Source organism: Candidatus Thiodiazotropha sp. AKAK3 (genome assembly GCF_058244645.1).
In genome coordinates this window covers 1-57,671 of the sequence record NZ_JBSYOQ010000034.1, presented here as the reverse complement: position 1 = coordinate 57,671, position 57,671 = coordinate 1, and the positions used below count along the sequence as shown (strand labels likewise).

Sequence of the window (57,671 nt, the reverse complement as noted above, 5' to 3'; positions counted from 1 at the left end):
AAACTCTCGAATACTATAATCGACCGGCCATATTGGAACTGCTGATGCAGGGTGGGCAACGCTACCATGTTGTGGTGACCGGTTTGAGTGGTCAGTCGGTAATGGTTGATTTAAGTGGCAGGCGCTTCTCTTTCACATACCAGGAGATCGAACGGTTATGGACAGGAGGTTATATTATTCTGTGGCGTCCGCCAGAGTTGGCAACTGAGCGATTACAGATGGGCGATACCGGCAGCGATGTAGGCTGGTTGATATCCATGCTGGATCGGGTTGAGGGTGTTAGCAGCGACTATGATCCGACCAGAGCAGTTTTTGATCAGCCCTTACATCAACGGGTGGTGCGTTTTCAGCGTGATCACGAATTGTTGGCTGATGGTATTGTTGGCAAGCAGACCTTAATACAGCTCAACAGTGCGGTCGCTGATCTTACAATGCCAAAATTACTTAAGGCTGGCGGTTAAGATGTCCTCAATTCTTGATGCTTTGGAAAGAGCTTCTCAGGATAGATCCTCTTCTGATCTGGAGTTGATGCCTAAAAGGGAGTATGCAGATTCGCCACGGGATGGAAGAGTGTGGCAGTGGCTCTTGTTTGGTTTAGCAATAGTTTGTCTTTGTCTGATTGGTGTTTGGTTATATTCAACACAGATATCCACCAACAAAGGCGATGCTCAGAGTGTCAATGAGTCAGTGCAGCAGCCTGAGGTTGAGCGGACAAGTGGGGCTGAGTCTGTCGTCGAAGCGTCTGTTGTTCCTGTTAAGCCTGACAAGCCTGATCTTGAATCTCAGTTGATTGGCACCACTCTCCCCAGTCAGCGATCCCTCCTGGACGAAGCGATATTGAGCCAGCCAAAACAGCAAAAGCAAAAGGTGAAAACAGCGCCGGCTGGTGTTGTGGCTCAGAATATCCCGGTAACTCCAGCGGCTCCTCCCGTTGTGAGGGCAGTTCCACTAGACAAGCCTAAGCCGCAGCCGAAGGTGGTCTCAAGGGTTGCGAAAAATAGTACACCGGATCCTGTGGTATCAGCCAACAGGATGGTTACGCCAATGAAGAGAGAGAGCTATAGTTCCACACCTTCCACACCTTCCACACCACCTGAACCCGAGGTAAAGGTGGTAGAAAATATACCTCTGATCTGGGAGATGCCCCAGTCGTTACGTCAGAAGTTGGAACAGCTGAAAATCAGCATCCATGTCTACCATAAAGAGCCTAAGCGCCGTTTTGTTCTCATCAATATGCGTCGATATGCCGAAGGGGATAGTCTGAAAATGGATGGTTTTCGCCTCCAGCGGATCGATCGTGAAGGTATCGTGGTCGATTATGGTGAGGGCCTGGTTCGCTTGTTGAGGGAGAGATATTAATAATCGGGAAAATTATTGATTCTCGGACTTCCATATCATTGTGCCCTTAATTTACAGATGCAATAACCTACTTATCCGTCGTGCTCGACCGATCCCCATTGTGTGGGTTCGATATTATCCTGACTCAATATTGTCATGAGTTCGTCACAGTAATCCGTTTCAATCAGTGCCTGGATTCCTTTGCTCGTTGAGTGCTGGTTTTTCCATTCGAAGATTTTCTGAACCACAGGTTGTCACTATGTATTGTAATGAACGACTCATCATAATGGATGCTGATGGCACTACCATAGATGCTTTCGGAGCTATTTCTGAGACATTTGAAGCTCATGATATGTCGATTGGAGATATGGGCCGATTTCAGAAAAGGCGCAATATTTTCAAGTATCTCGGCGGCATCAAAGAGCTGCCTAAAAATCTACGCAAACAACTTAATGGTGAAAAGCGACTAGAGCTGCTTAACACATTAACTGAGGTCTACAGGGAATCTGCACGCCTCTATGAAGGTATGTCAGTTCTGCTCAATGTATTGATTGAGCATCCTGGTACCCGGGTCGGGGTGATTACCAGAAATATCACTCTGGAGCCGGAGATTACTCTTCATCAGCTCTACCAGAGGAATGGCGTCAATGTTTCAGGATTGGATTTTGTAATCCATCTTCCGCAAAGAGAGCAGAAGACCGGTGCCTTCAAGGCGGTCAGAGAGAGCTTTCAAATAAACCCTGCCAGAGCCTATGCTTGCGGTGATGAGAAACGCGATTATGTTGCTTCAATTGGCACTGGGATGCATCCGTTTATGGTCTCCTATGGGTTTGAGAGTTTTGAACGCTTAACCGAAAAGATAGGTGTGCCGGCAGAATTGGTATCTCGACAGCCGATGGATTTGAAACGGCGTATACTCAACGCTTTGGATCTGGATTAATGGTCTGATTAGTACATGCGCTCTGCTGTCAGGTATTCACCTGATAAGAAACTCCAAACTGGAATATGAAAATACGCTTGCCTGTTAACCTGGCGAGAATTAATCTGAGACCTTAAATTCTTTAGTAGTCAGGGCCAAATCCGCCTTGCCACTTTCAGCGTGTTATCAGGATGTGAATGATGAAGGAATCAGAGGATGCAGATTTAAAGATTGGTTTAGCCTTGGGCAGTGGTGCCGCTCGGGGCTGGTCGCATATCGGAATCATCAAAGGCTTGGCTGAGTTGGGCATCAAGCCGGAAATTGTCTGCGGAAGTTCGATTGGTGCTTTAGTAGGAGCGGCCTATGCTGCAGACAAGCTTGACCTTATGGAGAGCTGGTCCCGTTCACTGACCTGGAAAGAGATTATCCGATTTCTCGATCCCAGTCTGATTGGCGGTGGGTTTATTCAGGGGGAGAAGCTGACTGAGTTTGTCAATGAACATATTGAGGAGGTGGAGTTTCACCAATTGAAGCGTGAGTTGGGTATTGTTGCAACCGAGCTCGAGAGTGGTCGTGAAGTGTGGTTTCGCAGCGGCCCGGTAATGGAGGCGGTCAGAGCTTCCATCAGTCTTCCCGGTCTCTTTACACCACTAAGACACAACGGCAGGTGGTTGGTAGATGGTGGTCTGGCCAATCCTGTGCCTGTCTCCCTTTGTCGTGCAATGGGGGCGGATCTGGTGATTGCAGTCAATCTGAATGGTGACATATTGGGCAAACATTTTAAGCGAAGTTCGGAAAAGAACGAAGAGCGTAAGCTGGAACCTGATCTGAGCAAAGAGGGTGATCTGATAAGTCGGGTCACGGCGCAGGTTAAAAATAGTCTGGGTGTAGGAAAGCGGGATCTCATTGCGCGGTTGTTTGGGGTAGAGAGAGAAACCCCTGGACTTTATGATGTGTTGGCCAGTTCGATCAATATTATGCAAGACAGGATAACCCGAAGCCGTATGGCAGGTGACCCACCTGATGTTATTTTAACTCCCCGTATGTCAAAACTTGGTTTAATGGAGTTTGATAAAGCCGATCTGGGGATTGCAGAAGGATTGCGCGAAGTTGAACGTATGCGGCCCTCTTTGGAGCAGGTCTTTAAGCTCTGAATTGGATTAGTGTTAACAGGCCCTGAGGCTATTCATTGACGAAAGGATAGAAGGGTTCATTGACCTGCTGATGGGTGGGTCGGTCTGAAATAATTCGTGCTTTGACTCTGGTGGTGGTGAGGCCTTGCTGGTCAAGGATGGCAGGAAAGAGTCGGAAGACCCGACTGGTTTCGATGGGTCTTCTCCAGGCGGCCTGCTCTAGTTGTTTTCGTAGTAGAGGTGACAGTTTCAACTGTAGTAACCAGGGAGCCTGCCAGTGCAGAAAGTCATTGACCAGTTTACGTTGTTTATCGTCTTGCCACTTGTCACGGACTAACAATTTAGGGAATTCATCGGCACTAAAGTGTTCTCCATGTTGCCCTGTGCCATCGCCTTGATGATGTCGTTTGATCCAGATAGCGAAGGGTCTCTTTCCTGCGGCAGAACTTACAGTGCTGCTGAGATCTGCCGCATCACCAGAGTCTGAAATGAAGTGTTGGCAGGCCTGGCCGCCGGGATACCAGGTGGGGCGGTCGACAGGTGAGAGTGGTTCATTGCATAAGGCGCTATCGAGTAGTGCCAGGGGCTTGGAATCCGCTTCATCCAGCAGCCATAGCTCGTAACTATCCGCAGTTGCAAAGGGCACTTTATCGGCATCTTTTTCCAAAGCGAGAATCAAACGCTCTCCGATTGATTCGATGATGTCGCAGGGCAGAGTTCCTCTGATACGTGACCGACTCAGTCCACGAATTGAGTTCCAGCTACCATAGACCACCTCTGAAAGTCCGGTATGACTGATGATATCTTCATGTGCAACATAGAGTTTCCAGTCAAACCCATCCATGCTTTCTGCAACGCCACCATTCAGAGCAATTATCTGCTGTACCCCATGGAAAGGTGAGAGTAGACGACGGCTGTAAGAGAGGCTATCCATACAGGAAATTGTGGACAGTGATTGGCATTGAGACAAGTGCGGTTTTACATTAATAATCCAATCTAACTGAATTATTGAGTCATTTAATTCCTATTTGGCAATGAAATATTACCGCCGTTCGTCGGCTAGCCAGACTCAGGTGTTTTAAATACAATTATATTTTTGTAGTATTTATAGAATTGGAACTAAGTACTGATCTGATTCTTTAACAGAACGCAGTTTTTATATTGGATTTTTTTTAAAGGGAGTCATGTTGTGAAAGTTATCTTCCGCCCTATGGCGACACTGTCGCTTGTCAGTCTGTTATTCACTGCCTCGGCTCAGGCCGCTCTCTATGATCGTGGTGGTGGCCTTATCTACGATGATTACCTGGATGTCACCTGGATGCAGGATGCCTCCTATGTGTCAAACCAAGCGGTGAACTGGACGACTGCACACGATATGGTCTCCGGGCTTGAGTATCAGGATACTGCTCGTAATACCGTTTGGACCGATTGGCGTATGCCTACTATTGACCCAGGCACTTATAGTGGATGGGGTTTTGACCTGCAATCGGGGGAAAGTAACTATAATGCCTATGACACCTCTCCGTCAGGTGCCAATGAGTTGGCTTATATGTATTACGTCAATCTTGGTTTTGAAGGTAATGGAGATTTGCTTACAGCTCCTGAGCTGTTGCCTTTACCAGAATCACCTGAAGGCACTTACAACCCCTTTCAAAACATTAACTATTTAGGTATCTGGACGGACTCCCATGTAGGTGGCGACGCGCCAGAAAGTCAGGTTTGGTATTTCCATTTCCACTTTGGGCGTACCCTGACAGATGGCGGGTCTGATACGCAAACTATTTGGGCGGTAAGAGATGGGGATGTAGGCCTGCCTTCGCCAGTTCCCGTACCACCGGCGTTCTGGTTAATGGGTTCGAGCCTTGCCTTGTTAGGCTTTGTAAGCAGCAAGAAACGTAACGCTTCGGCGAAAGCATAATCCCTATCTGTTAGTGCAGTATTGGCTGCGCTCAGTTAGTTGGTTGATAAAAAACCCAGCCTGGAGATCGAGAATCTCCAGGCTGGGTTTTTTTTATGGAATTCTGGGAAAAGCAGGCCAAATCTGTCGGGTTTTTTTACATTGTTGAATTTAAAGCCTAGCCAAAAAATCATAACTGGTTGAATTTATTGATATAATCAATGTTGGCATATGCATTGCAAGCTTAGATCCCCAATAGACGTATGGACCTAATTGACGGAGTTAACCGTGAGTCAACATAAAAAAGTTTCAAGATTGGCCGCTCTTTTGTGCGTATTCGCGCTGGGCAGCAGTGAGGCCACACTATTCGATCGTGGCAGCGGCCTGATTTACGATGATGTTTTGGATGTAACCTGGTTGCAGGATGCCTCCTATGTGCAGAACTACTATGGTAGTGCGCAACATGCGGTTAACTGGGATACTGCCACCTCCTGGGTGGATAATCTGGAATACACAGATACTGAACGTGGTGTGGTTTGGGATGATTGGCGCATGCCTACAATAGATCCTGGTACCTATGCAGGCTGGGAACCTATCTTTGATCCGGCAACAGACGTTGGCGACTACTATGTCTATGACAGATCTGAGTCAGGGGGCAATGAGCTGGCCTACATGTACTACGTGAATCTTGGTTTTGAGGCTTACACCGATCCTATTACCGATCCAGGCCTGGTAGCCCGTCCTACATCACCAGCTGGTACCTACAACCCTTTCCAAAACCTGAGCTACTTGGGAACTTGGACCGATTCATTGGTCGGCAACCCTGATCGTCCAGACCAGGTATGGTACTTCCATTTTCACTTCGGTCAGACCTTGTCAGATCCCAATGGACTTGATTCGCAAACTGTCTGGGCGGTTCGTGACGGCGATGTTTTCGTCAATGAAGTAGAGCCGGAGCCAGAAGTGGCGGGTGTACCTGAGCCAGGTGTGTTGCTGTTAATGGCTTCAGGTCTGTTGTTGGCAGGCGGCGGTCGTCGCATAGTGAACGCAGGTAGAAAATTAGCCTGATTCGTAGCTTTCCGAAAGGCGCTGCAATCCCAGCATGGGGTTGCGGCGTTTTTTTTGTCTGTTTAACTTAGGTTTAATCACCTACTGTCGTTGATCCCTCCTCCAAAAAATTTACCAAGATGAGATCTATCTGGGGCTTAGGTCATGGCTCTATTTAATCGCCGCTCAATTATGCTTCTGTTTAATAATATTCTTCCTTAGTAAGTATCAGCTAGGCGTTTAATGTCTGAGATCTTCAGTAAGTTAATTTGCCGTTTTCAGTAAAGTTTACAGTTTATAGCCGATATATTTCTCTGACGATGTTTTTAGGTTTCGCAGAAGGATAGGATTTATGTCGCTATTCCATTTGAGAATATTAGTTAAAGGTTTCTCTGGAATTATTGCACTGTTTGTACTCTCTTTTGGGGCATATTCGGGAGAGAAGTGTCTCTACATCTCATCCTACCATCAGGGTTACGCCTGGTCAGACGGGGTAGAGAGAGGATTGAGAGAGAGTCTTGGTGATGAGTGCGAACTCAAACAGTTCGATATGGATACAAAGCGTCATAAGGATGAAGCTTCGAAGCAGCGAGTTGCTGTAGAGGCAAAAGATCTTATTCTCTCCTGGAAACCTGATGTAGTGATAACTGCAGATGATAATGCGGCAAAATATGTGATCCAACCATTTTTCAAAGACCATGAGATACCATTTGTATTTTGTGGGATTAACTGGAATGTGGATGCCTATGAATTACCCTATAGCAATACAACAGGAATGGTCGAGGTTGCACCTATTGATGTTTTATTCAATAAGGCAAGAAGCATTCGTATTGGCGCTGAACGTGCGGTCTATCTTGGTGCGAATACTTTTACGGAAAGAAAAAATGCAGCAAGATTTGAGGCAATGGCAGAAAAAATCGGCTTATCCCTGGATCGCCGTCTGGTTTCTACGACTGCAGACTGGTTGAAGGCATATGAGGAAGCACAGGATTATGATTTTGTGATTATCGGAAGTAAGTCGGGTATCAATGACTGGAATAGATCCAAGGTACTGGAGGTGTTGCATAACACAACCCGAAGCCTGAGCCTGACTAACCATGATTGGATGATGCCCTATACTTTGCTGGGCTTCACCAAGATTCCTGAAGAGCAGGGTGAGTGGGCTGCAAAAGCGGCGCTTGCCATATTGGATGGAGTAGCGCCAACAGATATACCCATTGTCTCAAATCGAAAATGGGAAATATGGATAAACCATACTGTTTTAGATGTTAGTGGAGTGAAACTTCCACAGGCTCTAATCCGAAAAGCTAAAAAAATATAGTGATTATGGAATTTACGATTAGGGAACAAGTTTTTGTAGGGCATCGTAAGCTGGTTATCTGGCTGATGGTAATCCTCGTTTCCTTGATCGCTATTTCCTATTCCGTGTCTCGGGAAATGCGTTCGGCAAAGAAAGAGTTTACTGCAAACGCCTGGCAGGTTCAGCGTGCGGTTATACAACGTGTTGCTAATTTAGAGACTGTACTGACAGCGCTGGTCGGGCAGCATCATGCCAGTGACATGCTTAGTAGTGCAGAGCAAACACTGTTTTCGCAAGAGTTATTGAAGGCCTATCCTTTTATCCACTCCATTATGCATGTAGAGCGGGTGTCTATTAATGAAGTGGATGAGTTCGAAGAGCGTATGAAGCTCGAAGGGTATATTGGTTTCAAATTGAGTCAGAGTGACTCAGAAGTAACAGCGAATGAGATAAATCATATTGGCTTCCACCTGCCAGTCAGTTTTATAGAGCCGATGGAGCCTAGAAGTGCATATTTATTGGGTTTTGATCTAGCGAATGAAGCATCATTTACTCAGCTTTTAGAGCGTGCGATCAGAGGGGGCGATACAATTGCCCTTGAGACATTGCAGGAAACGCATTTAAACAAGCCGCTATATTTAATTTTAAAGCCAGTCTATCTAGGGCGTTACCCGCCATCAGAAGCGACAGAGCGATGGGATATGCTGAGCGGTTTCGCAGTATTGCGTATAGATTTCGAGCAATTTTTTTCAAGTATTGAATTGCCATCTAAGTCGCTGAAGTTAAAACTCTACAGGGGTGCTCAGGTTTCCGAGAGTGAACCATTGGATGAAATATTGGCCGAGTTTGGGCATCAGAGTGAAGCTGCAGGTTTTTTGCAAGAACAGGTTGATTTTGTAGAACCTCTAGAGATTCATGGGCTACCGTTTACGCTTTCGGCCAGTCAAAATGTCAGCCTGAGTTCAATTGAAATCTCTCGCGTGTTTATTGAATGGTTGATTGCAATGCTGGTGCTTGGTCTGGTTGTTGCTGTTTACAGAAATCGACGATTTGCAAAGCTACAGGAAGAAGCTGCGGAAGAAGTGATTGCGGTTGAAGGCGCTCGATTTACAAATGTAATCGATACTGCATTCGATGCGGTTGTAACGGCCGACGGGAGAGGAAGGATTGTCAGTTGGAATCAACAGGCCAGTTCAGTATTTGGTTACCAAGACCGGTTTGTTTTAGGGCTCAGGTTATTCAAGCTTATATTGCCCCCACGTGAACTAAGTCGACTGGATAGAGAGTTAAAGCCGCTGTTTGAGGGTGAAAACAGCAGGCCATGCAGGCTTAGCCTGGAAACTGTAGGGCAACGCAAAGATGGAGAGGAATTTCCCTTAGAGTTGGCTATCTCGAGTTCTACAGCAGTTAATCAACCAATGATAAGCGTATTTGCCAGGGACATCACGGAACGTAAACGATGGGAAGAGAGAATACGTTATCTTGCATATTGTGACTCCCTGACCGATCTTCCGAATCGTCAGTCATTTAAGGAGCAGGTGACCAAGGCAATCACAACAGCAAAGCGCCATGGTCGGATAGGTGCAGTACTCTATCTGGATTTGGATGAGTTCAAGCGTATTAATGACACATTGGGCCACGATATTGGAGATTTGCTGTTACAGCATATTACCAAGCGCCTGGTTGAGCAGGTGAGAGTGTCCGATACGATCAGTCGCGACAGGTTTGTAGATGTTGAAGATCGTAGTATTGCCCGCTTGGGTGGTGATGAGTTTACAGTTTTGCTTGATGAGATAGATAGCCCGGAAGATGCTGCGCGTGTTGCCAAGCGTGTGCAGAGTGTTATTGCCAGTTCTTACAACCTTAATGGTCATGATGTCTATGTCACGCCAAGTATTGGTATTGCGATCTTTCCAAGGGATGGGCAGGATGTTGAAGAGCTATTAAAGAATGCTGATACTGCCATGTACCATGCAAAGGCAGTAGGAAAGAATAACTTCCAGTTCTATACGGAGCAGATGAATGCACTTGCCTCTACGCGTTTGAAACTTGAAGGTAAACTTCGAAAAGCACTCGATTCAAATGAGATGGAGCTCTATTATCAGCCACAGATAGATATGCGAACCGGTTTGATGATTTCTGCTGAGGCCTTGTTGAGATGGAACCAGCCTGAGCTGGGGATGATACCACCAGATGAGTTTATACCGATCGCTGAAGAGACTGGGATAATCATCGAGCTTGGTGAATGGGTGCTGAATGAGGCTTGTCGTCAAAATAAGGCATGGCAGGATGCTGGCTATCAGCATATCAGGGTAGCGATTAACTTAAGTAGTATGCAATTCATTCAGCGTGATCTCAGCGATAAGGTCAACAACTGCTTACAAAGCAGTAAACTCAATCCTCAGTTCCTTGAGTTGGAAATTACTGAAAGTATCTTAATGCGTAATGTGAATGAAACCATTGCCACTTTGAACGAATTTAAAAATATGGGGATCAATATCTCTGTGGATGATTTCGGTACTGGCTACTCCTCGTTGAGTTATCTGAAAAGATTTCCATTGAATTCTCTCAAAATTGATAGATCATTTATCATGGATATCCCTGATAATCAGGATGATGTCACTATTACATCAGCTATCATTGCAATGGCTCACCGTCTCAACCTGGAAGTGGTTGCTGAAGGTGTTGAAACACAAAGTCAACTGGATTTTCTCAAGCAGCAAGGGTGTGAAATGGCCCAGGGCTATTTTTTCAGCAGACCCTTACCTGCAAGTGAGTTTGAGACGATGCTGGTCAGAAACGAAATAGAAATACAAAAAATACACCATCGTTAAGAAGTGATCAGGATATGTTACCTGTAGGGTTGACGATATTGATATCACGTTGCGGGAATGGAATAGATATTCCTGCTTGATTGAATTTGGTATTAATTGCCTCGTGTATGGCTGTGATGGTTGCAAGACGATTATCCATGGATCCAAGGTAGATGCGTAGCAGTAGATTGAGTGAGCTGTCGCCAAATGCCTCGAAAGTGGCAATCGGACTGGGTTCTGATAGTACTGTATCGTTCTCTTCGGCGGCCTCAAGCATGAGATCCATGGCCTGTCTGACGTCACTACCATAGGCAATACCAACAGTGATGATGATTCGATTGAGCTTGTCAGTGAGTGTCCAGTTTATAACTCTTCCGGTTATAAACTCCTTATTCGGAATTATCATCTCCTGCTTGTCATAATTTGTGATAGTGGTGGCACGGATGCGAATACGAGAGACTACACCTGTTGTATCATCAAGGGTTACAACGTCACCTACGCGAATGGGGCGTTCGAATAGTATTATTATTCCACTGACAAAGTTGGCAACAATCTCTTGCAGGCCAAAACCAAGTCCAACACCTAAAGCTGCAACCAGCCACTGGATGCTCGACCATTGAAAGCCGATGGTGCTGAAGGCAGTAATTAAGCCAATGCCAGCAATGAGATATTGCATTAGAGTAGTCAATGCATAACGAGCCCCTGTTTCCAAAGGGAGTCGTTGAAGTATTGTGATCTCAAGTACACCAGGCAGATTCTTGGCGGCAAGAAAGGTGAACACCAGTATAATGATACCGAGGAGTATATCGTTCAGTGTTAAGAAGCCATCTGTAACGATACCATCTATTACATGGGTTGCAGCAAATGGCAGTTGAATGGTAGTGAGAAAATCAAGGGCAGGAAGGAAGTCTGCCCAGATTAACCAGCTGCCTACTACAGAACCAAAAAGATAGCCAAAGCGTACTAATCGTTTCGCCTGTTCACTTAATGTATCGAAGTTGATTTCAGGGATCTCTGTAGCTATTACGGTGCTTTCGTCATCCATGGTGCTGTTTTCTTGCTCGCGTTGATGGCGCAACTCCTCTCTTCTTTGAACTGCGCTTTCTAAACGCAATCTACGCTCTGCAATAAATAGGTATCTAAGTAGAAGCTCCTTTAGGGTAAATAGACCGACAAAAAACCAGAAGGTTAACTCGACTAACTTAAGTAACCTGATTGATAAAGTCAGATAACCTAGAGCGCTGGCTGCAGCAATGCCAGTGCTGATCAAGAGTAACAATGGAAACCAGAGAAAGTGAATTTGGAGTAATATTGAGTTGGGCTTGCTTCTGCTCCATGTTTCCAATAGAGAACTGGATTTATGCAGTAAGCGATAAGTAAATATCAGTGTGGCGACTATCAGGACAATAACTGCCATGCGTCCGATGTTTTGCGTATGCGGAGATATATAGTCTCCTTCAGTAAGGGTGACGATAAATCTCAATGGTATGGCAATAGGAATCAACCATCGCAACTCTTTCGCCAACGCAGCACATATTTGATCATTCCAGCGTAAATGACGACTGCCAATGCCATTTGGAAGGCACAGATGGTAGAGGAGTAGAGCTGCAATCAATGTTATCCCTACATTGATTAATGAAGTGGCAATTGCCAGGCTGTAGGGGCTTGCTGTTGGTAGAGTATTTAATAGAACGCCAATGCTGATCATGATGCTGGGAGCAATACCAATCTTTACCAAAGTGAATAGTAAGGCCCATAGGGTCAAACGGATTGAGTCAGTGCGTATTTTACGCGTGGATTTGTTCAATAGAGGCAGTTGTATGTTGACGCTTTGTTGCTTCCAGATGATCACCATCAGCAGTGACACAAGTGCTATCGATAATCCTGGTCTCTGCTTCGCAGCTTGAGCTACCTCACTGCCGGTTACAAGCCACTCCTGAGGAGATAGTAATCTTCCTAAACCAGTGGTGATTTGTTTGAAGTTAAAAAAATCAGTCAGATCACCACTTGAGATCCAGGTAAGCTGGTCATCTATGTAGATTACATAGGTTTCAGAGACTTCCAGCAGTTGCCGCTCTGCCTGGTCAAGGGATGTAAGCTGAGAAATATAGAGGCCATAGACTTTTTGTAGTTCATTGAGTGCCTCGCGGCTGGCGCCTAACAGACTGAAGGTGCGTTTTCTAAGTTCATCTGCCTCTTTTTCTGAAAGCTCTTGCAACAAAGGCTTAGTAAGTTGCTCAACACGATCTGTGAGGTTGCCTGTTTGCAGTAAATGCTCTTCGATGGAGATCTGGCGATCAGTAGCATTATTGATATCCTGTCGACGCTCAGCAGAGGATCGGCTATAGCTCTGCAGTGAAGGCAGAGCCTGACGTCGACGTGAGAGCATTTTGCCAATTGCTCTACTGCTGCCCGCTACTTCAACGCGTTGCTTGGTGTGTGCGAAATCGTCACTGAGCTGAAGCAGTTGCTGTTGGGTGGCGGCTAATTTCTGTGATACCCGTTTTTCCCAATATATCAGCTCTTCCAGATCAGCTCTGTACTGTGCGTTTTGCTGTGCGATTGCCTTGATGGATTCAGGTAGACCCTGAGTCTGTTGTTCTACCTGTTCAGCTTCCTGTCGTGCTTGTTTGGCTTCAGACTCCCGTATTTCATCTGCGGTTACGTTGAGTTTTTCCAAGGTTGTTTGAAGCTTGCCAATCTGAGCTGTTGTAGCATCACGTCTTGCCTGAGCAAGATTGGTAAGTAGATTTTGATTTCCCAGTCGCAGCTTGAGGTACTCGATCTGTGTCTGATGAAGCTTCTTACGGCTCTGAAGGAGCAGTTGCTGGGCTTGATTTAGATGTTTGTTTTTACTGGCAGTAGTGTTGCTGTTTTCAATCTCGATGGTCTTTAAGGTGTTGCTGTATTCTGCTATTTCATCATTTATCTGCTGATTTCCTGCGAGTAAGTCTGATAGGGTGTCGAGCTGCTGTTTATGACGCTCTCTTGCTTTATCCAGATTGATGCTTTCTCTACTGATACGCTGCTCAATCTCAGCCAAATTGGAATTGTTGATAAATGAGGTGAGATCCTCATTCTGTAGTTCGAAAGGGCCGATACTATCGTGTAGTTTTTTTATTTCAGCCGGTGCATTTTTTATGGTTTCATTGAGGAGATCTAGTTTGCCATCAATCTGGCTGTTTTGTCGTAACCACTTTTCTGCCTGATCGAGAAGCTCTACGACTTTTTGTTGTAATGCAGCATCCAGTGTGTCGTCATTAAGTGTTTCATTCTTGATTAGATTAAGCCTATCAGTGGCCAGTGCTGTATCAGTATCAATCTGGTTTTTGGGTGATTCGGCAAAGCATGGAAGGCTGATTATGATCAGCAGTAGGGCAATGAGTAACTTGTTCACGATTGTGGTATTTGGCTCAGTTGTTTTCCAGGAAGTGGTAACTGATCAGGTGTCTGTTTTTTTCAGAGACCGGTTCACCCAGGCCGATCTGGCCATGACCGAGTAGTGGTATGGTCTCCCTTCGGAGGTATAAAGACTGCTGGTTCTGGGTGGTTACATAGGTGCCGTTTGTGCTGATATCTTTTAAGATATGTTTACCGCGATAGAATTCCAAAACCGCGTGGGTTCTGGATGCTGAGCTGGCATTTACTATCAACTCGTTCTTCGGGTCTCTTCCAATATGTATGCTTCCCTGGGTGGGCGGCATTCGATAGGTCTTATTATTGTATTGCAGGATAAGGATTCTTGTTGTCAGGCTTTGTGTAATCGGTGCGGTATGTATGAAAGTGATATCTTCTTTGTGCCATAGCAGATCGTATATGATCATATGGTCAAACTTGCCTTTGACCTTTACTTTGTCGAACCGCCGGGCCAGGGGGCGCTGTTCGGCCGGAAGTGCCTGAACCACTTGTTCTGTAGTAATGATCTGTCTTGCCTGAGCAATTGCCGCCATTCTTGCGGCAATATTGACTGAGTCGCCATACATTCGGCCATGCTCGAAGATGGCGGGGCCATAGTGAAGCCCAATACGGGCGGCCATCGGCATGCCTGATTGATCTGCGTAAAGATCGACCCGCTCCTGGATACGACAGGCGGCCGTAACAGCGGTAGTGGCGTCGTTGTATCGGCTCATCACCTCATCGCCAATAATCTCGACTACATGGCCACCACTGGCTTCGACTACTTCGGCTATGGCCTCTTCCAGTTCAGTGATCAGTTTTTTTGCCAGGGTGTCACCAAGGCTTTCATACATGCGCGTACTGTCGACAATATCTGCGAATACGATGGCATATTTTTGTGCATTAGTCGTCGACATGGTGCTGGTGCTCTTTCCCTATCAGACCAGGGGTAAAGACCTGTGTCCCTATGGCAGGATCTTGCATGAGTACAAACCTCACTACTATTTCGGAATCTCAGAAGAAATTCTACGAAAAGCGTCGGCTCGTTATAAATCAGGCCTACTTAATGAGGAAACAGAACAAGTAGCCCTGCTCGAAGGATATGAAGATCAGGCGGGATTGTCCAGTATCAACTTGTTCTATTGTGGGGATGTGTTTACTAGGGCCTATTCGATTAGTGTTAACAGGCCCTAGAGAGCGTAATTTGGATCAGTCGTGTTTATTGGCCAGTGCAGAATTGAGCCTGTCGCACAGAATGTCTGCCAGGTCGTCATGTTGCCCCACAAGTTGTGCAATTCTAATCTTCAGTCTGGGGTAGGTCAGGTTTACCCTTTCGCAGATTTGCTCAATATCCCCTCCGGGGCCTGCGTGACGGCCTGGGGAGAGGAACAGTTGAGCGAGATCCACTGTGGCTTGAGGATTTAATTCGGCAATTTGAGATAGTTCATCTTCCAATAGTTCGCCGTTGAAGTCGTACTCAGCACCTGTTCGACGCTCCATTGCTGCTTCTGCAATGGGGACATCGGCGCCCACAAGATTGCGAAGATCCCTGGTAATCCGCTTTCTCACAGCATTGACTTGAGGGAGAGGTGAGCCGTGATCTACAACTACAATCTGCTGTGGCTTCTCGCCATTTGTGTTTTTTTGAATCTGATCAAAAACAATTTTAGCCACCCTTGGCTCACCCTGGGGTAAGGGACAGAGCACTTCGCCTTGTATCAGCTTGAATTCGCCAAACTCTGCTTTTAAGAGATCAACCTGTTGCGGAATAAAGGCTGTGAGCGCGCGACTGAGACCAAAAAAGAGTGGGATCAAAAGAAAGCTTCGCTCCCCTTCGATCAGTTTTTGTCGCAGAAAAGGGTGCAAGGTATCTGCAGGTTTCCCTGCAAGATCTTCTACAGGAATTTTTTGCGCATGCTGAAGAGAGACGGGATATACCTGTTGCTGACAGTGGTCACTCATCTGTTGCGCCAGTTTGCGTAGATTAACTACTGAACCGGCTTTTGCTGAACCATTGTCCGCCAACAGGATGATAGGTCTGTTCATGTCGCTCCAGATGGTTGGTTAACCTGTCGAGTGAACGTTAGTTTGTATGCAATGTTTAGGTAGATGATTGGTGGATATGTTCCTTCGATCATTATCCTGGTGATGGAGAGAGACAACAAGCTGTCAGCATAGATGAAACCCTGTAATCACCGAGTGAATTGCGATTCATCATTGTTGGCAGTTGATTTGGCTGATGTATGATTGAGCTTTATACCATTGTTGGTGTCGATAGTAATCATGAACCTGCGCGATCTGAAGTATCTCATTGCCGTTGCCGAAACAGAGCATTTTGGTCATGCCGCTGCACGCTGTTTCGTCAGTCAACCCACTCTCAGTGGCCAGATAAAGAAACTGGAAGAGGAGTTGGGTGTTACGATTTTTGAACGAACCAATCGATCTGTCTCTATAACCCCATTTGGGGTGGAGATCGTCAAGCACGCTAAACTGATCCTGGAGCAGGCTGATGTAATCCGCCAACTGGCTCAGGCCCAGCGGGATCCCATGGCTGGCGCTTTAAGGGTTGGTGCGATACCGACGGTCAGTCCCTACCTGGTACCCTTGATTCTGATGCCTTTGAAGTCTCTCTATCCACAGATGAGGCTGGTGTTGTCGGAAGAGATCACCGATATGCTGACTCAGCGACTACTGGATCATCAGATCGATGTGGCAATATTGGCGACACCGGTAAAGGAGCCGGAGCTTGAAGTCATGCCCCTGTTCGAAGAGCCCTTCTGGTTAGCGCATCCCAGGGATCATGAGCTGTATGACAAAGAGGATATCAGTCGCCGTGATTTGAGCCGTCTCGATCTGCTGTTGCTTGCGGATGGTCACTGTCTCACCAATCAGGTGATGGATGTCTGTCGTATCAAAGAGGGAACCATAGATGATGAGATGGCCGATCTTCGTGCCGCCAGTCTGGAGACCCTGTTGCAACTCGTAGGCGCTGGCTTTGGCTGCACCCTGGTACCCGCATTAGCAGTACGTGGTACCTGGACCACCGATTCCGGTATCATTGCGCGCAAGCTTTCTCTGAAAGATGCCTACAGGCGGGTTCAGTTTGTCTATCGCAAGACTTTTCCACGCAAGCAGGCTCTGCATGCATTGGCTGACGTGATCCGTGGCCAGCTGCCGAATACAGTCAAGGCGCTTTAGACAAATAGCCTGCCATTTTGGGCAGTAGAGCAGGAGAGTCACCATGAGCAATGCAACGCAAGAAGATACTCAAACCGTTTTTTCCGATCTGTTGCGAAATAGTGAGTTGGAAGGGCCTGTGTTGTTGCCTGGGGTTCATCCTATGCCCAACCTGCTCTCCCTCAGTGCCACCCAGGTTCTGGATGCATTTCGTGAGAGTCAGCTAAAAGACTTTACTGCCATAATCAGTGATCTTGATGCTTCCGGAAGCTCGTTGCACAAGGTTTTTGAAGGGCTACTGGCAATTGCTGAAAAAGACCCGAACAATCGCTTATCAGAACTCAATATCTTTCAGCCGGGAGCGATGCAGTCCCTGTTTATCGACCTGCATGATCATGTGATGTCTCATCCCGTGTGGCGCCATCCCTGTTTTATACGAATCTTCGAAGGGGATTTCGATCAGCAGCAACTGGCCTCTTTCGCCCTGAACTATTTCAACCAGGTAAAAAATACCAGGCAGTGTGTGGCCCTGGCTCAAGGGCGTTTTTCCGGGTTTATCGATCTGCCCTACGGTTGTCTCAACGAACGGGTTTCGGAGCTTGTACAGATCACCCTGGCACAGCTGCTTGCTGATGAATATGGTGTAGGCACCCATAGCATAGAGAGCTACCCTGATCTCGCCAGCCTGCTAGGTTCCACCACCCATATTGTCATGTATCGCAATCTGTTCGAAGGTCTGGGGATTCCTTTTGAGCAGCAGGATCTACCCATGCTGCCGGAAGTTGCTGACAATGTACTGACCCAACGCCTGTTGGCCGGGCACCCATCATTCAGCCTGCTTGAATCTCTCTCCTCTGTCGGTCTGGGTATGGAGTGGGGTGTGCCTGAATTCTTCAGTCTGCTATTGGGTGGAATGATCCGCTGGGCCTGGCGGGAGAATGTTACGTTGACCCAGCACCACCTCATCGTTTTTATTGCTCATGTGCAATACGATGTACTGCACGCCATATCCGTAATGCTGGCGACCAGTCTGCTGGGTCATGAAGAGGGATATGTGGATCAGGTTAAGCAGGCGACCAATATGCTCATGTCGAGCCGCTATAACATGATGAGTGGTCTCTATAGACATCTTTTTGATGAGCCCTGTGACAACATCGATCAGATTGACCTTGAGCCAAGGTATGCAATTACCGACCGTCGTATCGAGCAGGCTCTGCTGGTTGCCAGACAGGAGGCTACAGATGCACGGGTGGTTGATGCTCAGGCCTATAAGGAAAATCCCAATGTCCCCTTTGTATTTGCATGAGCTAAAGCCAATGAGTCACTTTGGAGTTATTGATGTATCAGTCCGATAGTAGGGCGGCAGAGCAATTTCGCAAACGCCTCATTGCCACAGCGAAAGGCTCTAAAGGTGCCAAGGATATGAGCCGGGAAGAGGCCCGGGATGCCTTGACCTTTCTGCTCTCATCCGAAGCCCATCCAGCGCAGATTGGAGCCTTTCTCACCGCCATGAGATTCAAGGGTGCCCGGGTTGAGGAGATGAAAGGTTTTCTGGATGCCATGGAGGCCCATGCCACCTTGATCTCACCCAAGGTTGACCGATTGCTGAACTGTAATGGGCCCTATGACGGTCGTAAGAATGCCTTGCATCTCAGCCTGGCTGCTGCACTGGTGACAGTTGCTGCCGGGGTGCCGGTGATCATGCACAGTAACAGTGATCTACCACCAAAGAATGGCGTAACCACTGCCAGTGTTTTGGAAGCGTTGGGAATCCCTGCCCACCTGGAGCCTCAGCAAGTCGCAAAATCGATCGAAGAGAGAGGTTTCGGTCATCTGCACGCCAGCCGCTATCTGCATGGTGTGGAGCGGCTGAAGCCTATTCGCCAGACCCTGTTCTACCGCTCCTTTCTGCATGCCTGTGAAGTTATGCTCAATCCTGCCGGGGCTGAGTTCTCCTTGATTGGTGCAGCTCACAAAAGTTTTCTGCAAAGGTTCGCCACTGCAGCAGGTGAGCGTGGCCAGCAGCGGGTATTGGCGGTACAGGGATTGGATGGCTGTGACGAACTTCCAATGAAGCCTGTAGCTGTAGCGGACTATCAACAGGGGGAGATGTCTGAATATGAGTTGGATCCTGCTGATTATGGTTTGACGTATCAGGATCATCATCCCTGCGCCGATGCAGAGACCACGGCTGTGTTGACAGAGGGGCTGCTACAGGGAGAGGAGAAGGATCAACTCAACCCGGTTCTCTACAACGCTGGAGTACGCCTCTATCTGTGCGGCAAGGTGGATGCAATTGCTGAAGGGATCGAGTTGGCGGAAAATGCCCTTGTTTCCGGGCGGGCAGCTCAGACCCTGCAAAGGTTGCGGGGTTGTCGAGTTGAAAAGGGGTAGCGGTTTTATACGCTATTAGTCGAGACAAGGATGAGGTCATGATGAATCGTAGGGTGCGGCCCTGCCGCACCATCAGGGTGAGAATTCTCTAAAAATCCCAGATGGTTTGTTCATTACCAGCAGCGTCTATACACCGACTCGTCAGGTGGCTTTGGTTTTAGTTGGGTGTGGTGCGGCAGGGCCGCACCCTACAGGTGAATTTATTTTGGGGAGTCAGCCGACTACTGTTTCATCCAGGCTACCTTGCTGTTCGATCCTGGCGATTATGTTGAGGCTAGGGCCATGATGAATCGTAGGGTGCGGCCCTGCCGCACCCTTCTACACAGATTTTAAAACAGCTCTTCAATCCTGCAGCTCTTCAAGCAGAGTGAAGATTTCCAACATCAGCTCTTGTGCGGCTACATCGTAGTTTTCGAAACTGCCACTGGCGCATAGGGTGATAACAGTCTCTTTCTCCTGGAAGTAGAGCATTTCTGCCTGGTAGCCAGGATCTTTACCGCTGTGGGTGTAGATCACCTCGTCAGTGTTGGCGATCGGTTTGATTGAGATCCCAAGGCCGTACTGAGATGGTGGGGTGCCGAGTAGCGAAGGTTGCAGCATCTCTGCACGCATGGCGTCGTCCAGTACATCGTTGCTGGTCAGCAGTCCCAAGATAAACTTGGCCAGATCTTCGGCCGTGGTTTGAATGCCACCATCGGCTAAGCCAAAATGGTTATACCAGAGGTAACTATCGTATTGCTCTCCCGCATCATTGAAATAGCCATGTACCATGCCGGGAATACCCTCCGCCTCATGGCCATGCAGGGTGTTAGTCAGCCCCAGGGGTTCGATGATCCGGTTACGTATCGCTGTATGCAGCGCTTCACCAGAGGCTGACTCAATGATGAGTGCCGCCAGGATGTAGTTTGAGTTGGAGTAGCTGTAGTTGGTGCCGGGTTCAAAATGGAGTGGCTTATCGAGAAAGAAGGGGAGTGCATCCTCCTGGCTCCACTCAAGATCAGGGCCTGAAAGAAGAAATGCGTTATCCCAATCCTCACTGTCATTCTGGAAATCGAAGATGCCTGTGGTGTGGTTGAGCAGCATACGGATTGTCATCAGGTCACTGGAGGGAATATGGCCTGTTACCGTTTCCGGCAGCCATTGAGTGATGCCATCATCCAGACTGAACAGACCATCAGATGCCATCTGCACTGCGGTTGCAGCGACAAAGGTTTTGCCTATGCTGGCAACATAAAAGCGGTTATCCACAGTAGTGGGTTCCTGACTATCCAGGTCTGTGACCCCGGCACTGCCTGAGAAGTCGATATTTCTGCCGACTACTCTAACTGAGACGCCTGGCAGGCCTTTGCTGACCGCTTCTTCCAGGGCATCCTGAAAGCGTTCGTTGGTGGCTTCCTTGGAACTGTTTGTTTGGCATCCAGATAGCAAGCTTATGCTAAGTAAAGCTGCGCTCATGGTTGCTGGCCAGAAATGTCTGCTTGTTTTCATCGGTTCTACTCCCGGTATTAAATTGTTTTCAAGGACAGCGGGTGCTGTTGCAGGGAATAGTGGCTTGAATGGGCGGGTTTATCGTCCTTCCGTGTAAGGTCGGACTTATTTTAAAGCTTTATATATCAGCTGGTTACTGATTGTTGCTTTGACTGGGTGCTGATTTTCGATATTGCGAGGGGGTTTGCCTCGTATGGCGTTTGAAAGCGGTATAAAAAGCCGATTTTGAATTGAATCCTGAATCGAGAGCGATGCTCAGTACATTGCCTTGGTCAGAGTGGGAGGTGAGGCTGCGTTTTGCCTCTTCGACCCGGTAACGGTTGATGAAATCAAAGAAGTTGTATCCCGACTGCTCATTGATTACCTGGGAGAGATAGTTGGCTGAAATACTCAATTGGGAGGCGAGTTGCGGCAGGGTGAGTTTACTGTCGAGATATGCTCTTTCCTGATCCATATGCTGTTGCAGTTCCTGGTAGAGCAGGGTACTGGTTTCATTGTCCAGAGCGGAACGCTTATATTTTTCAACCTCATCAGTTTGAACTGTCCGGCTCTTATCTGGCGTATCAGTTTCTGATTCAGGTGGTGGGGATGGGTCTGCCTTTATGGGATCAGTGAGGCTATTGGATTGAGCTGTTGATGGGGCCTGGGTGAAGATGGCTGGCTGTCGCAACCCCATATAGCCCATGCTGTAGATCACGAATACGATCAGCAGGAAGTGAATACCGACGACCTCTTCGGGAAATGAGAGTAATTCTGCGAGGAAGACATCTGCCAGATAGAACAGGTAGAGCGCAACCAGGGCAATCAGCAGATTCCTCAGCCAGGTCAGGTTGATATGCTCAATGTCTGAAAATTGATCCTGAATGACCCTTTGATGTCTGAAGACCCGTTTGATTGAAGCGACAAGGTAGATCGCCATCTGCAGGATCGAAAGCAACCCCACAGCAATAATCGCCAACTTCGCCCAGAGAATTATTGACTCCTCCTGTTGCTTGGATTCATCACCAAGCAGATGCAGAAGTTGTGGTTCATCAAGCAGGAACAGAGGGGTCAGAAGGGTGAAACCCAAAAGGAAGGGGAGAAAATGACGCCACTGCCTCAAGCCGAAGCGAAAGCCCTCTCTGGTGGTTAGTGCGCTGACATAGAGATAGGCCAGGGGGCCGAACAGAAAATCGATATTTGTGTCGATGATCAGCAATCGCGGGTACTCGTTTATATATCCGGATTGATGGAGAAAAGCGAGCCACAGATCGAGTGAGAAAAGCAGGGTAAGGATAGCCAACAGGCGATGAGCAACGGGCAGGCCACCCTTTGCATTGATCAATGCCAAAGCTAAAAACATGCCTTGGGCAGCGCCAAGCAGCATGATGGCAGAGTAGAGATCGATCTGAGGTTGCATGGGGCCCGGCAGTCATTGTGGAGAATCTAAACTACCAGTAAAGCAGGCTGTAAATCCATGCCAAAATCATCACCAGAGTCAATAGTCCTGCAATGTTAGCCAGCCATAACCAGAATTTCTCCATCTGACACCTCGTGTCTCACTGTTTTGAGTATTCTGCTAGGGAACTCCTTTAATGTCGTCTGATCCTATAAGTCCGGACAAGCTATTCGGTGAAGCGGAAAGTGATTTCAGACGGTATAGTAGCGCCTTCTTTTACAATCATCTCAAGTGCTTCAGTCGATCGCTGATTTTTGCCATAAGGTAAGGACATGATTAATCCATTGACGCCGCAAGTATTTGAGTCAAATCCAGGTTCAACTGTGGAATCTGGGATTATGAGAGGTTATTCGATGTTATGGATTACAAGGGCACTGCTTATAAGTCTGCTGGTGTCACTCCTCGGTTGCAGTAAAGGCCCACAGGATCATCGACAGACCCTGTTGGTATTTGGCACTCTGCTGGATATTCAGGCCTACACTGACCAGCCGGAGACCTTCAATAAAGCAGTCCAGAGCCTGGATGAGACCTTTCAGCAGATGCATCGTGAGTGGCATGCCTGGAAGGGGGAGGGAGAACTGGTTTGGCTGAATCGGGCGATCTCTCAGGGGCAGAGTCTTGAGGTCTCGCCTCAGTTGGCAATGCTCCTGGAACAGGCAAAGGAGTATGCATCAAAGAGTGATCAGTTGTTCAATCCCGCGATTGGTGAGCTGATCGCTTTATGGGGGTTTCACAGTGACCAGCCACCTGCTGGCCCACCACCTGCAAGCGACCGAATCAAAGCGATGTTGCAGAACAATCCCTCTATGCAGGATGTAACTTTCGAGGGAGAGCGAATCTCATCCACTAATCCCCATGTCGCCATGGATCTGGGGGCATTCGCCAAAGGCTATGCCCTGAATCTGGCCATCGATGAGCTAAAGCGGTTTGGTATCGGGAATGCGATCGTCAATGCGGGAGGTGATCTCTGCGTATCCGGTCAGCATGGAGATCGCCCTTGGATGATCGGCATTCGTCACCCGCTGGGTGAGGGAGTGATTGCTTCGGTTGGTGTTGCCCATGGTGAATGTGTATTGACCTCAGGTAACTATGAGCGATACCGGGAGTATGAAGGCATTCGCTATGCGCATATTATCGATCCACGCAGCGGTTATCCGGTGGCCCATGTCGCTTCTGCAACAGTGATCAGCCCCGAGGGGGGATTGGCAGATGCGGCTGCGACGGCATTGAGCGTCGCCGGCCCAGAAAACTGGGAGCGGATCGCCGCCCAGATGGGGCTCTCTGAGGTGATGCTGGTGGATGATGGTGGTGTTGTCTACCTGACTCCGGAGATGAATGCCCGAATCAAACTACAGCAGAAGGTGGATCAGATAGTGGTATCCGGCGTCGTGGTGAAATAGGTGGTAGAGGGCGTGTTGTGATATCGTTTGAGTGTGGTTTAGCTTGCTGGCTCGGGATTGGTGCGGCAGGGCCGGCACCCTACGGATGTGCTTTTAAGTCAGAGGCACGATGAAATCACACGCCGGGGTAGGGTGCGGCCCTGCCGCACCAAAAGCCATGATGAATCGTAGGGTGCCGGCCCTGCCGCACCAGGTCACCGGATATCAAACTGACTGCTTGAATTAGCCCCAAATAGGACAGTTTTCCACAACATCCACAACCGCTGAGGTGAGTTGCGTCAGATCTTCCTCGTTGATGATAAACGGCGGCATCAGATAGACCAGATTGCCGAAGGGTCGAACCCAGACACCGGCATCAACGAAGCACTCCTGGATAACTTTCATATCCACTGGCTTCTTCAGCTCTACTACCCCAATCGCACCCAACACCCGCACCTCCTCCACTTGAGGTAATTCCCTGCAGGGTGACAATCCCGCTTCAAGAGAGGCTTCAATTTTCTGGATACGCTCCTGCCAGGGTGAGTCGAGCAGTAGTTCGATGCTGGTCAGGGCAGTACGGCAGGCCAGTGGATTGCCCATAAAGGTCGGGCCATGCATAAATAATCCAGGGTCACCATGGCTGATGGTCTTGCTTACCTCCTCTGTAGTCAGCGTGGCAGCGAGGCTCATATAACCACCGGTCAGAGACTTACCCAGGCACATGATGTCAGGGGTGATGCCTGCATGTTCACAGGCAAAAAGCTTACCGGTACGGCCAAAGCCGGTGGCGATCTCATCGGCAATAAGCAGCACGCCGTACTGATCGCAGAGTCGACGCGCCTCCTGGAGGTACTCCACCGAGTAGAAGCGCATGCCCCCGGCCCCCTGAACAATGGGTTCAAGTACCAGAGCGGCAATTTCATTATGGTGTTGTTTAAGCTTTTCAGTCAGGTCTTTAGCGCCATCGCCTTTGCAGGGATGGCCGAAATAGCAGCTTGGCGCATCGGAAAAGTACTGTTTTGGCAGGATATCGGAGAAGAGGTTGTGCATCCCGGTGACCGGGTCGCATAGTGACATGGCGCCGAAAGTGTCGCCATGATAGCCCTTGCGTATGGTGAGAAAGTGCTGCTTTTCCGCTAGGCCCTTGTCGTGCCAGTATTGGATGGCCATCTTCATAGCGACTTCAACAGAGACTGATCCGGAGTCAGAGAAGAAGACTGTTTGCAGAGGACCTGGGGTGATCTCTACCAGCTTTTTTGCCAGATCAGCTGCAGGCTGATGGGTCAGACCACCAAACATGATGTGAGCCAGTTCACCTGCTTGTTCGGCTATCGCCTGGTTGATCTGCGGATGGTTATAACCGTGGATTGCGCACCACCAGGAGGACATACCGTCGATCAACTCTCTGCCATCGGCCAGTTTTATGCGCACACCGTCGGCAGAAACTACAGGATAGACCGGTAGATCTGCACCAATTGAACTATAGGGGTGCCATACATGTTGCTTGTCAAAGGTTATCCAATCGTCACTATCACTCATCGTAAAGCTGTTTGTTATTTCGGGATGCAGAGATTAACAGATAATTATCGAGGATGTTGTTGTGTTTTTTTGACCTGCTCGGAATGTTTTCTCCAGGGCGCTGTTGATTGTGCCGGGATCACTGTTCTGTTGTGGACTGATGTATGAAAAGCTAATATAAAATATTGAATATAAAAGAAAAATAAAAATATTGCGGGAGTCTGGGTATGAGGGCTAATTGAACGAAGTAATTGAGCCTTGCAGTTTGACGATAACCGGGGAATATCGCTCTGAACAGCAGTTCAGCTCAGATTCCGGGTTGGTGGGAATCACATTCTCACTGGTTATGCCGGCGGTTTTATTTCGATGGTTTATGTGGTACCAATGGCCACTTCTTCATAAGAATAGACCTCATTTCTCATCGGGATAAGGATTTTCCGGCCGATTGAAGACGTGGGTTTACATGGCACTCTTTGTGCTGGTCACAATAACAGAGGAGATAAAAATGGATAAACCTGTAGTAGCTGCTAAACAGCCAATCGATGTTGATCTGGTGGCGGGCAAAGAGTATTGGTGGTGTGCTTGCGGGCGTTCCGAAGAGCAGCCTTTTTGCGATGGTTCACATCGTGGCACAGGTATTGAGCCGCTTGGTTTCAAGGCTGAGAAAAGTGGTGAAGCTTGGCTGTGTCGCTGCAAACAGACTAAAACGCCCCCCTATTGTGATGGTAGCCACAAGCAGGTTGAGGATTAGCTGAAGTAGGCAGGGTTCCATCCTCTGATGGGCTAGGCGCCTCTTTTGTTGTGGATGACACCATCCTTGATTGGTGGTTCATCCTTTCCTTCAGGCACCTCATATTCAATTCTGTTTCTACCGTTTGCCTTTGCGACATAGAGTGCTTGGTCGGCGCTGGCCAGGAGGTGGCTGCCAAGCTCTTTATGGTGTGATTTTCCGAGCATGGGCAAGGTTTCACTGACACCGATAGAGACGCTTATCTGCAGGCTTGATCCATCCTCCAGGGCAATGGGCGTTGCGTTGACCTCAAGGCGAATACGTTCGGCCAGCATCAGTGCGTCAGAGAGACCGGTCTGAGGTAATAACAGTGCAAACTCCTCCCCACCATAGCGGGTGGCCACATCACTGGCACGCAGTTGAGAGCGGATACGATTTGCCAGTTCCCGTAAAACCAGGTCTCCAACAGGATGGCCATAGCTGTCGTTGATGCGCTTGAAATGGTCAGCATCGATGAACAGGCAGCTGAGAGGTTGACGGTAACGGCTGGCCCGGGCGAGTTCCTCTTCTAGTCTGCGGTCGAGGTAACGTCGATTGTGTAACTCTGTAAGAGGGTCGGTAAGACCGCTGATCAGCAGACGTTCCCGATTGATGACGTTCTCCAGACAGACACCGCAAATGGTGGCCAGACGAGCCAGGAAGTCAGTGGCATGCTGCCGTGTAAAACGGTCTACATCATAACTGCCGAGATTGATGCTTCCAACCAGGTGATTGCTGCAGATCAGTGGTAAAACGGCAATGCTGCGAAGATTGTTGTACTGGTCAAAAAGGTTGTTGTACTCAGGCGCAAGAAAGGGCCCGAGCCAAGGACTTTTCAGTCGTAGAAAACGTTGATTTATCATCCCCAGATCATCCACAAATCGAACATAGGGAAAGGCATCTGCCGGAATGCTGCTGTTGCTCAACAGATGGCGGATCTCATGGTCTGGATCGAGCATCAGAACCTGAATGCTGTCGACGTCAAATGAGTTGAGTAATCCTTCACTAATGCCGCTTAACAGTTCGGCCAGGCTTTCAGCGCTGAGAAGCTCCAGTTCACGCGCATAGAAGCGTCCCAGAGTCTCCTGGTTTTCCTGGGCCTTGCATGTCAGCTCCTTCAGGCGGAGGCGCAAGAGTCGGTTCTCTTCTTTTAGGTCCATTTCATTGTGTGACGGGTAGTTTCATCTTAGTGAGATAACTCGGATGGCCCCCGAAAACGTCGTTCATGATAAGAGACTACACAAGCTGCTCTATCGGCCGTACCATCGCGATCTTGAACCTTGATTCCGCAGTTGACCGCTGACATCTTACGTAAAGTGATGATATACCTCATCAATAACTGCAAACGACCTCTTGCCGGGCACGCCGGGATTTTCCACAAATCCATCTTCAACTGCGTGAATCCCGGCTCAGTCGCTGCTACCAACCCGCCAGCGTTGATAATCCGGTTGCTTGAGATAGCCGCGACTGGTGATGTAGTTGATAACGTTGCGCAACCGATAGAAACGAACCACTGAGTCGACACGAATAATCTCTTTGCCCTGCTCATCAAAAAACAGCAGTGAAGGTGTATAGAAGAGACCCAGATCTTTGGCCCATTGTCTGGCATCTGTTCTTCGGCCATCAGGAGTGATGACGGGAGTTTCCGAGCCTATGTCGAGCTGCACATTATCAAATGCACTGACCAGCTTGCGGATTGCCGGATCTTGAAGTGGCTGGCCATGTAGTACATCACAGGCATGGCAGTTACCCTGCTCGAAGAAGACCACAAGCGGGCGTTGACCGGGAAACCTGCTTCGATCCAGGTTGTGCGGTGGCGGGATGAAGAAATCCTCTTCATTGAGATCGCCCGGTTCAAATGCGGTACTGGCCTCTCCCCGAGCTAAATAGTCGGGGAAAGATTCGTTCTTAAAGTGTTGGTCGGCAACATACTCCAGTGCGGCGCGAAACTGATAGGGGGGGTAGTATCCCCGCAAGCGCAGCACCTCGTTCCCCTTGGGATCAATAAATATCAGTGACGGGGTGAAGTTGGTCTTCTCATCCAGGGCGTACTCCCGCTGGGTAAGGGTTTCTCCCTCAAGGGTGGTGATCTCCTCAGTGCTCCAGATATCGATTGGGATAATGTCGAAATGGCGTCGGGTATAGGTGGTGATGTCACTTAAGCCGAAATTGACTTGCAGAAGCATCTTGCAGTAGGCGCAACGTTTTTGACCAAAGTAGAGAATGATGCCCTGCTTGCCCTCATCTACTGCATCCTCGAGGTCAGCAGGCAGATCGAGAAAACTCTTTTTAAACCACTCTGGATACTGCAGTAACTCCTCCAGTGGGAAATCATCAAATGCAAAAACGTCATCTTCTGATTCGATGGCATAGGCATTTTGCTGCAGGGCAAAAAGCAAAATCAGCCACAGGCCTAGAGAAAGGGTTCTGATTCGGTTGGTCATAATATCGGCTCATGTTTGGAGCCCGGAGCATGTTTGTTTTATCCGCACCTGACTCCAACTCACGGTAGAACCGACAGGGTGCAGGCGCATTCATGTTTATTCTTGAGTACTCGATCAACCCGGCGACGAACGCTATTGCCAAAGCAAGTTCGAACTTACTCAGTGTTGTTTTGTCTTCAGCATAGCTGACTCGGGAGGAAAGCTGAATAGGTAATGGTATTCAGACTATGAATTGGCTATTGTTTTCTCAGAAACCTAGGAACGGAGAAATAAAGATGAAAAAAACCACGATGCTGATAACTGTTTTAGCTCTGACAGCACCCGTGTCAGCAATGGCGGAGGGTGACCCGGCCGCATACTGCAGCCAGGCAGCTAAGCTCTATCAGGAAAACGATATACAAGGTGCTGTGGAAGAGGCGAAATGGTGTCTGGAGTCGCTGGAGCAGATTCAGCAATCTCAAAAAGGTGACCGCTTTGCAAAACAGGTTGCCGGCTGGACGCGGGGTGAACTATCCAAGCAGAAGGCTATGGGTATGTCGATGATTGAGACTGAATACACTAAAGGCCAGAAATATATCAAAGTGAGCTATAACAGCGGTGTTGGGGGTATGGGCGCCATGTTCAGTCAGATGGGGCTGGCTGGTGGTGGCAAGAAGATACGCCTCGGCCGATACACTGGCCTGGTTTTGGAAGAGGGCAGAAACAATGAAATCATGATTGGTCTGAAAATGACCCAGGGGATGGTCAATCTTTCATCTGACACAGCGAGCCTGGATGAGTTGACCGCCTTTGCAAAGGCCTTTCCGGTGAAGGATATCGATCAATAGAAAATAGAGGCTATGGCCATGATGAATCGTAGGGTGCGGCCCTGCCGCACCATCAGGGGTTGAATGCTACAGAAATTCCAGAGAGTTCCCTAGATAGTCTCAGAGTCGGTAGGAGAGAACTCTCTGTTGCCCGGCTCGTCAGGTGGTTTTCGTTTTAGTTGGGCGTGGTGCGGCAGGGCCGCACCCTACAGGTGAATCTATTTTGGGGAGTCAGTTGGCTACTGTTTCATCCCTCTGGGCGAGTCACTTACCTTGTTTAGACCTCCAGCGTTAGAATGAATAGGGTAGCCCGTAGCCTGGATGAAGCGAAGCGGAATCCGGGAGAGCAGTGCACCAATCATCCCGGATTCCGTTTCACTTCATCCAGGCTACCTTGCTATGGCCATGATGAATCGTAGGGTGCGGCCCTGCCGCACCATCAGGGGTTGAATGCTACAGAAATTCCAGAGAGTTCCCTCGATAGTCGCAGAGTCGGTAGGAGAGAACTCTCTGTTACCCGGCTCGTCAGGTGGTTTTCGTTTAGTTGGGCGTGGTGCGGCAGGGCCGCACCCTACAGAGCAGATTTCCAGTAACCTGGTGATTTAACCATAGTCGTGGTCTCTTCTGTTTCTGAATCACTTCAGTGTTTTCACCCTTAAAACAGATGTGATGCAATACCCTCAACGCAGTTGCGTAAATTAATGTCGGAGAGCATGGACTACATCAAAATGATTCTGTGAATCTATTGTCTTGCTTAAGGGGGCTTTGATCAGCTCATGTATCGGCCACATGGTGGCTGTAAGCCACTAGTTCTGGAAGGCTTAATCCAGATACTCAGACCAGTCGACAGAGGCATCACCAAATACCAGAAAGTAGGGATTCAGCAATGAGTCCTTGGTGTTGTACTTGAGCGGTGCCATATCCAGGGTTGTTACCTGCCCCCCGGCTGCCTCGACCACTGCCTGTGCTGCTGCCGTATCCCACTCTGAAGTAGGGCCTAGACGTGGGTAGATGTCGGCTTTGCCTTCTGCAACCAGGCAGAGTTTTAGGGAGCTGCCCATGCTGACCAGTTGATGATCACCCAGCTTGTCCAAAAATCTTTTAAGTGAATCACCGGCATGGGAACGGCTGCCAGCAACCAGGGTCGGTTGTCGACGCTCTGATGCCACACGTATTGGCTGTGGAGGCTCATTGCCTATCTGTTTGCTCGCAGCCTTGCCCGGAATCCCGTAGTAGAGGGTTTTCATAACTGGGGCATAGACGGCACCAAACACAGCTCTGCCATCCTCTATCAAAGCGATATTGACAGTGAATTCTCCATTTCTTTTAACGAACTCACGGGTGCCATCCAATGGATCGATAAGCCAGTAGCGGTTCCAGCTCTTTCTAGTGTCATAGGCGATTTTCGCCGACTCTTCAGAGAGTACCGGGATCTCTGGCGTAAGTTTTTCCAGATTGGAGACAATCAAATTGTGTGCGGCCAGATCGGCTGCTGTGAGCGGGGAGTTATCCTCTTTGGTTTCGATCTCGAACTCGGTATCGTAGATCTGCAGGATCGCCTCGCCTGCTTGTTGAATCAGATCCAGGAGTTGATCGAGTGGGAGTGGTAAAGTCATAACAAAACATTCCTTGCCAGGCAAAGCGCTGCGATGGAGCGTGCCTCCGTTAAATCTGGCTGTGAGATTAAATTTTCCCAGTCCGAAAGTTTCCAGGGAACTACTTCGATGGGTTCTGGCTCATCACCTGTCAACTTGTCAGGATAGAGATCCTGGGCAAGGATAGCATAGGTGTGATGCTGGATGTAGGCAGGTGCAATAGTGAACGTTTTCAGCACTCTAAGCTGTCTTGCAGCATAGCCAACCTCCTCACGCAACTCCCGGTTGGCAGCCTGCAGTGGGTCTTCTCCCTCTTCCATTCTTCCTTTGGGGAGGGCGAGTTGGTAGTCCTGACTGCCTGCGGAATACTCCCGAATCATCAACACAGTTTCATCATCCAGCATCGGGATTACCAGAACAGAACCTCTCTCGCCGCCGAGAAGGCGCTCATAGGTTCGTTTTTCTCCATTGCTGAACTCCAGTCCAAGCTGTTCGACTCGGAATATCCGTGTTTCAGCAATCAATTTTTGTGAGACTATTTTAGGCTTGGTCACGCTTTCTTCTGTTGATAGTGGTTTCAAATGATTTAGAGGTGAGCGACGTGCTCAGAGTAAGCGTGATTCTAATCTGTCATGCCTGGGTATGTCTTCAATAGATCCATCAATTATCAGATTGGTGCACTGTTTCTCCAATCATTTCGATGATTATTGTGACAACGAGTTAATTGTCGTTGGTTTCACTTGCTGATAGAGATTTGAGAGACGAAAGTGCGTAACGCAGCAGAGAATGAAGATCAGAATAGTCACAAACCTCTGCCTCTCCAACAGGAGGGGGGCAGTGTGCAACCGGGGCGTCATTCACAGCGAACAACCAGGACATCGATTACAACTCCCCTCTCCCCTTGCGGGAGAGGGGTTGGGGGAGAGGGGGGGGTTCTCAGTCAATTTCTGCCAGATACAGGTCGCTGAAATAGACTTGAGGAACCCGCATCGATGAACTTTAAATGTGTTACCCATGTCTCCGAACACCCGTTACCCTTGACTCCGGTCTATACACGGGAGAGGGGGATATTCATCAACTACATCAACAATTTACAAAACAAGGATTAATGAGGTAGTACAGTTTACGCTTCAATTGTATCAAACCCTTGATGCTCACCCTCTCCAGTCAAGAGAGAGGGGCATTTATGCTTGCTTCTGGGTGATTGGGCGTTAGTGGAACAGCCGTCAGATTGGTGCTATTCAGTAATCAGCCTCAAAGCAGATTCAAAGGCGTGTATTGATGAGCAACTGCGAATCTTCAAACAGTATGAGACAATAGTGGCCACAAAACAGCAGCAGAGCAATATCATGATTCCCTGGAAAGAGATCGATTGTGTATTACTGGATATGGATGGCACCTTGCTGGATCTCCATTTTGATAACCACTTTTGGCTGGAGCATGTACCCGCACGCTATGCCGAGGCAAAAGGGATGCCCCTCGCAGAAGCGACTGAAGAGTTACTGGGGCGATACAAAAGCGTCGAAGGGACACTCGACTGGTACTGCGTGGATCATTGGAGCAGAGAGTTAGGGCTCGATATTGTGTTGCTGAAAGAGGAGGTTGATCACCTGATCTCTGTGCACCCTCATGTCATCGACTTTCTCGATCAGCTCATGTGTGCAGGCAAGGAGCGAGTGCTGGTTACCAACGCCCATCAGAAGACATTGGCGCTGAAGATGGAAAAAACCCGCCTCGCAGGATTTTTCAACCAAGTGGTTTCATCCCATCAGCTGGGTCTGCCAAAAGAGCATCCGGAATTCTGGAATCGATTTCAGAACCTCCACCCCTTTGACCCCAAGCGCACCCTGTTTGTCGATGACAGCCCTGCAGTGCTCAAGTCTGCTCAAGCGTATGGCATAGAGTGGATACTGGCGATCCTGAAGCCTGACTCAAAACAGCCGGTGAGAGAGGATGGGGATTTTCTCGCGGTTAAGGATTTTTCTGAAATTTCTGCCGGGCTCAGGTGTGAAATTTAATGAGTTGAACCGGTCAGATCACTGGATTATCACTATCCTTTTTAGCCGCCTCCCAGGCCAGCATCGCCAGCTTTCTGTCACTTCCCCAACGGTAAATACCGCTATCACCACTGCTTCTGATCACCCGGTGGCAAGGTATTAAATAGCCAATCCGGTTTTCAGCAAGTGCACTACCGACCGCCCTCTGTGCCTTGGGTGAACCGACCATCTGGGCAAGGGTGGCGTATGAGATGAGTCTGGATGTACCGATGTTCAACAGTGCCTCCCAAACCTTGATCTGAAAGTTGCTGCCCCTCAACAGCAGATGTAGTTTTCCTGCCTCAGGCTTGTTGCAGAAGATCTGCTTGATTAACGCACAGGCAGCCTTGTCACTACGGTTTAGCGTGGCTTCAGGCCATGCATGGGTCAAGCCACTCTCTTGCTCGGCACCGCCCTGATCATTAAAGCTCAGTGCACAGATGCCGCGGTCTGTCCACGCGATCAACGCGTCACCGAAAGGAGAGTCGGCGCTGCCAAACGAGATGGTCAGGCCTAGACCACGCTGTTTAATCTCACCCGGACTCATGGCCTCACATGTGATCATCAGATCGTGCAATCTTCCCGGGCCTGAGAGCCCACTCTCCAGACTGGCGGAGAGTAGATCCTTCGATGCCATAAGGGCCTGCCTGGCGTACTCCTTGGTGAGATACTGCAGGAAACGTTTCGGAGAAATACCTACCCATTCACTGAAGATGCGTTGCAGATGGTGCTCGCTGAGATGAACAGCTGAGGCAATCTCAGCGAGAGAGGGCTGTCTACGCGAGTTGGATCGAATGTACTCAATGGCATTGGCGATGCGCGTGTAGTTTCTCTGACCGGAGATGGGATCAGTTATCTCCATCGATTGATTATTCGATTCGTGGGTCATATTTGCTTAATGGTTTGGATGTGTGGCGTTAGTGAAAGTCTCTACTTGTTTGAATCTGTATGCCACCCGTTTCTTGCGCAGTGCCGCAGTGAGTAAGTGAAGAATGGAAGTGGCACTCTTAATCTTCATCTGGAATTAATCAATAACTCCTTTCCATAGTGTACATACCGGTAGCAGGCATAAGTCATATAATCAGCCAGATAGCCCAGTTATCATAATTGTATAAGATTTTAATTCCTCGGATCTTAAAACTGTAGAGTTGCGTAATTGCTTTTATGAGTGTGTTAACAGGCACCAAAACATAGGCATAGAAAAAGAGAATTGAATTGAGTGCCACAGACCGAGTTGATTGACAGCCTTGCGTTGAAACGTTAAATGTTCTAGAAAGGTAGTAAATCAGTTTCAGTTCAATCACAGGGATACTTCTCTTTATGGAAATAGAGAAATCGGTTGATCCATCCGAGATAGCAGCGTTCGGTTTTAATCGACTAGTCGGCGAGTCTGGTTGCAACAAGAAATTTCCGATACAAATCAGGGACGTTTTTCCTCTATTGATTTATGGGTTCCTCCACCGCTTTATCAGTTATCTCATAAGTACGGGTAACCGTAGGATGGCTCTTTATGAGCCAATCCAGCTGTAAATGCGGACATTAAGTACTAGAAAAGAAATCATGAAACCACTTCTAAAAATAATTGGCGGCTTAGCTTTGCTCGTTATAAGCGGTCTAGGGGCAATATGGGTATACATTATGTACTTTGGCCTAAACTCTAAACCAAACTGGCATATCGAAAAAAATGCTGTTCGTTCTGAATCACATCCTTTGGCCGGATTTTATAAGGATGAAGGCTGTAGAGACCCCTGGGGATGGGCTATAGGCCCTGCAAACGATGAACAATACTACCTCTCGTTTTGTGGGCCAGGCGGCTGTTTCGCTGAAGGTACTTACAGGCCAAATACAACAATTCATGGCGATAGCAAATATGAGGTAGTTGACGAAAATACAATCAAGTTCTTATCGAAGGAAGGGTGGTCAACTCATGTTCGTTGTCCATCACGTACTTAACAAGGCCTTCCATCGGTCGCAGTCGCTAATACGCCTGCTCTGCTGAAGACAGCGTTTAAAAATATAAATAGGTTTCATATCCAATGCTTAAATTAGAACAAAAAATCTTCCCGTTTAAAAAAACAACTTTGAGTATTACTGAAGATAGAGAGCTATTTGTAGTAAGTGCTAGCTTATCTAACACTACATCTTTTTCGTTGCCACTAGAACAGCTTGCACCTCGCCCATCTGAGTTCAGGCGTTTTAAGCTTGTTGCTGTATTAATATTTACAATATCATTACTGGTGACAATAATATCTTGGTATATCCTGAATGTAACTGAAGATATTGATGGTCTAGGGAAGCAAGCACTGGTTGTGATGTTGATATTTGGAACGTTCACGTTTGTTTCCTTGATAAAACTCAAAGGAGCTTATGTAAACCTGCTTATTTTTAATGATAGAAGAACAATGGATGCAATTTTCTCAATAAGTCCAACAAATCCATCTAAGAAAGAGGTTGAAGAATTTGTGAATGCATTAGAGTCCAGGATTAAGGCAATAGAATATGGCTCAGGTTTTTCTAATACTGAAAAGACCGCGATATACATCCGCCACTTAGAGTTTCTTTTGAATGAAGAGGTTCTTACAAATGAAGAATACAAAATAATAGAAAACAGAGTAAAAAATAAAGATAAAAATAGAGTTGTCTCGTTAGTTTAATGAGTAAATTCAACAGTGGTTTTCAAGATGTGTTCCACTTGAATTACTCTCTGTGTTAGCTCCTCCAGTGTTCATGGTGTTAAGCATGTTAAAAAGGTAGTATATGAGTATTAACGTAAATGAAACACGAAAGTCTAATGTCGTTGAACAAGGAATGAAAAAAATATCACGGGCGTAAAATGTAATTATATATGTCATATCTGTCGCTGGTTCTTTGCTTCGCACGGCCCCTATCCGCATTCGGTAACAATCTAAATAACAATCAACTAATATTTAAAAATAAGAGAGAAATAAATGAAAAAAATAACATCTACCGTAATTTTAGCAATAGTTTCTTCTGGTGCTTGTCTAGCTGAGGAAAGTATTATTGGTAACTGGAATTGCAATATGACCTCAGAGTATGGGGATTTCACCTTTAACCTAACTTTAGATGCGGGTAAAACATACAAAAAGGAAACAAATATGTTTGGGACGACAAATACTGATACAGGGACTTGGAAGACTGAGGGTAATACTTTAGTAATGAATCGTACTAAAAGTATCACAGGCGGGAAGGAAAAAGAGTCATCACAAGAGTTTCAAAGAACAATCGTTTCAAATACCTCCACGAATCTTGAGTTAAAGCATGCCAATGTAAAAACATCTTGCTCAAAAGTAAGTGATGAAAGTTCTTATATGCTTACGGATCCTGTTAAGGAAATGGCTACAGCATTTTTAAAAACAACAGACACTGGAAGTAACGACGTCAACAAATTGGACTGCAAAAAGGCAGTATTCAACGCTAAAGATGGCATCGATACGATGCTTTCCGTTGGCGAAAAAAATTATAAAGGAGGACACTTAAGTGAAACAGAATACGAAAAAACAAAAAGTGAATTGACGAAGATTGAAAAACGAGTTACTTATGATAATTGCTCAAATGCAAAAGGTACTGATTTGAGTTTTTATAAATGTATGAGTAATGATAATAATCATGTTGCCCACTGTGGAAAAAAACACAACTTTTGATCATAAGAGTGTTAACAATTAGTATTTTCTAGACTAATGTTACAACCAAATAGGGACTTAGTGCTTTATTTACACAAATTACTATTGCTAGTCGTTTTTCTGTCCGGGCCAAGGGCATTGATGGCAAATGACATCGAAAAGAAGTTCATAGAGAGTGGTCTTGTCGATGTTAATACAATCGATAGATCAATTCGTGTTGATCTTGTTAATTGAGATCGTGATAAAAACTATTTTGAAGAGAACTTCTATACCGCGCTGAATAAAACTTACTTACGAATAGAGATTGCAGTAAAGCTAACGAAGGCACAATGTGCCTTGAAAGTGGAATACACAGGGTATTTGCTTCAGGTGCTTGACACTGCAACGCCGAGATCTGTTTCTCGTGCTATGTACGAGAAGACGAAGGGATCAAGGTTTGAAAAATACGTAGCAAATCCAACGACAGGATCAATGCATATTTATGGTATTGCTGTAGACATTACCATTAATGATGAAAGTGGAAGTAAATTAGATATGGGGCCTAGCCCATTCTACAGTAGTCACGTCACAATCTACTGGAACTATTTTCTAAAGAAGATAGGCTTTAGTGTATCTAAAGTGCAGCAAAAGAATCTAGATATTTTTAAGCGCGTTATGTTAAAGGCGGGGTTCCGTCCTCTAGCCCATGAGTGGTGGCATTTCAATGGTGGTTTCTTCAAAGCCAATTTGCGCTCCAGTTCGGCCAATGGCGCGGCTCTTCTTGTTTTCTACAGCAACAATCTAGAGGGTACACTGACAAAAGTTACAGACGCTGGCGGCAAGGTCATCAAAGCTATATTCACCTTTCCTGGTGGTCGTCGCTTTCATTTCACTGAACCAAGTGGCAATGAATTTGCGGTATGGTCCGATGCAGGCGCATAACCATCTCATTTAACATTGCCTGGGATTTACAGCGTCTTTCCCAGAAACGACCCGTAACCGGCTTGTACCATCATCAAAGGGTGTTCGGGTTATTCGAAGTGTACAACTCCATTTTAGATATCTTTCTCTCTTAAATAATATGAATTCCAAACATCAAGTGCAGGTCTGGCGTTCAAATCTTCGTTATACAGACCAGTATCCTTCCAGATCTTGGATAAATCATCCTGCTCTAACATGCCACTCCAGAGGGTATCGTAGTCAACAACTGTAAACCAGATGACAAACGACATTGACAAATCATTTGCTGTTTTTAAAAGAGTAGAAACGTATTCACTCTGTTTGTCAGCATTACTTTGCTCAGAATAGCCAAAACCAGGAATGACCAGGTTTTCAGCGATCCAAGCGGTTTCAGTTATGGCTTTCGGTTTGCCGCCAGCGATAGAAGATATCTGGTTTAACCAGTCTTCTGGTAAATTAGCCGGATCCCCCTTATTTGAGTGTTCGAAAAATGCATAGGGATAAACACTTATACCAACCACATCGACGAAATCAGATAATCTGGAAAAATTAGACTCAATAATTGAAGTTTCATTTGAGTCAGGGCTTTTCAGAGCAACTGAGGCCATTAGAGGTAAGTCAGGGTGGATATTTTTGATACTCTGGTAAACGCTCTCTGCAAAAATTATAAATTTTGAGAACTTGTCAGGATCGTTTAAAATGAGATCACTTACTTCAGGTGCATAATTAAAATAAATCGGTTGGAAGCGCTCTATCATTCTGAGAGCAAAATTGCTGTATGCCTCGGCTACTTCAGGATCTTCGAAGTTTTTTTCATCCCAGGGTGGCAGGCGGGGTTCTTCTCCGTTCTTTCCCCAGTTAGATGCGAGGTCATCTCTTGCGGAATTTAACGAGTCTATCGACAAATAAATTGCTTTTCCTGAGTGTGTCTGATTTATCTTTGATGATATATCTTCTTCGATGCTGTTTGGTAGTTGCAGACCTGAATATGCCTCTTCCCAGGGTATGCCACTCATTAAGTGGTGCGCGATAATATCACCACTATCCTGAACAAGCGTATATGTATATGTTATTGCAGTATCGGATGCGGCATATGGCCAAGGAGTAAATCCCATTGAAAATGATCGTGTTTCACCTGATGGTATTTCAATAGGGGGTGGAGTTTCTGTATCTGATGATGGAGGTTCATCTTCTTTAGGTGGGGTTGTTGCAATGGGTGTTATGGGTATCTCTTCTGGCGGTGGCGTTGTAGCAACAGGTGGTTGAGGTGATTCTACGGATGGGGTTGTATTTTCTGTAGTATCATTGACAACTTCGCCATTTCCGGTGAGTGCAAGAATGATTGCGAGCCATTGAAAAAAATTGTCCATAGTGAGAAAAGTCCTTGTGCAAATATATTACTTTACGATCTGTGTGAAAGATAAAATCACCTGAAGAAAAGTAATTCGAGCACTAGCTTGTTATATTCTACGCATGCATCTCTAATGATATCTTTTTTTGCTTCTATGATTTAGAGATCTACCCAAAGTAAAAACAGATTAATCACATTAACAACAAATGGAGTTGTGGTGCCCAGGTATTTCAATATTTGATAACTCGGAAATGTTGATCTGTGAAGTTAGTCTCAACACCTTATAATTAAATAAAGGTTTCCTTTGTTGCTGCCAGTGATGATCTAGGGAGCTTTGGCAGATGCAATGATCAGAGATCTTGACAATTAAGTACAGAGCTTCTTCATGGATGATCATGGTGGTTGCTGATATAGACTACTAAAGTCTGTGACTTATAAAGACCACTCATTTTATCGCTTTAAAAATGAGTGGTCTGCTCATCCATATTAACTACCCGTTTTGATAATCTGCTCGATATTACGTTCAGCCAGTGCGGATATGGTGAGCGCCGGGTTCACCGATCCTGTTGAGCCTGGTATTCCTGCGCCATCCATTACATAGAGTCCAGGATGCCCTTTGACCCGTCCATAGCTGTCTGTAGCTAAACCAAGAACGGCGCCACCCAAAGGGTGAGCTGTCCAGTTCATACCATTGACACTGTTAATGAATGGCCAGGCGCCAGGTACTGTATTTGAGGCTGAAGCAATGTTTTTATTAATAGTTTCCATCGTGGAATGGGCTTCCGCATTACCATCTATAGCCCACTTCAAATCGACTTTTTCTGATCTGGAGTTCCACGCAAATTGACCTCGATTGGTCTGATCGAAAGCCATTCCAAGACTACCGATAATGCCAACATCAACAGGTACACCTGGGGCATACCAATTCTCAAAAGTAATTGGCATCCCATGACTGGTGTCATGGATACGGGATGCACTTGGCGTGCCTTGGGTTATACCGGCAATTGGTGAGAAGCTGCGGACCACTATCGCGTCTCCGTTAGTTCCCCAGCCTTCGCCAATATGTTCATTAAGGTTATTTAATGTGCCTTGAGCACGTGCCTTTACTAACAGTTCAGAGGTTCCAATAGAACCTGCTGCCATGAACAGACGATCACAGGTTATGGTTCTGTGTTGAAGCTGTTTTCCGGTTACGCTGCGGGTGATGAGTTCAACTTCATAGCGTTGGCCGTCCCAACCGATACTGAGTACTTCCTGCCCAGGATAGACTTTTGCATTTCCTGTTGCTTCAGCCATACTCAGATAGTTTTGATTGAGGTCGAATTTTGCACCATTGCTGTTACCATGATTACTCATTCCGATAGTGGCAGACTTGCGGACCCTGTTGTTAAGTTCTGAACGAACAGTTGACCAGTTGAAGATGGAGTCGATCGGAGTCGAGATGTAGCCTGCCTGGCTGACATGTTTGTCCCAGACTCTTGAGTGACCGAATGGATTACTCTGGTAGATATCATCAGGCATGGTGTTGAGGTTGAGCATCTGTTTTACACGGGGGTAGTAGATGTTATCCAGTTCGGCATAACTTACTGTTCCCTGGAAGAGGGCATCGAAGTAGGTTTGGTCAGGCTGAATCATCACGCCGGTAAAAATAACAGAACCACCGCCGACGCATGATCCTCGCCATACGGTCATATTGTCATATTCAGTGGCATCCATGACGCCACCAAAAGAATCCATATAGGCATTTAATCCGGTTAGCATTTTTACTTTATTCTTAAACCAGAATGCTCTTCCATCGGGTAAGACATCATTAGAAAAAATGCCGCGCCAATCTGACTTTGGCCACTTAAAGCCGCGCTCAAGAATGGTGACCGGTTCACCGGCTTGTGCTAAACGTAAGGCAGAGATGGAACCTCCAAAGCCAGAGCCTATGACAAGGTTTCTTGAATGTGAAGGTGGTGTTGGCAAGGCACTGAATAGTTCAGGCACTTGCATATAGTAGAAAAGAGAGCTGAGCGCCGGGGTTGTTTGACGCGATCGTGATGAGAAAAAGCCTGCGTGGGCTGGATTGGCGCCAAGTGCTGAAGCGCCTGTTGCTAATGATGCTTGAAGGAATCGACGACGAGAGAGTTTTTGCTTACTCATAAAAATAGCTACTCCATGTAATTTTACTTACGTAATTTTTATATCTCCGGCGCATACGTTAGGATTATCTGTAGAAGTATTCAAGTAATATTTAATGAGTTAAGGTGATTGCAATGAATATCTATATTAATTTTTAGCCCATTCGAGGCGTGACTTTAATCTCTGAAAAGATGGGGTGATTGTATTTATTCTTATTCTTATTCTTATTCTTATTCTAGATACGCAGTACCTGATCAACCTTGATCATTATTTTATTAGTCTCACTGGAAAAATGAGTAACATTGCTGAAATATATTAGCTCTTTACTAAAGGGGGTTTTGGTAATGTGAGTGGACTGTGAAACTAATAAAGTCTCTTATTTGTAGTGCGTTTTTTGATTGTAAGCGTAGTTGAAAATAGCATGGCTTTAAAAATTCTTTAACGACAGCTTCAGTAAGCTGTCCAAATTACGGATAAAATATCGATAATTATTTGTCAGTGCGGTTTATGATTTAATTGTATCAAATGCTTGGTGCTAACCCTCTCCTGTTGTATAGGCCGGAGTCAAGGGAGAGGGGGTTGAGCGCTTGAGAGTTAGTGTGGCCACAGAGATATTTTCTGAGTATGAGTTTCGTAATGTGAAAATCATTGCGCATGCTTTAATGGGGGTTATTATAAGTCTATTTCGCTTGGGCTTGAGTCATGAAGCAGAATGATTCTGATAACAGATTATTTTACAGGTAGTGCTCTTGAGCTTCTTTGTTGATTTTGTATTTATTACCGAGCGCAGAGGCGTTTGCCGGTATGATGGGGGCAGCAAGGTAGCCTGGATGGAGAGAAGCGGAATCCGGGATGATTGGTGCACTGCTCTCCCGGATTCCGTTGCACTTCATCCAGGCTACGGGTTGCCCTATTCATTCTAACGCGGAGCGTGGTAATAACTCGCCCAGAAGGTTGAAACAGTAGCCGACTGACTCCCCAAAATAGATTCATCTGTAGGGTGGGGCCATGCCCCACCATGCCCAACTAAAACCAAAACCACCTGACAAGTCGGTGTATAGACGCTACTGGTAGTGAGCAAACTATCTGGGTTTATTGGAGAATTCTCACCCTAATGGTGCGGCAGGGCCGCACCCTACGATTCATCATGGCCTTAGCCTCTACAAAACCACCAAGATCGAACAACAAGGTAGCCTGGATGAAGAGAAGCGGAATCCGGGAAGATTGATGCACTGCTCTCCCGGATTCCGTTGCACTTCATCCAGGCTACGGGCTGCCCTATTCATTCTAACGCCGGAGCGTGGTAATGACTCGTCCAGAAGGATGAAACAGTAGCCGGCTAGCTCCCCAAAATAGATTCATCTGTAGGGTGGGGCCATGCCCCACCATGCCCAACTAAAACCAAAACCACCTGACGAGTCGGTGTATAGACGCTACTGGTAGTGAGCAAACTATCTGGGTTTTTTGGAGAATTCTCACCCTAATGGTGCGGCAGGGCCGCACCCTACGATTCATCATGGCCTTAGCCTCAACAAAACCACCAAGATCGAACAACAAGGTAGCCCGGATTCCGTTGCACTTCATTCAGGCTACTGGTTGCTGCATTCAACGAAGAAAGTGACTTGCCGGGGCGAGCGAAACAGAATCGTGATGAGTCCCGAGATAAATTCGCCTGGGTGCGGCCCTACCGCACCATCCGCTTATCGATGTCTCAAAAATGCCAGGTAGATTCCAAATTACCAGTTAAGTCTGTAGAACTATGTTGTCTGTTAATCAGCTCAGGAGATTGTTTTGTTTCAGCTGGACACGGTGTGTGAAAGGGCCACACATTGATCTGGAATTTATTCCCGAGTGTGGCGGGCGTTCGCCGGAATGATGGGCTCAGGGAATGTTATTTAAACTCTTTGGAAGCGTCGAAATTCGCTCTCTCTAAAAAGAGAGTACCCCTTTTACCCAATCAATCACGTCATAGACACGCCCAAAAAATGTATCCTTTGGACGGTAGCCTTTGCCTGAATTTGTGCCTGCAGCTTCTTCAATCGCATCAAATAGCTGGTTCAAACGTCGCTGGTGAATCCCGGTCGCTGCCTGGACTGGATCATGGATAAGGCCGGAGAATGCAGCAACTATGGCTATCATGACCATGATCACTATCAGACTTATGATGATCACAATTATCGAAGGTGTGACTGGAACCAGGGTGTAGTAGAGTTCTCCCAGGGTTTCTCCGAATAGAAATCCATTGATCGCCTGTTCTCTTGCTATCTCTTTGGCGACGAGTGATCCCGCTGAAATGGAGCCTGGGGTGAACTGGTGGAAAAAGATTAACCCCAGGATCGCAGCCAGTGTGCCTGCAGTGATGTCAGCGGCGACATTACGGGTCTGAATATAGAGTTTCGAGGGTTCTTCGGCTGCAGAGCCGATTAAGTCTAGGCTTGAGCGTTGCAGTGATTTTTGCTGTTCAGGCAGGTTGAACAGGTCGCTATGAAGATGTGTTGCCAGATGTTGTTGTACCCTGGTTGGAAATCCTAGGTGAAGATGTCTCAGCCAGTGCGCGCTACGGTGCAGTTTCAGAACTTCCAATAGTAGCGCCAACAGTCTTAGCAGAAAGTTGGGGAAGCCGAGAATAAAGTTCACTGGAGCAATGGCAATATCCCAGCCCCACGCCTTGCGATTCAGATGCCATGCCCCTGGCCAGGCATAGTTATCTTTTATGAATTGGGGGATTCGTTCACGACAGGCAGAGATATGTGCTGAAATCTGCTCTGCCTTTTGCGAACAATTTTGTGTTGGTTTGAGTTGCTCATTCATGGTTACTGGATGTGGACGGGAGTGTTGCCAATGAGATACGGCTACTCCTGCTTTACAGCGTCCCCTCGTTGCTGGGTGAGCTGTTCAAGCATCTTTTCCATCTTCACCAGGCGTTGTTCCATCTCTGCTGTTCGGGTGTCGATACGGTGTACTTCTCCCGCTTCCCCCTCGCCACTCTCACGGGAGAACTCCTCATGCTCCTGCTGTAAGGTCTCAAGCACGATTCCGATCATCATGTTGAGGAATACAAAGGCTACGATGAAGATAAATGATAAGTAGAAAAACCAGCTGAGTGGAAAGACCTCCATGGTTTCATACATCACATCGGTCCAGTCCTCAAAGGTGGCTATGCGAAACAGGGTCAGCATGGCGATGGTGATGTTACTCCACAACTCTGGGTTTATATTGTGAAAGAACATACTGCCCATCGCAGCATAGATGTAGAAGATGATAAACATCAGCAGTGAGACATAACCCATGCGGGGTATGGCTTTGACAAAGGCGTTCAGCAGCACTCTCAATTCGGGGATGATGGAGACCAGTCGCAAGACCCTGAAGATCCGTAGTAGCCGTCCCAGTAGGGCTGCTTCGCTGTCATCCACGGGGATCAGACTCGCAGTAACGATTAGGAAATCAAAAACATTCCAGGCCTTGGTGAAGAAGCGTTTGATACTGTGTTCCGCCAACAGGCGAATGATAATTTCAACTAGGAAAAAGATGGTGATACCGATATCGAGCAGACGCAGTGCTTTGGCTGCGGTTTCAGGGATAGGGTAGGTCTTTGCGCCTATCATTAGCGCTGATATCACAATCACCAGAATAACAAAAGTTTCGAAAATTTTGTTTTCGCGAAGATGTATGAATTGTTGCTGTAATTGTACGGCTGAAAGCGGCATGGCTGGATTAGTCGAAGGTTGTTGTCAGAAAATGCGGATTATATCCGAACTTGGCCCGTTATTAACCCGATGGATTAATAAGTTGCAGGCCCTAGTGTAGTGTCCTATACAAATCATACATTTAGACGAGGCCTATCTAGGTTTGCGTGGCTTTCTAAATGCACGCTTTATATAGGACACTACACTAGTTCCTGGTTAGTAGGCGTGCGATTTGAGAAGCTTGGGGTAAAGCGTTAATTACCCCAGGTTTTGAAACGCTTTTTGCAATAGGCAAGTAGCTCGCTGTAATTGCGGAAGTAGAGTTCAAAGCCATCCTCTGCAGGGGCATCGAATTCACACCAGTCATTGTCATAGTCACGACATATCTGCGGACGCTGTTCATAGATACCGCAACCTCCCCCAGGTTGCAGATGTTCGCATTTTCCGCTGATCAATAGAAACCAGCCATCATCATCTTTATAGATTTCAACTCCGGCATGGGAGACTTGCCAGAGCAGATGCTCGAAATCACTTTTCGACCGTGGGGCGGCGCCAATAGCTTCTGTGGTGTAAGTGCAGCACTTCGAATTGGTGCAGCGTTGACACTTATTTTCCATTGTTACTCGCTGGATGTTTGAGGTGGCTTAGGCCCACGACGGTGGCGGCGGTGTCCACCTTCTCCTTTTGATTTCTGGCCTCTGTGGTGATGGCCTTTGCCATGGCTTTTCTGTCCATCTTTATGTCTTTGTCGGGCGCCTTTTTCGGGGTAGACACGGCTTTTCGGATCCACTTCGGCGAGCAGTTCAGTTGATACTGATTGAGTCGGTATGGAGTGCCCCACATAGGTCTCTATATCCGGCAGGGAGAAGGCGTGGGTCTCGCAGGCGAAGCTGATTGCCTCTCCGCTGGCGCCGGCGCGAGCTGTGCGGCCGATACGGTGTACATAGTCTTCGGCATCTTCCGGAAGATCGAAATTGACCACATGGGTGACATCCGGGATGTGCAGGCCACGGGCCGCGACATCTGTCGCCACAAGGGCAGGCAGTTCGCCATTTTGGAATTTGTTGAGCAGACTCAGGCGTTTCTTCTGGGGGACGTCACCGGAGAGTACAGCAGTGTCTATACCGTTACCCTGCATGAACCCCCAAACCTTGTCGGCTGTTCGCTTGGTGTTCACGAATACGATTGTTCTCGCATCCTCAATGTTTTTAAGCAGTCCCAACAGCAGAGGAATTTTCTCCTCGTTTGCGGTCATGTAGCAGGTCTCGGTGATCTTTTCTGCAGTGACCTGTTCGGGCTCCACCTCGACACTTTGAGGATTGTTCATATGTTCATATGCCAGCTCCCTGACCCGGTAGGAGAGGGTGGCTGAAAAGAGCATCCCCAGCCTTTTGCTCGGTGGCGGGCAGCGGCGAAGCATGAAGCGGATATCTTTTATGAAGCCCAGATCAAACATTCGATCCGCTTCATCCAGCACAATAACCTGAATCTCATTAAGGTCGTAGATCCGCTGCTTGAGATAATCAATCAGTCGGCCCGGCGTGCCGATGAGGATATCGACACCCTGTTCGAGCTGTTTACGTTGTTTGTCATAGCCTGTTCCGCCATAGACAGCCGCCGTTGTCAGGTCTGTATGTCGGGTCAATGCCTGGGCATCGTTGTAAATTTGCACTGCCAGCTCCCTGGTGGGGGCCACGATCAGTGTGCGGGGCTGATTGGGTTTGCGCTGATCACTCGGGGGGTTGTGCAACAGATAGTTGATCGCAGCGATGAGAAAGGCTGCTGTTTTGCCTGTTCCTGTCTGTGCTTGTCCTGCCAGGTCTTTCCCGGTCAGTGCGATGGGGAGTGTTTCGGCCTGGATTGGTGTGCAGTATTCGAAGCCGGCCTCTTGGATTCCGAGAAGTACCTGATCATCCAGGTCGAAGTCGGAAAAACGTGTATCAGTCAAGTGTTTATTGCTCATGGAGCGGAAGCATACCTTATATTAGGATTGACTACGATCCTGCCTCTCTCCGATGGTTGCATTCCACGTCACTGAATGGTGGATTTGTGGCGCATATTTTACGCTTCAGGCTTTAAAAAATACCCAATCCATTCAGACAATCCAGTACACTACTGCCCCTAAATCATGAATATTTATCTTATTTCAGTTGGAAATCGTATGCCACGCTGGGTGACAGAAGGGTATGAAGAGTATGCCCGACGCCTGACGGGTGAGTGTCGCCTGCAGTTGCTTGAGGTGGCGCCTGGGCATCGTGGCCGTAAGGCTGATATCAAACGCATTCTTAAGGATGAGGGCGAGCGGATGCTGAAAGCAATACCCAAGGGGTGCCAGATCCTGGCATTGGATGTGACCGGGCGAGGCTGGAGCACAGAACAGCTCTCCGGCAAGCTTCAATCCTGGATGGGGGATGGCCGGGATTTAGCCCTGCTGGTCGGCGGGCCGGAAGGGATTTCTGCAGATTGTCTGAGCCAGGCAGAGGGGCGCTGGTCTCTGTCGCCTTTGACCCTGCCCCATCCGTTGGTGAGGGTCGTGGTGGCCGAGCAGATCTACCGTGCCTGGAGCATACTGCGTAATCACCCCTATCATCGTGCGGGGTAGTTTATGAGTGGTGGTTTTACACTCTATCTGGCCTCCCGCTCTCCGCGTCGTCGCGAACTGCTGCAACAGATCGGCATCGATTATCAACTGCTCGATATTGAGGTTGATGAGAGTCTGCTTCCTCAAGAGCAGCCCAGTGACTATGTGCAGCGAGTGGCTGAGGATAAGGCCAGGGCCGGTTTTGAAAAAATCCCCATCAAAGAGGGCTGTCTGGTTTTGGCTGCCGACACCAGCGTGGTTATCAATGGTCAGATTTTGGGCAAGCCAGAGGATCGGGATCATGGGATCTGGATGTTGAATCAACTTTCAGATAACAGCCATGAGGTCTTTAGTGCGGTCACCCTCGCTACCCCATCCCTGGAGACCAGGGTATCTGTCAGCAGGGTCACATTTCGAAACATGAGTGCGACTGAGATAAACGACTATTGGGAAACAGGAGAGCCTGCCGATAAAGCTGGAAGCTATGCCATACAGGGGCTTGGTGCACAGTTTGTCACCCGGCTTGAGGGTAGTTATTCCGGAGTGATGGGGCTGCCTCTGTTTGAGACAGCGGAATTACTTGGGCGAGTCGGCATCAAAATAGTGTAGTGTTTGGCTACTGACCCCGCATGCACCGGTTGGGCGAAGCTTGATGTTTGCAGGGAAAAAACATAATGAGAATAACGAAGTCGTTGATATGAGTGAAGAAATCCTAATTAATGTAACACCCCCTGAGACCCGCGTGGCGGTTATAGAAAACGGTGCTGTCCAGGAAATTATTATTGAACGTTCCGGCAAGCGGGGGCTGGTCGGGAACATCTATAAGGGCAAGGTTTGCCGGGTTCTTCCAGGCATGCAGGCGGCTTTTGTCGATATCGGTCTGGAACGGGCAGCCTTTCTGCATGTCTCAGATATTGGTGAATCGACTGATAAACCGAAGACAGACAATATTCATGAACTTTTGCGGGAAGGCGAGCTGGTAATCGTCCAGGTCTTGAAAGATCCACTTGGCACCAAGGGTGCCAGATTAACCACCAATATCTCGATTCCATCCAGACATCTGGTGTTTATGCCCTCCCTGGGCAACATGGGTATCTCGCAAAGAATTGAAGCAGAGGAGGAGCGTCAGCGGTTACGTGAACTGCTCAATCAGGTGGCTGAAACCGGTGAAATTTCAGGTGGTTACATAGCGCGTACCGCTGCAGAAGGTGTAGATGAGTCGTCGCTTAAAGCTGATATGCGTTTTCTGGCCAGGTTATGGAGTTCAATTCAGGAGCGAAGCAAGCTGGCAAAAAAGATTGAATTGATACATGAGGATCTCTCTTTGCCGCTCAGGTCACTGCGGGATCTGGTTGGGCCGGATGTCGAGAAGGTGCGTATCGATTCAAAAGAGACCCATCAAAAGTCAATCAGCTTTGCACAGAAGTTTATTCCCGACATCAAACACCGTATCGAGTACTACCCGGGAGAGCGTCCCCTGTTCGACCTGTATGGGGTGGAGGATGAGATACAAAAGGCTCTGGAACGCAAAGTTCAGCTGAAATCGGGCGGACACCTGGTGATCGATCAGACCGAGGCGATGACTACAATTGATGTGAATACCGGGGCTTTTGTCGGTCATCGTAATCTGGAAGAGACCATATTTAAGACCAACCTGGAGGCAGCCCAGGCGATCTGTCGGCAACTTAGAATTCGCAATCTAGGAGGGATTATCATCATCGATTTCATCGATATGCTCGACCCGGAACACCGGCGTCAGGTTTTGCGCGCTTTGGAAAAGTGCCTTGCACATGACCATGCCAGAACCCATATCACGGAGGTCTCTTCACTGGGATTGGTTGAGATGACCCGCAAACGCATCCGTGAGTCCCTCGAGCATGTCCTTTGTGAGCCCTGCACGTGCTGTAGTGGCCGTGGCTCCATGAAGACAGCAGAGACTACCTGTTATGAGATTTTTCGCGAGATCCTGCGAGAGTCGAGACAATTTGATGTGGAATCCCTATTGGTGCTGGCTTCCCAAGAGGTGATAGATCGCTTATTGGATGAAGAATCGACACACCTGGCTGAGCTGGAACAGTTCGTTGGCCATCCCATCAAATTACAAGCAGAACAACTCTACAGTCAGGAGCACTACGACGTCGTGTTGGTCTGACTACTTCCCTATGCTGTTTCCATGTTGACTGTCGCAAAATATCTCCACACAAAATTCTGGCAGACCCTTGGGTGGCTGACCATCCTGCTGGCGCTGTTGCTGACAGGGTTGAGAGTGACACTGCCAGGGATCGACCTTGAACCCTACCGGCAGGAGATTGAGCGGGTAGTCGAACAAAAAGCAGCGTTACCGCTTAATATAGGTGCAATTCAGGCGCAGCTCAGAGGTTCCCAACTGGTACTCAGGTTTGCTGATGTCACAGCGCTCGATAGAGCGTCTGGTGATGCCTTGCTCTACTCTCCGGAAGTCTTTGTGGAAGTTCGGATTTTAAAGAGCTTGTTTGCAGGGCAATTGGTATTGGGTGGTGGCAAGGTTGTTGGCACTAAGCTCAAGATGGAGCGATTCGCGGACGGCTCAGTTGCATTGCAGGGCATGGAAAACGCTACAGATTCTGATCCGGCAGCTGTGATGGGCATTTTTCTCGGACAGAACCGGCTGAGAATGATTGATACGGAAATTCATATCAAAAGCGCTGTTCCGGGACAGCCACCACTCAGACTGAGTGGGCTTGATGTGGATCTGCTGAACGATGGATTACACCATCAGATTTCTGTCTCAAGTCGGGTTGGCCGTGATGCAAAAGAGCAGATTCATCTGATTGCCGATCTTCATCAGGAGAGTTCAAACTCAATGGAGATGAGTGGCGAATTCTATTTCAAGTGTGAAGATCTGCAGCTTGGCGGTCGTCTGCATGATTGGCTGCCGCAAGGGTATCAACTTGACCAGGCCCAGGCGAACCTGGAAATCTGGGGGGAAGTGAATCAGGGGGTTGTTCAAAACATAAGTGGGCATACCGAGCTGAGCAAGCTGCAGATTTCTGGTCGGCATGATACCCCCCCGTTCTCTCTGCAGAATCTATCTACCCATATTGACTTGTCGCGACATGAATCGGGGTGGGTTCTCTTGTTTGATCAGTTTTCTCTGCGCCATAAAGACCAGGCCTGGCCTGCAGGATATCTTGAAATAGCCTGGTGGGAGGAATCTGATCATAGTACGGGTTTTCATCTGCAGGTGGACTATCTTTCGTTGGGAACAATCCACGACTTTTTTTCGAGTGTCGATTTTCCTGTCCAAGATCTGCAGAAAGCACTGTTAGGACTTAACCCGAAGGGTGATCTTACCGGCCTCGATTTCACTTTACGGAAATCCGCAGAAGAGGGAGTCGATTGGCAGTTAAGGGGGGAAATCGAAGGGTTTTCCTCTGCACCCTGGGAGAGTATTCCCGGAACTGAAGGGGTCGACATGGCTTTTGATGGCAGCGACTCCGGTGGCTGGCTCAAAATTGATAGCCATAACCTGACCATCGACTATCCTCAACTGTTTCGCAGGCCCTTGAAAGCCGATCGTGCAATCGGTGATTTTTTGTGGAACTTCGATCTCCAATCGGGATTGCATATGCAGACCGACTACCTGGAGATGAGCAATCCTGATCTGGAGACTCTGTCGCGCATTGAACTGCAGATTCCTATCTCAGGCCAGGATCTATTTGCCGATATCCAGACTGACTTTTGGAATGCGGATGGATCACGTAAGAGTGACTATCTGCCGGTAACCGTGATGCCGGAGCCACTGGTCGAATGGTTGGACAAATCATTGATCGGCGGGAACATAAAATCAGGTAGTTTTCTGCTTTATGGGCCTGTAAATCAGTTTCCGTTCAAGGAACATGAAGGGCGGTTTGAAGTCTGGTTCGGTATCGAAGATCTACTGCTGGACTATATGCCGGACTGGCCTTATCTCTCAGAAGCATTGGCTGAGATCCATTTCATCAATAATGGTCTTTCAGCCAAACTTCAAAATGGTGTGATGCTGAATAGCCGTTTGAAGGATGTCTCTATCAATATTGATGAGTTGAGAAATCCCACACCAATAGAGATAAAAGGAGAAGCGAGAGGTCCATTTCAGGACATTATGGCGATATTGGGTGACACCACTTTGAAGGAGGACTTTAAGCCCTTCGTTGATGCAGTGTCAGTGGCAGGAAAGACCCGCACAGTAGTTGATCTGGCTATTCCCCTTGAGGAGGGGCGAGGTGAGTTGAGTGTCAATGGCGAGATCAATTTCGAAAAATCAGCACTGACAGTGAAACAGGCAGAGATTGACCTGAAGGCCCTGAAAGGTCGGTTGAAATTTGATCGTTCCGGGGTGAAAGGGGAGGGGCTTGAAGCCCGTTTTCTGGATAAAATTGTCCGTTTTGATCTCTCTCCCTACCATCATCAGGGTAAGGACTGGACTCATATCAAAGGCAACACCCTGCTGAATATGGGGCGGATGCATGAAAAATTTCCCAATTGGTATCTGCAATATTTTGAAGGTGATGGCGAAACTGAATTGGAGTTCAGTATTGCTCATCAGCCAAGCCGTGTGCCGGTTCGGATGAACCTGAAATCTGATCTCAAGGGGGTGGCGGTTAATCTGCCTGAGCCTTTGGGCAAAGAGGCTCAGCAGTCAAGGTCACTCGATATGGGGGTGGATATCCTGCAGGATCTGAGCACTGAACTGAGAATTCGATATGGCGAAGATACCCATGCTCTCTTGCGATTTTACGAAGATCAGGAGAAGCCCTGGGTTGCGGCAATAGGATTTAACCAGCAACCGCTCAGCCTGGATGGCATAGAGGGTTTTCATCTCAGTGGTCAACTCGAAAATCTCAATGCAGATGAGTGGATCACCTGGGTCAACAATCTTCCCCCATCGGATGATGGCCACTTATTGCGAATTGAGATGAATCTTCGGGTTGATGAGCTGATTGCTCTGAGTACATCTTGCCCACAAACTCAATTCTCCTATAAGAATTATGCGAATGGTTATCGGGTTAATCTCACCTCGGATACTGTTCAAGGCACCATGCAGGTGCCTGGTGATTTGCAGCAGCAACCTATCCTGGGTCGTTTCGATTTTGTAAAACTGAATCTTGAAGAGCTGGCGAGTACGATTACCGGTGAATCCGATGAGAAGCTGGAGACTCAGTTGGATCCGCGTAATGTGCCGGCAGTGAATTTCTCAGTGGAAAAGCTCTATGTCAACGATCGTCCCATAGGCAAAGGGAACCTGACCTGGAGTAAAGAGAATAACGGTATCACCATTAACAACCTTACTCTGGTTGGAAGCAGTATCGATCTGTCGGGGCAGGGGTATTGGCGGCTGTCACCAAAAGGACATAGCACTGGGCTCAACCTACAGATGAAGACACCAAGTCTTGGGGATCTGCAAAAAGAGCTGGGCCTTACTACGGGCATAGAAGAGGCAGCGACAGAGGTTAAGGCTGAACTCTACTGGCCAGCTTCTCCATTGGAAATGGGCGCGGAACAACTCTATGGCAGTCTCTGGCTGAATGTCGAGAAAGGTGCGGTCGATAATGTCGATCCTGGTGTTGGACGCTTGATCGGGCTGTTCAGCCTGAATGCGCTGGGCAAGAGATTGGCGCTCGATTTTTCTGACCTGTTTTCAAAGGGCATGGCATTCGACAGCATACAGGGTAATTTTGTACTCAATGATGGTGATGCCTATACCACTGATTTGGCGTTGCGCAGTACAGCTGCGATGGTGGATATTCGCGGACGAACCGGATTGAGCAGTCGAACTTACGACCAGCGTGTGGTGGTCACGCCGAATGTCAGTGCGACTTTGCCTCTGGTCGGGGCTTTGGCCATTAATCCCACGGTGGGTGTCGCGCTTGCAGTGACCCAGCAACTGTTTGGCAAACACTTTGATCGTATCGCCATGCGAACCTACGAGGTGACCGGAAGCTGGGATGATCCCCAGTTCAATCAAGTTACTCCTGAGGCTGATGCAACTGAGAAGGATGCCCATATGCCTGAAATGCCCGGAGATTAAGGTGGTAATAAGGGGCTATGGTTAGACGGGGTTAACTGGCGGTTTGCTGCTGCAAGATGCTATGCTCGCAACTTAACTGGGATTACACACAGATAGATCGAAATATGAGTGGTAAGAAGAATCAAGTTGCCGCCATCCAGATGGCGTCCAGCCCTAATGTCAGTGCCAATCTTCTGGAAGCTGAGCGGTTAATCAGTGAAGCCAGTGATAGTGGTGCCGGTTTGGTGGTACTGCCTGAAAACTTTGCCTTCAAAGGGGAGCATGATCATGACATGCTGACCCTGTGCGAAGAGCCTCTGGATGGGCCGCTGCAAAGTTTTTTGAGTCAGATGGCGAAACGTTATGGCGTTTGGATCGTTGGTGGCACGATACCTTTACGTGCCAGCCAGGGTGGTAAGGTTCGGGCTGCCTGTCTGGTAATTGATGATAGTGGCAAGCAGGTAGCACGTTACGACAAAATCCATCTTTTTGATGTACATCTGGTGGAAACTGACGAGCGTTATATAGAGTCAGGCACAATCCAGCCAGGGGATCAATCGGTTGTGGTGGATACCCCGTTTGGCAGATTGGGAATTGCTGTCTGCTACGATCTCCGTTTCCCTGAGTTGTTCCGCAAACTGTTGGATCAGGGAGCAGAGCTGTTTGCTGTGCCCTCATCTTTTACTGCCATGACGGGTAAAGCGCACTGGAAGACTCTGGTACGGGCAAGGGCAATAGAAAATCTTGCGTTTGTTATCGCCGCTGCTCAAGGTGGATACCATATCAGTGGTCGTGAGACTCATGGCCATAGCATGATCGTAGACCCATGGGGCACAGTTCTCTCTCGTGTACCAAGGGGTACTGGTTTCGTCAGTGTTGAGCTCGATCGTGATTATCAGAAGACCATCAGACGAACCTTCCCAACCATTGATCATCGGCAGTTGTAGGTATGGGTAGATCTCCTTGTGACCGGCTTTTTCGGCCAGCACACTGCGTATTGCTTTTGAGTAGACATCAGCGTGCTACCGACGAAGTTCGGGATGCACAACTTTCCGTTTTCCTCTAACAGCCAGCCGGCTGGAACTAAAAAATGTCAGATCTGATTCAAATTGCACAACAGAATATTCTTGCACCGGTGGGGTTGGTAGAAAGCGACCTTGACCGAATGCTTGGTGAATTGACGGGGCAGGGTGTCGATGCTGCCGATCTCTACTTTCAGACCAGTCGACTCGAGTCATGGGTTCTTGAAGATGGGATTATCAAGGAGGGCGCCCACAATATAGAACAGGGTGCAGGAATTCGGGTAATCAGTGGCGAAAAGACCGGTTTTGCCTACTCAGATGAGTTGCAGTTGCCGACCTTGCAGGAGGCAGCAAGAGCCGCGCGGGCAATTACCCGTAGTGGTGCCAGTCAAAGTGTTCAGATCGCGGGTACACCGGCACCGAGACAGCTCTATGCACCAATTAATCCTCTCCCGAGTCTGAGTGAGGCGGAGAAGGTCGATCTGTTGCGTCAGCTCGATAGTGAGGCGAGAAAACAGGATCCACGGGTGAAGCAGGTAATTGTCAGTTTGGTTGCTGCTCAGGACATTGTGCTGGTGGCTGCCATCGATGGCACTCTGAGTGCTGATGTAAGACCTCTGGTGCGTATGAATGTGCATGTGATTGCTGAACAGGGTGGTCGCAGAGAGCAGGGCAGTAGTGGTGGTGGTGCGCGTGAAACTCTTGACTATTTTGTTCAGGAGGGGCGTGGCCTGGGCTATGCCCGGGAAGCGGTACGCCAGGCACTGGTTAACCTGGAAGCGGTGGATGCGCCGGCCGGAGCACTGCCTGTAGTGCTTGGGCCTGGTTGGCCCGGTGTGCTGTTACACGAAGCTGTCGGACACGGTTTGGAGGGGGATTTCAATCGCAAGGGAACCTCAGCCTTCAGTGGACGTATCGGTGAACAGGTCGCTTCCTCCTGCTGCACCGTGGTGGATGATGGCACCTTGCCAGGTCGACGGGGTTCACTGAATATCGATGATGAGGGAACCGCCAGTCAGAACACAGTATTGATTGAAAATGGCATTCTCAAAGGTTATATGCAGGACAAGCACAATGCACGATTGATGAATGCCGACTCGACAGGAAATGGGCGGCGAGAATCCTATGCCCATCTTCCCATGCCGCGCATGACCAATACCTACATGTTGCCAGGCGAGCACAAACCGGAAGAGATCATCGCCTCGGTCAAACGTGGTTTATATGCGGTGAATTTTGGTGGTGGTCAGGTGGATATTACATCGGGGCGGTTTGTCTTTTCTGCCAGTGAAGCCTATATGATTGAGAATGGAAAAATCACCCATCCGGTAAAAGGGGCGACCTTGATCGGTAATGGTCCAGAAGCGATGAACCGGGTCAGTATGGTCGGAGATGATCTTAAACTCGATAGTGGTATCGGCGTTTGTGGTAAGGAGGGGCAGAGTGTTCCTGTAGGCGTCGGGCAGCCAACCCTGAAACTGGATGAGTTGACTGTCGGAGGGACAGAGCAGTGACCGATATGAGTTCGCGACAACACCAAATGCAGCAATTGGTCGAAGATCTGCTGAAAGAGGCAAAACAACAGGGTGCGACTGCTGCGGAAGCGGCGGTGAGCAGCGATTCCGGTCTCTCTGTGACGGTACGCCTGGGAGAGACGGAAACCATCGAACATACACGAGACAATGGTTTGGGAGTCACCGTCTATTTCGATAAACGCAAAGGCTCTGCAAGTACCTCTGATCTCTCACCTCAAGCCATTAAGGAGACGGTGGAAGCGGCCTGTAATTTTGCACGTTATACCTCGGAAGATCCCTGTTCAGGTTTGGCTGATAAAGATTTGATGGCAACTGAGTTTCCCGATCTTGATCTATACCATCCCTGGGATCAGAGTGTTGAGCAGGCAATAGATCAGGCAATACGTTGTGAGTCAGCTGCCCGTGAAGCCGACACTCGAATCTTCAATTCAGAGGGGGCAACCCTCAATTCTCATAATGGCCTGCAGGTGTATGGCAACACCCATGGTTTTATCGGTGGGTATCCCTCTTCGCGGCATAGTCTCAGTTGCTCGGTAGTGGCCAAGGAGGGGGAGAGCATGCAGCGGGACTATTGGTATACCCTCTCCCGTAAAGGTGAGCTGCTTGAAGATGCAGCGCTGGTAGGTGAGATTGCCGCACAGCGGACTGTTGCCCGTCTCAATGCGCAACAAGTGAAGACGCAGCAGGCACCGGTTCTATTTCAGGCTGATGTGGCAGTTGGTTTGTTACGCAGTTTTATCGGCGCTGTACGAGGTTCATCACTCTATCGCAAGGCGAGTTTCCTGCTCGACCATTTAGGCAAGCCCGTTTTCCCCTCCCATATCAACATTCATGAAGAGCCTCGGCTAACCATGGGGCTGGCAAGTTCTGCCTATGATAATGAAGGGGTTGCGACCAGCCGCCGGGATTTTATTCAGGATGGGGTGCTGCAGAGCTATGTGCTTGATAGCTATTCCGCGAGAAAGCTGGATATGCAGACAACCGGTAATTCCGGCGGTGTGCGAAACCTGAGAATTAACAGTGGCCAACTGGACCGGGATGGATTGTTGAAAACCATGGGACGGGGCCTGATTGTGACAGAGTTGATGGGGCAGGGCGTCAACATGGTGACAGGGGACTACTCCCGAGGCGCAGCCGGTTTCTGGGTGGAAAATGGAGAGATTCAATTTCCGGTGGAAGAGATCACCATTGCCGGCAATATGAAAGATATGTTGATGGGGTTGCAGGAGGTCGGTACCGATATCGAGACCCGAACCAGTGTACAGACAGGCTCATGGCTGATCGATAAGATGATGATTGCCGGGGAGTAGCTGGCGCGCAGCTAAATAGATGTAGGGCACGAACCCGTCCCACCAGAAGAAATGAAGAATCGTAGGGTGCGGCCCTGCCGCACCATCAGGGTGAGTATTCACAAAAAATCCTAGATAGTTTGTTCATTGCCAGCAGCGTCTCTACACCGGCGCGTCGGGTGGTTTGGTTTTGGTTGGGCATGGTGCGGCAGGGCCGCACCCTACAGGTGAATTTGGTTCGGGAGATATTCCGATGCCCCCCCAGCGAGTCACTTCTTCGTTGAATACCGCAGCCCGTAGCCTGGATGAAGCGAAGCGGAATCCGGGAGAACAGTGCTCCAATCATCCCGGATTCCGCTTCACTCCATCCAGGCTACCTTGCTTTTAGATCTTGATGATTTTTTTGAGGCTATGGCAATGGTGAATCGTAGGGTGCGGCCCTGCCGCACCATCAGGGTGAGAATTCTCAAAAAATCCCAGATAGTTTGTTTATTGCCAGCAGCGTCTCTACACCGGCGCGTCGGGTGGTTTGGTTTTGGTTGGGCATGGTGCGGCAGGGCCGCACCCTACAGGTGAATTTGTTTCGGGAGA

General features: G+C 48.1%; 49 protein-coding genes (1 of these 49 running past the window's edge). 29 read left to right on the top strand and 20 right to left on the bottom strand.

Translation table 11 applies throughout. From position 1 onward, the window contains the following. From AC4IE7_RS05640 to rssA, 4 genes are all read left to right on the top strand, one after another. A protein-coding gene (locus tag AC4IE7_RS05640) for an ExeA family protein (RefSeq protein ID WP_490775837.1) crosses the window boundary here: on the top strand, positions 1–461 show its 3' end. 1,354 nt of this gene lie to the left of the window's left edge; only the last 461 of its 1,815 coding nucleotides appear in the window; its start codon lies off the left edge, out of view; it ends in the stop codon at positions 459–461. A 1-nt stretch (position 462) separates the two neighbouring features. Continuing rightward, positions 463–1,359 (top strand): general secretion pathway protein GspB, encoded by an 897-nt coding sequence (locus tag AC4IE7_RS05635; RefSeq protein ID WP_490775836.1) that lies wholly within the window; start codon positions 463–465, stop codon positions 1,357–1,359. Between the two features lie 238 nt (positions 1,360–1,597). Then, positions 1,598–2,278 carry an HAD family hydrolase gene (locus tag AC4IE7_RS05630; protein ID WP_490775835.1) on the top strand — a complete coding sequence of 227 codons (681 nt, stop codon included), beginning with the start codon at positions 1,598–1,600 and terminating at the stop codon, positions 2,276–2,278. A 176-nt stretch (positions 2,279–2,454) separates the two neighbouring features. Further along, the gene (rssA, locus tag AC4IE7_RS05625) at positions 2,455–3,411 is read left to right on the top strand and encodes a patatin-like phospholipase RssA (RefSeq protein ID WP_490775834.1); all 957 of its coding nucleotides are present in this window, start codon (positions 2,455–2,457) and stop codon (positions 3,409–3,411) included. A gap of 28 nt (positions 3,412–3,439) precedes the next feature. On the opposite strand, the gene AC4IE7_RS05620 is transcribed toward rssA, so the two are convergent. Beyond that, positions 3,440–4,324 carry a hypothetical protein gene (locus tag AC4IE7_RS05620; protein WP_490775833.1) on the bottom strand — a complete coding sequence of 295 codons (885 nt, stop codon included), beginning with the start codon at positions 4,322–4,324 and terminating at the stop codon, positions 3,440–3,442. 255 nt (positions 4,325–4,579) lie between these two features. On the opposite strand from AC4IE7_RS05620, the gene AC4IE7_RS05615 reads away from it, so the two are divergent. The 4 genes from AC4IE7_RS05615 to AC4IE7_RS05600 all read left to right on the top strand — a co-directional run bounded on the left by AC4IE7_RS05615 (position 4,580) and on the right by AC4IE7_RS05600 (position 10,468). Continuing rightward, the gene (locus AC4IE7_RS05615; RefSeq protein ID WP_490775832.1) at positions 4,580–5,308 is read left to right on the top strand and encodes an Lcl C-terminal domain-containing protein; all 729 of its coding nucleotides are present in this window, start codon (positions 4,580–4,582) and stop codon (positions 5,306–5,308) included. 267 nt (positions 5,309–5,575) lie between these two features. Continuing rightward, on the top strand, positions 5,576–6,355 hold the full coding sequence (locus AC4IE7_RS05610) for a hypothetical protein (protein WP_490775831.1): 780 nt from the start codon (positions 5,576–5,578) through the stop codon (positions 6,353–6,355). 331 nt (positions 6,356–6,686) lie between these two features. After that, on the top strand, positions 6,687–7,655 hold the full coding sequence (locus tag AC4IE7_RS05605) for an ABC transporter substrate-binding protein (protein ID WP_490775830.1): 969 nt from the start codon (positions 6,687–6,689) through the stop codon (positions 7,653–7,655). 5 nt (positions 7,656–7,660) lie between these two features. Continuing rightward, a complete protein-coding gene (locus AC4IE7_RS05600) occupies positions 7,661–10,468 on the top strand; it encodes a bifunctional diguanylate cyclase/phosphodiesterase (protein WP_490775829.1) in 2,808 nt (935 codons plus the stop codon). A 7-nt stretch (positions 10,469–10,475) separates the two neighbouring features. Here AC4IE7_RS05600 and AC4IE7_RS05595 read toward each other — a convergent pair whose 3' ends face one another. From AC4IE7_RS05595 to AC4IE7_RS05585, 3 genes are all read right to left on the bottom strand, one after another. Continuing rightward, entirely contained in the window at positions 10,476–13,844 is a 3,369-nt protein-coding gene (locus AC4IE7_RS05595) for a mechanosensitive ion channel domain-containing protein (RefSeq protein ID WP_490775828.1), read from the bottom strand. 16 nt (positions 13,845–13,860) lie between these two features. After that, positions 13,861–14,760, bottom strand: a complete 900-nt coding sequence (locus AC4IE7_RS05590; protein ID WP_490775827.1) for an adenylate/guanylate cyclase domain-containing protein — start codon at positions 14,758–14,760, stop codon at positions 13,861–13,863. Between the two features lie 292 nt (positions 14,761–15,052). Further along, positions 15,053–15,889 carry a sirohydrochlorin chelatase gene (locus tag AC4IE7_RS05585; RefSeq protein WP_490775826.1) on the bottom strand — a complete coding sequence of 279 codons (837 nt, stop codon included), beginning with the start codon at positions 15,887–15,889 and terminating at the stop codon, positions 15,053–15,055. Between the two features lie 237 nt (positions 15,890–16,126). Here AC4IE7_RS05585 and AC4IE7_RS05580 point away from each other — a divergent pair, with 237 nt between their 5' ends. From AC4IE7_RS05580 to trpD, 3 genes are read left to right on the top strand one after another with little or no spacing between them, the layout of a single operon-like run. Then, the gene (locus AC4IE7_RS05580) at positions 16,127–17,041 is read left to right on the top strand and encodes a LysR substrate-binding domain-containing protein (RefSeq protein WP_490775825.1); all 915 of its coding nucleotides are present in this window, start codon (positions 16,127–16,129) and stop codon (positions 17,039–17,041) included. A gap of 43 nt (positions 17,042–17,084) precedes the next feature. Then, on the top strand, positions 17,085–18,326 hold the full coding sequence (locus tag AC4IE7_RS05575; RefSeq protein ID WP_490775824.1) for a hypothetical protein: 1,242 nt from the start codon (positions 17,085–17,087) through the stop codon (positions 18,324–18,326). Between the two features lie 32 nt (positions 18,327–18,358). Beyond that, entirely contained in the window at positions 18,359–19,414 is a 1,056-nt protein-coding gene (gene trpD, locus AC4IE7_RS05570; RefSeq protein ID WP_490775823.1) for an anthranilate phosphoribosyltransferase, read from the top strand. Positions 19,415–19,756: 342 nt separating this feature from the next. Here the strand turns inward: trpD and AC4IE7_RS05565 are convergent, their stop codons facing one another. Beyond that, a complete protein-coding gene (locus AC4IE7_RS05565) occupies positions 19,757–20,902 on the bottom strand; it encodes a serine hydrolase domain-containing protein (protein ID WP_490775822.1) in 1,146 nt (381 codons plus the stop codon). A 133-nt stretch (positions 20,903–21,035) separates the two neighbouring features. Continuing rightward, positions 21,036–22,301, bottom strand: coding sequence for an AraC family transcriptional regulator (locus tag AC4IE7_RS05560; RefSeq protein WP_490775821.1), 1,266 nt, complete (start codon positions 22,299–22,301; stop codon positions 21,036–21,038). A gap of 392 nt (positions 22,302–22,693) precedes the next feature. Here AC4IE7_RS05560 and AC4IE7_RS05555 point away from each other — a divergent pair, with 392 nt between their 5' ends. After that, positions 22,694–23,740 carry an FAD:protein FMN transferase gene (locus tag AC4IE7_RS05555; protein ID WP_490775820.1) on the top strand — a complete coding sequence of 349 codons (1,047 nt, stop codon included), beginning with the start codon at positions 22,694–22,696 and terminating at the stop codon, positions 23,738–23,740. Between the two features lie 222 nt (positions 23,741–23,962). On the opposite strand, the gene bioA is transcribed toward AC4IE7_RS05555, so the two are convergent. Then, entirely contained in the window at positions 23,963–25,258 is a 1,296-nt protein-coding gene (gene bioA, locus AC4IE7_RS05550; RefSeq protein ID WP_490775819.1) for an adenosylmethionine--8-amino-7-oxononanoate transaminase, read from the bottom strand. A 484-nt stretch (positions 25,259–25,742) separates the two neighbouring features. On the opposite strand from bioA, the gene AC4IE7_RS05545 reads away from it, so the two are divergent. After that, positions 25,743–25,988: a CDGSH iron-sulfur domain-containing protein gene (locus tag AC4IE7_RS05545; protein WP_490775818.1), complete on the top strand. Its 246-nt coding sequence runs from the start codon at positions 25,743–25,745 to the stop codon at positions 25,986–25,988. A gap of 32 nt (positions 25,989–26,020) precedes the next feature. Here AC4IE7_RS05545 and AC4IE7_RS05540 read toward each other — a convergent pair whose 3' ends face one another. Then, the gene (locus AC4IE7_RS05540) at positions 26,021–27,166 is read right to left on the bottom strand and encodes a GGDEF domain-containing protein (protein WP_490775817.1); all 1,146 of its coding nucleotides are present in this window, start codon (positions 27,164–27,166) and stop codon (positions 26,021–26,023) included. Between the two features lie 249 nt (positions 27,167–27,415). Continuing rightward, positions 27,416–28,450 (bottom strand): thioredoxin family protein, encoded by a 1,035-nt coding sequence (locus AC4IE7_RS05535; protein WP_490775816.1) that lies wholly within the window; start codon positions 28,448–28,450, stop codon positions 27,416–27,418. 275 nt (positions 28,451–28,725) lie between these two features. Here AC4IE7_RS05535 and AC4IE7_RS05530 point away from each other — a divergent pair, with 275 nt between their 5' ends. Continuing rightward, complete coding sequence (locus AC4IE7_RS05530) at positions 28,726–29,277, top strand: hypothetical protein (RefSeq protein ID WP_490775815.1); 552 nt, start codon at positions 28,726–28,728, stop codon at positions 29,275–29,277. Positions 29,278–29,706: 429 nt separating this feature from the next. Beyond that, entirely contained in the window at positions 29,707–29,862 is a 156-nt protein-coding gene (locus AC4IE7_RS05525; RefSeq protein WP_490775814.1) for a hypothetical protein, read from the top strand. A gap of 215 nt (positions 29,863–30,077) precedes the next feature. On the opposite strand, the gene cysQ is transcribed toward AC4IE7_RS05525, so the two are convergent. The 3 genes from cysQ to AC4IE7_RS05510 all read right to left on the bottom strand — a co-directional run bounded on the left by cysQ (position 30,078) and on the right by AC4IE7_RS05510 (position 31,730). Further along, the gene (gene cysQ, locus AC4IE7_RS05520; RefSeq protein ID WP_490775813.1) at positions 30,078–30,872 is read right to left on the bottom strand and encodes a 3'(2'),5'-bisphosphate nucleotidase CysQ; all 795 of its coding nucleotides are present in this window, start codon (positions 30,870–30,872) and stop codon (positions 30,078–30,080) included. Next, entirely contained in the window at positions 30,869–31,405 is a 537-nt protein-coding gene (gene nudE, locus AC4IE7_RS05515; RefSeq protein ID WP_490775812.1) for an ADP compounds hydrolase NudE, read from the bottom strand. Before nudE ends, cysQ begins: the two co-directional genes overlap by 4 nt. 166 nt (positions 31,406–31,571) lie before the next feature. Continuing rightward, the gene (locus AC4IE7_RS05510; protein WP_490775811.1) at positions 31,572–31,730 is read right to left on the bottom strand and encodes a hypothetical protein; all 159 of its coding nucleotides are present in this window, start codon (positions 31,728–31,730) and stop codon (positions 31,572–31,574) included. Positions 31,731–32,200: 470 nt separating this feature from the next. On the opposite strand from AC4IE7_RS05510, the gene yrfG reads away from it, so the two are divergent. After that, complete coding sequence (gene yrfG / locus AC4IE7_RS05505; protein WP_490775992.1) at positions 32,201–32,869, top strand: GMP/IMP nucleotidase; 669 nt, start codon at positions 32,201–32,203, stop codon at positions 32,867–32,869. Between the two features lie 13 nt (positions 32,870–32,882). Here yrfG and AC4IE7_RS05500 read toward each other — a convergent pair whose 3' ends face one another. Beyond that, the gene (locus tag AC4IE7_RS05500; protein WP_490775810.1) at positions 32,883–33,776 is read right to left on the bottom strand and encodes a methylated-DNA--[protein]-cysteine S-methyltransferase; all 894 of its coding nucleotides are present in this window, start codon (positions 33,774–33,776) and stop codon (positions 32,883–32,885) included. A 671-nt stretch (positions 33,777–34,447) separates the two neighbouring features. On the opposite strand from AC4IE7_RS05500, the gene AC4IE7_RS05495 reads away from it, so the two are divergent. The 4 genes from AC4IE7_RS05495 to AC4IE7_RS05480 all read left to right on the top strand — a co-directional run bounded on the left by AC4IE7_RS05495 (position 34,448) and on the right by AC4IE7_RS05480 (position 37,449). Next, positions 34,448–34,840: a hypothetical protein gene (locus tag AC4IE7_RS05495; protein WP_490775809.1), complete on the top strand. Its 393-nt coding sequence runs from the start codon at positions 34,448–34,450 to the stop codon at positions 34,838–34,840. A gap of 83 nt (positions 34,841–34,923) precedes the next feature. Then, positions 34,924–35,541, top strand: a complete 618-nt coding sequence (locus AC4IE7_RS05490; protein ID WP_490775808.1) for a hypothetical protein — start codon at positions 34,924–34,926, stop codon at positions 35,539–35,541. A 294-nt stretch (positions 35,542–35,835) separates the two neighbouring features. Continuing rightward, a complete protein-coding gene (locus AC4IE7_RS05485) occupies positions 35,836–36,549 on the top strand; it encodes a hypothetical protein (RefSeq protein ID WP_490775807.1) in 714 nt (237 codons plus the stop codon). Positions 36,550–36,804: 255 nt separating this feature from the next. Further along, positions 36,805–37,449 carry a M15 family metallopeptidase gene (locus AC4IE7_RS05480; protein WP_490775991.1) on the top strand — a complete coding sequence of 215 codons (645 nt, stop codon included), beginning with the start codon at positions 36,805–36,807 and terminating at the stop codon, positions 37,447–37,449. Positions 37,450–37,562: 113 nt separating this feature from the next. Here the strand turns inward: AC4IE7_RS05480 and AC4IE7_RS05475 are convergent, their stop codons facing one another. The 3 genes from AC4IE7_RS05475 to AC4IE7_RS05465 all read right to left on the bottom strand — a co-directional run bounded on the left by AC4IE7_RS05475 (position 37,563) and on the right by AC4IE7_RS05465 (position 41,835). Further along, complete coding sequence (locus AC4IE7_RS05475; RefSeq protein ID WP_490775806.1) at positions 37,563–38,837, bottom strand: hypothetical protein; 1,275 nt, start codon at positions 38,835–38,837, stop codon at positions 37,563–37,565. A gap of 467 nt (positions 38,838–39,304) precedes the next feature. After that, a complete protein-coding gene (locus tag AC4IE7_RS05470; RefSeq protein ID WP_490775805.1) occupies positions 39,305–40,963 on the bottom strand; it encodes a GMC oxidoreductase in 1,659 nt (552 codons plus the stop codon). Between the two features lie 713 nt (positions 40,964–41,676). After that, the gene (locus tag AC4IE7_RS05465; RefSeq protein ID WP_490775804.1) at positions 41,677–41,835 is read right to left on the bottom strand and encodes a hypothetical protein; all 159 of its coding nucleotides are present in this window, start codon (positions 41,833–41,835) and stop codon (positions 41,677–41,679) included. A gap of 202 nt (positions 41,836–42,037) precedes the next feature. Between AC4IE7_RS05465 and AC4IE7_RS05460 the strand changes: the two genes are divergently transcribed. After that, positions 42,038–42,277, top strand: coding sequence for a hypothetical protein (locus AC4IE7_RS05460; RefSeq protein WP_490775803.1), 240 nt, complete (start codon positions 42,038–42,040; stop codon positions 42,275–42,277). A gap of 594 nt (positions 42,278–42,871) precedes the next feature. Here the strand turns inward: AC4IE7_RS05460 and AC4IE7_RS05455 are convergent. From AC4IE7_RS05455 to rhlB, 4 genes are all read right to left on the bottom strand, one after another. Then, positions 42,872–43,753 (bottom strand): DUF6635 family protein, encoded by an 882-nt coding sequence (locus AC4IE7_RS05455; RefSeq protein WP_490775802.1) that lies wholly within the window; start codon positions 43,751–43,753, stop codon positions 42,872–42,874. 41 nt (positions 43,754–43,794) lie between these two features. Next, positions 43,795–44,649: an ion transporter gene (locus AC4IE7_RS05450; protein ID WP_490775801.1), complete on the bottom strand. Its 855-nt coding sequence runs from the start codon at positions 44,647–44,649 to the stop codon at positions 43,795–43,797. 233 nt (positions 44,650–44,882) lie between these two features. Continuing rightward, entirely contained in the window at positions 44,883–45,245 is a 363-nt protein-coding gene (locus AC4IE7_RS05445) for a YkgJ family cysteine cluster protein (RefSeq protein WP_490775800.1), read from the bottom strand. Positions 45,246–45,247: 2 nt separating this feature from the next. Next, positions 45,248–46,591, bottom strand: coding sequence for an ATP-dependent RNA helicase RhlB (gene rhlB, locus AC4IE7_RS05440; protein ID WP_490775799.1), 1,344 nt, complete (start codon positions 46,589–46,591; stop codon positions 45,248–45,250). Positions 46,592–46,756: 165 nt separating this feature from the next. Between rhlB and rlmH the strand changes: the two genes are divergently transcribed. From rlmH to AC4IE7_RS05400, 8 genes are all read left to right on the top strand, one after another. Next, on the top strand, positions 46,757–47,230 hold the full coding sequence (gene rlmH, locus AC4IE7_RS05435) for a 23S rRNA (pseudouridine(1915)-N(3))-methyltransferase RlmH (RefSeq protein WP_490775798.1): 474 nt from the start codon (positions 46,757–46,759) through the stop codon (positions 47,228–47,230). A gap of 3 nt (positions 47,231–47,233) precedes the next feature. Next, positions 47,234–47,818, top strand: a complete 585-nt coding sequence (locus AC4IE7_RS05430; protein ID WP_490775797.1) for a Maf family protein — start codon at positions 47,234–47,236, stop codon at positions 47,816–47,818. Positions 47,819–47,906: 88 nt separating this feature from the next. Next, positions 47,907–49,361 carry a ribonuclease G gene (gene rng / locus AC4IE7_RS05425; RefSeq protein ID WP_490775796.1) on the top strand — a complete coding sequence of 485 codons (1,455 nt, stop codon included), beginning with the start codon at positions 47,907–47,909 and terminating at the stop codon, positions 49,359–49,361. A gap of 21 nt (positions 49,362–49,382) precedes the next feature. Next, positions 49,383–53,258 (top strand): YhdP family protein, encoded by a 3,876-nt coding sequence (locus AC4IE7_RS05420; protein ID WP_490775795.1) that lies wholly within the window; start codon positions 49,383–49,385, stop codon positions 53,256–53,258. A 104-nt stretch (positions 53,259–53,362) separates the two neighbouring features. Beyond that, positions 53,363–54,184, top strand: coding sequence for a carbon-nitrogen hydrolase family protein (locus AC4IE7_RS05415; protein ID WP_490775794.1), 822 nt, complete (start codon positions 53,363–53,365; stop codon positions 54,182–54,184). Positions 54,185–54,327: 143 nt separating this feature from the next. Next, positions 54,328–55,770 carry a metalloprotease TldD gene (gene tldD, locus AC4IE7_RS05410; protein WP_490775793.1) on the top strand — a complete coding sequence of 481 codons (1,443 nt, stop codon included), beginning with the start codon at positions 54,328–54,330 and terminating at the stop codon, positions 55,768–55,770. Positions 55,771–55,775: 5 nt separating this feature from the next. Beyond that, entirely contained in the window at positions 55,776–57,101 is a 1,326-nt protein-coding gene (pmbA, locus tag AC4IE7_RS05405) for a metalloprotease PmbA (RefSeq protein WP_490775792.1), read from the top strand. A 232-nt stretch (positions 57,102–57,333) separates the two neighbouring features. Then, entirely contained in the window at positions 57,334–57,468 is a 135-nt protein-coding gene (locus AC4IE7_RS05400; RefSeq protein WP_490775791.1) for a hypothetical protein, read from the top strand. Positions 57,469–57,671: the final 203 nt, after the last annotated feature.

Coding starts and splice junctions, on each gene's coding strand:
- AC4IE7_RS05635 (WP_490775836.1), top strand. CDS start 463: ATGTCCTCAATTCTTGATGCTTTGGAAAGAGCTTCTCAGGATAGATCC.
- AC4IE7_RS05630 (WP_490775835.1), top strand. CDS start 1,598: ATGTATTGTAATGAACGACTCATCATAATGGATGCTGATGGCACTACC.
- rssA (WP_490775834.1), top strand. CDS start 2,455: ATGATGAAGGAATCAGAGGATGCAGATTTAAAGATTGGTTTAGCCTTG.
- AC4IE7_RS05620 (WP_490775833.1), bottom strand. CDS start 4,324: ATGGATAGCCTCTCTTACAGCCGTCGTCTACTCTCACCTTTCCATGGG.
- AC4IE7_RS05605 (WP_490775830.1), top strand. CDS start 6,687: ATGTCGCTATTCCATTTGAGAATATTAGTTAAAGGTTTCTCTGGAATT.
- AC4IE7_RS05600 (WP_490775829.1), top strand. CDS start 7,661: ATGGAATTTACGATTAGGGAACAAGTTTTTGTAGGGCATCGTAAGCTG.
- AC4IE7_RS05590 (WP_490775827.1), bottom strand. CDS start 14,760: ATGTCGACGACTAATGCACAAAAATATGCCATCGTATTCGCAGATATT.
- AC4IE7_RS05585 (WP_490775826.1), bottom strand. CDS start 15,889: ATGAACAGACCTATCATCCTGTTGGCGGACAATGGTTCAGCAAAAGCC.
- AC4IE7_RS05580 (WP_490775825.1), top strand. CDS start 16,127: ATGAACCTGCGCGATCTGAAGTATCTCATTGCCGTTGCCGAAACAGAG.
- AC4IE7_RS05575 (WP_490775824.1), top strand. CDS start 17,085: ATGAGCAATGCAACGCAAGAAGATACTCAAACCGTTTTTTCCGATCTG.
- trpD (WP_490775823.1), top strand. CDS start 18,359: ATGTATCAGTCCGATAGTAGGGCGGCAGAGCAATTTCGCAAACGCCTC.
- AC4IE7_RS05565 (WP_490775822.1), bottom strand. CDS start 20,902: ATGAAAACAAGCAGACATTTCTGGCCAGCAACCATGAGCGCAGCTTTA.
- AC4IE7_RS05560 (WP_490775821.1), bottom strand. CDS start 22,301: ATGCAACCTCAGATCGATCTCTACTCTGCCATCATGCTGCTTGGCGCT.
- AC4IE7_RS05555 (WP_490775820.1), top strand. CDS start 22,694: ATGTTATGGATTACAAGGGCACTGCTTATAAGTCTGCTGGTGTCACTC.
- bioA (WP_490775819.1), bottom strand. CDS start 25,258: ATGAGTGATAGTGACGATTGGATAACCTTTGACAAGCAACATGTATGG.
- AC4IE7_RS05545 (WP_490775818.1), top strand. CDS start 25,743: ATGGATAAACCTGTAGTAGCTGCTAAACAGCCAATCGATGTTGATCTG.
- AC4IE7_RS05540 (WP_490775817.1), bottom strand. CDS start 27,166: ATGGACCTAAAAGAAGAGAACCGACTCTTGCGCCTCCGCCTGAAGGAG.
- AC4IE7_RS05535 (WP_490775816.1), bottom strand. CDS start 28,450: ATGACCAACCGAATCAGAACCCTTTCTCTAGGCCTGTGGCTGATTTTG.
- AC4IE7_RS05530 (WP_490775815.1), top strand. CDS start 28,726: ATGAAAAAAACCACGATGCTGATAACTGTTTTAGCTCTGACAGCACCC.
- AC4IE7_RS05525 (WP_490775814.1), top strand. CDS start 29,707: ATGCTACAGAAATTCCAGAGAGTTCCCTCGATAGTCGCAGAGTCGGTA.
- cysQ (WP_490775813.1), bottom strand. CDS start 30,872: ATGACTTTACCACTCCCACTCGATCAACTCCTGGATCTGATTCAACAA.
- AC4IE7_RS05510 (WP_490775811.1), bottom strand. CDS start 31,730: ATGTCCTGGTTGTTCGCTGTGAATGACGCCCCGGTTGCACACTGCCCC.
- yrfG (WP_490775992.1), top strand. CDS start 32,201: ATGATTCCCTGGAAAGAGATCGATTGTGTATTACTGGATATGGATGGC.
- AC4IE7_RS05500 (WP_490775810.1), bottom strand. CDS start 33,776: ATGACCCACGAATCGAATAATCAATCGATGGAGATAACTGATCCCATC.
- AC4IE7_RS05495 (WP_490775809.1), top strand. CDS start 34,448: ATGAAACCACTTCTAAAAATAATTGGCGGCTTAGCTTTGCTCGTTATA.
- AC4IE7_RS05490 (WP_490775808.1), top strand. CDS start 34,924: ATGCTTAAATTAGAACAAAAAATCTTCCCGTTTAAAAAAACAACTTTG.
- AC4IE7_RS05485 (WP_490775807.1), top strand. CDS start 35,836: ATGAAAAAAATAACATCTACCGTAATTTTAGCAATAGTTTCTTCTGGT.
- AC4IE7_RS05475 (WP_490775806.1), bottom strand. CDS start 38,837: ATGGACAATTTTTTTCAATGGCTCGCAATCATTCTTGCACTCACCGGA.
- AC4IE7_RS05470 (WP_490775805.1), bottom strand. CDS start 40,963: ATGAGTAAGCAAAAACTCTCTCGTCGTCGATTCCTTCAAGCATCATTA.
- AC4IE7_RS05465 (WP_490775804.1), bottom strand. CDS start 41,835: ATGAAGTGCAACGGAATCCGGGAGAGCAGTGCACCAATCATCCCGGAT.
- AC4IE7_RS05455 (WP_490775802.1), bottom strand. CDS start 43,753: ATGAATGAGCAACTCAAACCAACACAAAATTGTTCGCAAAAGGCAGAG.
- AC4IE7_RS05450 (WP_490775801.1), bottom strand. CDS start 44,649: ATGCCGCTTTCAGCCGTACAATTACAGCAACAATTCATACATCTTCGC.
- AC4IE7_RS05445 (WP_490775800.1), bottom strand. CDS start 45,245: ATGGAAAATAAGTGTCAACGCTGCACCAATTCGAAGTGCTGCACTTAC.
- rhlB (WP_490775799.1), bottom strand. CDS start 46,591: ATGAGCAATAAACACTTGACTGATACACGTTTTTCCGACTTCGACCTG.
- rlmH (WP_490775798.1), top strand. CDS start 46,757: ATGAATATTTATCTTATTTCAGTTGGAAATCGTATGCCACGCTGGGTG.
- AC4IE7_RS05430 (WP_490775797.1), top strand. CDS start 47,234: ATGAGTGGTGGTTTTACACTCTATCTGGCCTCCCGCTCTCCGCGTCGT.
- rng (WP_490775796.1), top strand. CDS start 47,907: ATGAGTGAAGAAATCCTAATTAATGTAACACCCCCTGAGACCCGCGTG.
- AC4IE7_RS05420 (WP_490775795.1), top strand. CDS start 49,383: ATGTTGACTGTCGCAAAATATCTCCACACAAAATTCTGGCAGACCCTT.
- AC4IE7_RS05415 (WP_490775794.1), top strand. CDS start 53,363: ATGAGTGGTAAGAAGAATCAAGTTGCCGCCATCCAGATGGCGTCCAGC.
- tldD (WP_490775793.1), top strand. CDS start 54,328: ATGTCAGATCTGATTCAAATTGCACAACAGAATATTCTTGCACCGGTG.
- pmbA (WP_490775792.1), top strand. CDS start 55,776: ATGAGTTCGCGACAACACCAAATGCAGCAATTGGTCGAAGATCTGCTG.
- AC4IE7_RS05400 (WP_490775791.1), top strand. CDS start 57,334: ATGCCCCCCCAGCGAGTCACTTCTTCGTTGAATACCGCAGCCCGTAGC.